Source organism: Belnapia rosea (assembly GCF_900101615.1).
Lineage (GTDB): Bacteria > Pseudomonadota > Alphaproteobacteria > Acetobacterales > Acetobacteraceae > Belnapia > Belnapia rosea.
Genome location: NZ_FMZX01000012.1, coordinates 1 through 54,905, shown reverse-complemented (window position 1 = coordinate 54,905; position 54,905 = coordinate 1). Strand labels below are relative to the sequence as shown.

Genomic DNA, 54,905 nt, shown 5'->3' with positions numbered 1-54,905 from the left:
TTGCCTGGACAGGGCGAGGTGATTACGGGCCCGAGGATTGGGACGAGGCGGTCCGCCTCGCCATCGAACGCAACGAGCAGATGGGAGCAGGCACCTATCTGTTGCAGATGGACATGCTGGGTGACCTGCTGGCCGAGGGCGTCGCGGCCTTCGGCCTGTCGATCGAGGATATCGAACGCTAGGGCATTGCAGGACCTCGTCGCTGCCATCCGTGGACGAGCCTGCGAGATACGTCCGCAGGCCCTTCCAGCCTTCAACGATCACGCTCCGATCAGCCGGCAGGCGTGGCAGGCAATGCGGCGATCTCGCGGATGAGCTTCCGCTTCACCGCATTGCCGAAGCTCTGGAAGTCCTCCGCCACGACGACGAAGGCGCCAGGACCGCCGATCACGTTCTCGCGGTAATACTCGTCGAGCGGCACCGGCGGCATGCGGCCAAAGGTCGGTCGGTCATTGACGATGGGCAGGCCGTTGATGGTGATGCCCTCGGCCACCACCCGGTCCCGCGCCATCTCGACGGGGCCGCCGCTGTTGTTGACCCCATCGCCGGAGACATCGATGACCCGCCGCGTCGCCTCGAAGGGGGCGTCATTCAGGACCTTCAGCGAGAAGTCCAGCGCGCCCGAGATCGATGTCCAGGAGAGGGAGGCGCGCGGCGCCTCGGCCAGGCGTTCCGCCCAGCCCTGGGCGTCGGCGGCGCTGGCGATGCGTGTCCAGGGCAGGACCAGGCGCTGGTACTCGCCCCCGGCCCATTCGACATAGGCAAGGCCGATGGCGCCCATCATGCCGCCGCGAATGGCCTCGACCACCACCGGGTCGGAAACGGCGTTGCGGTAGCCTTCGCGCTGCAGCCGGGCCTCATCCTCGTCGACCGAGCGGGAGACATCGACGGCAAGGACCAGCAGCACATCCACCGGTTCGCCTTCTGCCCGGGCGAGGCGCGGGGCAAGGGCGGCCGCGGCCAGGAGCGAGCGGCGGCCGAGCCGAACGGGGGTGGAGTCCGGCACGACCGTAGCCTCCCTGACGCTGGACCGTCATGGAAGCGCGACCGGGGCCGACGGTTCAAGCAGGAACCGCCGGCGCAACCATCAAAGCCCGGCCATCACCGCGGCGGCAACACGGCGGGTCTCCTCCTCGGTGAGGTAGGGATGCATCGGCAGGGAGAGCACCTGATGGCAGAGCCGCTCGCTCACCGGCAGCGGGGGCGGCCCGGACTTGTCCGCCTGGGCGATACCGCCCGCATGGGCCGCGGCATAGGCCGGCTGGTGGTGCAGCGGCTTCGGGTAGTAGATCGCAGAAGGGATGCCGGCGGCCCTCATGCTCTCCTGCACCCGGCCCCGCGCAGCGGCATCGGGCAGGAGGATGGTGTAGATGCCCCAGGCGCTGCTGACGCCCTCCGGCACCTTCGGCGTGCGGACGCGGCCGCCGAGCGCGGCCTCGTACCAGGCGGCGGCGCGGGCGCGGGACTTCAGCTCGCCCTCCAGGAGCGGCAGCTTGGCGAGCAGGATGGCGGCCTGGATGGAATCGAGCCGGCCGTTCATGCCGGTGCGCTGCACCTCGTAGCGGGTCTTGCCCTCGCCATGGGTGCGAAGCGAGCGGTAGAGCTCCGCCCGGTCGGCGTCATTGGTGAGGATGGCGCCGCCATCGCCGTAACAGCCAAGGGTCTTGGTCGGGTAGAAGCTGAGCGCCGTGGCATGGGCATGGGTACCGAGGCGCCGGTTGCCGAGCGCGCCGCCGAAGGCCTGGGCGGCATCGTCGAGGGCGAACATGCCATGCTTCGCGCAGAGCGCCTCGATCGCCGGCCAATCGGCCGGCAGGCCGTAGAGGTCGACGCCGATGACGGCGCGGGGGCGAAGGCGGCCCTCCTTCTGGACCAGGGCGAGGCGGCGCTCCAGGTCGGCGAGGTCGATGTTGAAGCTGCCCTCCTCGACATCGACGAAGACCGGCGTGGCCCCGAGCACCAGCGGCACCTCGGCGGTCGCCGTGTAGGTGAAGGCGGGGAGGAAGACGGCATCACCAGGGCCGATACCCTCGGCCATCATGGCGATCTGCAGCGCATCCGTGCCGGAGGAGACACCGACCGCATGAGCCGCGCCGGCGAAGGCGGCGAGCCCGGCCTCGATCTGGTCGACCTCGGGGCCCTGGATGAAGCGGCCGTGATCGAGGATGCGCGCGATGCCGGCATCGATCTCGGCCCGGATCAGCGCCTGCTGGGCCTTCATGTCGAAGAAGGCGATGGGGCGGGGTTCGGCTGTGCTCATGCTGGGGGATTAGACCGGAGGGACGGGCAGGACAAATCACCGAGCGTATCGCGGTGCAACACCGGTTCCATATCCGCTCCGGCACATGGGGCAGGACGGTGCCGCGTGGCATCCGCCGGAACCGCGTCGAAGGAACCCGCTTGAAGGCCGGGGCCCATCCCGGCCGAGGAGACGCTGTGAGCACCGTGATCCGCAATGAGTCCGCCGCGCCGGATGCGACCCCGTCGGCCCCGGCGGTACGGCTGCGGACGGTGCTGTCCGGCGCGCTGCTGTCGATGATGCTGGCGGCGCTCGACCAGAACATCGTCAACACGGCCCTGCCGCGCATGGTGGGTGAGCTGGGCGGGATGGCGCATCTCTCCTGGGTCGTCACCGCCTTCATGCTGACCTCGACGACCACGACCCCGCTCTACGGCAAGCTGTCCGACCTTTACGGGCGGCGGCAGCTCTTCTTCGTGGCGATCTCGCTTTTCCTGGTTGGTTCGCTGCTGTGCGGCGTGGCGCAATCGATGGGGCAGCTCATCGCCTTCCGGGCACTACAGGGGTTGGGCGCGGGCGGGCTGATGGTGCTCGCCCAGGCGGTGATCGGCGATGTCGTCCCGCCCCGGCAGCGGCCGCGCTACCAGGGGCTGTTCACCGGGGTCTTTGCCCTGTCGAGCGTCGCCGGCCCGCTGCTGGGCGGGGTGATCACCTCGGCGCTGTCCTGGCGCTGGGTCTTCTACGTGAACCTGCCGATCGGGCTGCTGGCGCTGGTGATGATCGCCATCGGGCTGAAGAACCCGCCGCCAGGGCAGGCGCGCCCGGTCGATTACCTCGGCGCCCTGCTGCTGGCCGGGGCGACGGCCGCGCTGCTGCTGCTGCTGGCCTGGGGCGGGACGGAATTCGCCTGGGCCTCGCTCGACACGCTAGCGCTGGTGCTGGGGACGGTGCTGCTGATCGGCCTCTTCCTGTGGTGGGAGCTGCGGGCGCCGGAGCCGCTGATCCGGCTGGCTCTGTTCCGCAATGCCATTTTTGCCCGGGGTGTCGCGGTCGGCGGGATGATGACCTTCGCCATGCTGGGCTCCACCGTCTTCCTGCCGCTCTATTTCCAGCTGGTGCTGGGGATGAGCCCGGCTGTGGCCGGCATGATGATGCTGCCGCAGGTGGTCGGGATGGTGCTGAGCTCCGTCATCGGCGGGCGGATCGTCTCCCGGCTTGGGCGGAACAAGCCGTTTCTTCTGGCGGCGCTCGGGCTGGAGGCGGCGGCGCTGGCGAGCCTGGGCCTCTTCGCCTGGATCGGTGCGAGCCCGGCGGCCTTCCTGGTCTCGATGGGTGCGCTCGGGCTCGGGATGGGCATGGGCATGCCGAACCTGACCACCGCCGTGCAGAATGCCGTGGTGCATCGGGAGCTGGGGGCAGCGACGGGGGCGATGGCCTTCGTCCGGTCGCTCGGCGGGGCGGTCGGCGTCGCCGCCTCGGGGACGATCATGGCCTCGCGGCTTTCGGTGGCGCTGGCGGGCGTGGGCAGCACCGGCCTCGATCTCGGCCATCTGGCGCAGCACGGAATCGAGGCGATGGCGGGGATGAGCCCGGCGCAGCAGGCGGCGGTGAGCACGGCCTACCGGACGGCGCTCACCGGCTGCTTCCTGCTCAGCGGCGTGGTGATGACGGTCGCTTTCCTGCTGGTGGTTGGCCTTCCCGAGCGGACGCTCCGCAACGACCTCGGCGACGCGGATTGAGCCGGGCGGGCCAGTGGCCCGCGGCGCGCGTCCGGTCCAGACTCCGGCGAGTCTCATGAGGATCAGTGCCATGCCTACTCCCGTCGCCCTCGGCATCATCGGCTTCGGCATCATGGGCGAGCGGCTGCTACGGGCGGCGCTCGGCCATGCGGCGGAGTCGGTCACGCCGGTCGGGGTCTGGGACCCCTCCCAGGAAGCGCGCGGCCGGCTGGCGGCGGTAACAGGCGAGGTGCCGATGCTCGATTCGGCCCAGGCGGTGATCGCGGCCTGCGACTGCCTCTACATCGCCGCGCCGCCCGCCGCGCATATTCGGCTGGCGGAGGCCGCACTGGCCTCGGGGCGGGCGGTGTTCCTTGAGAAGCCGCTGGCGACCGACCTGGCGGAAGCGCGCCGCTTCGTCGCTCGGGCAGAGGCCGCAGGGGCGCGGGCGGCGGTCAATTTCCCCATGGCATCCTCGCCGGCGGTGCGGCAACTGGCCTCATGGCGGGCGGGAATGAGGCCCGAGGCACTGGAGATCGAGGTGGCCTTCGCCACCTGGCCGCGCGGCTGGCAAAGCGAGGCCGCCGGCTGGCTGGCGCGGCGGGCCGAGGGCGGGTTCACGCGGGAGGTGGTGTCGCATTTCCTCTTCCTCACCCGGCGACAGCTGGGGCCGCTGGTGCTGGAGGAGGCGGCCGTGGACTATCCGCCGGGCGATGCGGCGGAGACGTCGATCCGGGCGCGGCTCAGCGCGGGCGGGGTGCCGGTGCGGCTGACGGGCGGTGTCGGAACGACGGAGAAGGATGACCACAACAGCTGGACGCTGAACGGGGCGATCCGGCTGCGCGACTGGTCCTTCGCCGAGCGGCTCGGCGCGGATGGCATCTGGGCCCAGGCACCGGATGCGCTGCCGAATGAGCGGATGCGGCCGCTGGTGCTGCGCGACCAACTCGCCGGCGTCGCGGCCATGACACGTGGCGAGGAGCACCACCTGGCGACGCTGCGCGAGGCGCTGGACGTGCAGGAGATTGTCGAGGCAATCCTGGCGGCGGGATGAGGCGGCGGCCTACTGCGCCGCCCGCGCCCCTTCGCCATCGGCATTGTGGGTGAATTCTGGCACCAACCGGCCGAGTTGCGCCAGTGCCGCGCGCGTATTGCCCGCGCGGCTGCTGGCCGCGATCTCGTCGATGGCGCGGCCGACCAGGGCCGGGTCGGCGGTGCGTGGCGTCGCCATGAGCAGGCCGCGGAATTCGGTGGGGCGCGGCGGCTCCTGGCCGTGGAACAGCTCCTCATAGAGCTTCTCCCCGGGGCGGAGGCCGGTGAAGCGGATATCGACATCCTCCTCCGGCCGTAGGCCGGCGAGCCGGATCATGCGGCGGGCGAGATCGACGATCTTCACCGGCTTCCCCATGTCGAGGACGAAGATGCCGCCCTCGGCGAGTTCCTTCGGCTGGTCCTCGCGGTCCTCAGCGCCGATGACGCTGGCCTGGAGGACAAGGCCCACCGCCTCGCGCACCGTCATGAAGTAGCGGCGCATGTCCGGATGGGTCACGGTCAGCGGGCCGCCGCGTTCCAGCTGGCGGCGGAAGAGCGGGACGACCGAGCCGGTCGAGCCGAGGACGTTGCCGAAACGGACAGTGACGCAACGCATGCCGCCCGTGGCACGGGCCTCGCGCTCCAGCGCCTGGCAGTACATCTCGGCGAGGCGCTTGCTGGCGCCCATCACGCTGGTCGGGTTCACCGCCTTGTCGGTCGAGATGAAGACCATGGCCTTGCACCCCACCGCGCGGGCGGCATCCGCCACGATCCGGGTGCCGAGCGCATTGGTCTGCAGCCCCTCGAGCGGGTCATTCTCGACCATCGGGACATGCTTCAACGCCGCGGCATGGAAGATGAGCTCGGGGCGAAGCTCCTCCATGAGGCGCCGCATGCGGGACTCGTCGCGGATATCGGCGAGGACGGCGCGGCGGGGCACGTCCGGATGCCGCTCGCGGAGCTCGAGGTCGATCTCGTAGAGGGCGAACTCACCATGGTCGAGCAGGGTGAGCTGGGCCGGGCCGAGGGCGGCGACCTGCCGGGCGAGCTCGCCGCCGATGGTACCGCCGGCGCCCGTGACGAGGACGCGCCGGGCCTGGATCAGGCGGGCCATGCCCTCGCGATCGAGCGGCACCTGCGGGCGGTCGAGCAGATCCTCGATCCGCACCGGGCGGAGCTGCAGCGGCGTCGCCTCCTTGTCGTCCAGCCTCTCCTCCAGCCGGCGCGCGGCGGGGTCGAGGCTGGTGATGGAAGGGGCGCGGCGGACCGGGACGCCATGGCGGTCGGCGGCATCCAGCAGGCGCTCGAGGGCAAGGCCCTGCACATGCGCCGTGGTCAGCACGATGAGGGCGGGCAGGCGGTTCTCGTCCCGCATCCGGTCGAGGACCGCGGGGATCTCGTCCGCCGTGCCGAGGATGGGGTGGCCCTGGATGCGCCGCCCGGCCTGCCGCGAGCGCATGGAGAGGATGCCGACCACGCGGTAGCTTGGGCTGCGCTCCTGCGCCAGGCCGCGAATGAAGAGGTTGGCGCCGTCGCCCGCGCCGACCAGCAGCACGGGCTGAGCGGTGCCGACGCCCTCCGGCCCGCGCCTGCCGTGATGCAGCCGCCCGGCGACGCGGGGCGCGCCCAGGAAGAGGCCGAGGGTCAGCGCATGGATGGCGGGGAAGGCCGGGTTCGGCGGAACCCATCCGCCCACCATGTGCAGCCCACCGGTGAAGAGCAGGGCGCCCAGCAGGGCGGCGACGGCGATGCCGAGAAGGTCCGACAGGCCGGCATAGCGCCAGTATTGCTGCGGCAGCCGCACCGGCAGGCCGGCGGCGAGCAGGGCGAGCGCGGCGCCGGGCAGGGCGAGCAGCCACCAGCGCAGCGATAGCGGCTCTGGCGGCCAGGCGCCCGGATTGGCCAGCAGGATCGCCACAGGCAGGGCGAGACAAGCCAGCAAGCTGTCGAGCAGCAGGTTCAGGAGGATGCGATGAGGCGCGCGGCGGGCCATTGCGCCGCTATAGGACGGCCAGGGCGGCTTGGCTATCGACGCTTGGGGGAGCCAGATCGCGATAGAGGGCGACGAGGCGGGCTGCCTCGCCCTCCCAGCCATAGCGGACCCGCGCCGCGGCGAGGCCCGCGGCGCCGAGCCTGGCGCGCAGCGCCGGGTCGCCGAGCGTGGCGACAGCCGCGGCGATGGCGGCAGGGTCGGCCGTTTCCACCAGCAGGCCGCAACCCGCCTCGCGGATGATGCCGGCGACCTCGGTGGCGAAGGCGGGGGCAATGACCGGCAGGCCGGCCAGCATCGCATCGAACAGCTTGTGCGGCAGGGCGAGCTGGTGGTTGCGCTCGCCCGGCTGGAACAGGACGAGGGCGATATCGGCCTCGGCCATCAGCCGGAGCGCCTCGGCATGGGGGTGCCAGCCGAGGCTGTCGATGCGGGGGGCGAGGCCGAGGCGCATGGCCTTGGCGCTGAATTCGTCCTCTGACCCATCGGTGAAGCGGCCGATGAGCCGCAGGCGCGTGTCGGGCGGCAGGAGGGCGAGGGCGGCCAGGAGCTGGGGCCACCCCCGGCTGCGGGTCATCGCCCCGGCATGGACCAGGGTCGGGGGACCGGGGCGGTGCTCGCGGGGGGCGAGGGTCACGGGAAGGGCGTAATTCCGGACGGCGATGGTGCGGGCGGCGGGGAAGTCCCCGGCGAGGCCATCCTTGGCCACTACCACCGCATCGGCGGCGCGGGCGGCGAGGCGGCAGCCGAGACGGAGCAGCCCCCGGGCCAGCGGACGGAGGGGGCGCGGCAGGCGGGCATCGAGGCGCGAGGGATAGTGCTCATGCACGTCGAGCACGACGCGCGCGCCGCTGTGCCGCGCGGCCCAGAGGGCGGCGAGCCAGGCATCGGGCTCGCTGGCATGCAGGATGGCGGCGCCGCTCTCGGCCGCCTGGTACGCCAGGCGGGGCAGGTTCCGCAGCCTTCCTCGCCAGCCGGGCCCACGGCGATAGGTCTCGATGGCGACGCCCGCGACCTGCCGCGGCGCATCCGCCGGGCCGGGGGCCAGATGGCGCACCGTCCAGCCGGCGGCGGCCAGGGCCGCGCCTTCCTTCCGCACCACGCGGATGTCGTCCGGTGGATGGGCGGCGGAGAGCATGAGGATCATGCCGCGCACCAGGGTTGCTGGGCGAGGTGGGCGACCATGCGGGCGCCGGCCTGGCCATCCCAAAGCGGGATTGGGCGTGCGCGCGGCCAGCGCCCGGCCAGCACGCCGGCCACCGCTCCGGGCAGGGCAGGCGCCGGGACGAGGCGGCTGGAACCGGATTTGAGGGTCACCGGCCGCTCCGTGCTGGGGCGGAGGGTGAGGCAGGGCAGGTCGAGCAGGCTCGCTTCCTCCTGCACCCCGCCGCTATCGGTGGCGACCAGGCGGGCGTGGGCGAGCAGGCCGAGGAAGGCCGGATAGGCGAGCGGCGGCAGGCGGGCGATGCCGGCGGGCAGGGCGAGGCCATGGGCCGCGAGCCGGGCGGCGGCGCGGGGATGCATCGGCCATACCAGGGGCAACAGGCGCGCGGCCGCGGCCAGGCCGTGCAGCAGCCCGGAGAAGCTGGCCCGGTCATCCACATTGGCGGCGCGGTGGAGGGTGACCACGCCGTAGCCGCCCGGCAGGAGGCCGGGCGGCAGCGGCTGGCCGCGGGCGGCGGAGAGGCGGCGGAGCAGCGTGTCGATCATCGCATTGCCGACGGCGCGGACCTCGCCATGCCCCTCGGCCCTGAGGCGCGCGGCGCTCGCCGGGTCGGGCGCCCAGTGATGGGTGGCGATGGCGTCGATGGCGCGGCGGTTGATCTCCTCGGGCATGTCGGCATCGGGGCAGCGGAGCCCGGCCTCGAGATGGATAAGCGGCAGGCCGAGCTTGCGGGCGGCGAGGGCGGCGGCAAGCGCCCCATCCACATCGCCGGCAACGACCACGGCGGCGGGGCGCCGTGCCTCCCAGCAGGCTGTGGCGGCCATCATGGTGCGGCCGGTCAGCGCCGCATGGCCGCCCCCGGCAATGCCGAGGCTGATGTCCGGTTCGGGTAGGCCGAGGCCGGCAAGGTGGTCGCCGAACAGCACCGGGTCGTGGTGCTGGCCGGTATGCAGCAGCACCGGGCGCAGCGGCAGCCCGGCCTCCGCCAGGGCGTGCCACAGGGCGGCGAGCTTCGGCAGGTTGGGGCGGGCGGCGGCGACGAGGTGGAGTTCCATCAGGCGGCGGCCTCGATGATGTCGCAGAAGCGGCTGGCGAGCAGACGGCGGTCCCATAGGCGCTCCGCCTGGGCACGGCCGGCGCGCCCGAGGGCGGCGCGGCGGACCGGGTCGGCGGCCAGGGCCCCGATGGCGGCGGCGAGAGCGGCGGCATCGCCGGGCGGGGTGGTGAGGCCGCAGGGGCCATCCTCCAGCAGCCGGGCGGCGCGGCCGCCGCAATTGGCGATCACCGGAAGCCCGGCGGCGAGGTAATCCATCAGCTTGTTCGGCGAGGTCCATTCGGCGAAGGCCGGGACCGGGGCCAGGCATTGCAGGGCGATCTGGCTGCCCGCCAGCAGCCGGGCGAGGCGCAGCTTCGGCAGCGGGTCGAGCCAGCGGATATTCGGCAGCGTCGCGGCGGCGGCCCGCAGACGCGGCTTCTCGGCGCCGTCGCCGACCAGGAGGACCAGGATGCGCGGGTCGCGGAGATGGGCCGCGGCCTCGATCAGCTGGCCGAGTCCATTGGCCGGGCCATGCGCCCCGGCATAGACGGCGAGGATCGCGTCGGGTGGGATCCCCTCCGGTCGCCAGGGCGGCACATGCGGGCCGAAGAGGCCGAGATCGCAGCCATTGGGCAGGACCGCCACCTGCCGCGCGCCACGGGTCCGGGCAGTCTCGGCCATGCCCTCGGAGAGGGCGATGACGGCGCTGGCCTGACGGCAGGCGGCATCCGCCAGCCGGTCCATCGCCCACCAGAGGCCGGGGTTGCCGATGCCCATGGCGCGGGGCAGCTCCGGCCAGGGATCGCGGATCTCGAAGACGAAGGGCAGGGCGCGCACATGCCGGGTAAGCAGGGCGGGCAGGGCGACGCTCAGCGGCGTCGAGCTGGCGATGACGAGGTCGAAGCGGCCGCGCAATGCAAGGCCGGCGGCGCGGGCGGCGTAGCGGAGGAAGGCAGCGCCACGGGCGCCAAGGCGCTGGCGGTTGCCGCAGGGGATGGCGAACTCGACCACGCGGAAGGCATCGACCGCCCCCTCGCGCCGTCCGGCCTGGAATGGGCCGGCGAGGCCGGTCTCGGCACCCTCATAGCCGCCGCAGGCCACGGTCACCGCATGACCACGGGCGGCGAGCGCACGTGCCATGGCGAAGCTGCGCGTCGCCGTCGCTCCGCCGGGGGTGGAGAAATGCTGGTGCAGGTAGAGGATGCGCAATCAGCGCCGCCACAGGCTGCGCAGCAGGCCGATGACGCGGTCCTGCTGCAGGATGGTGAGGGCGCTGCCCGAGGGCAGGCAGAGGCCGCGCTCGAACAGGTCTGCGGCGACGCTGCCCCCGGCGCGCGGCGCGGCACGGAAGGCGGGCTGGAGATGCATCGGCTTCCAGACCGGGCGGCTCTCGATGCCGGCCTCGGCCAGGGCTTGGCGCGCCGCCTCGCGGCTCGGTGCGCCGAGGCCGGGGTCGAGCAGGATGGCGGTCAGCCAGCGGGTCCCGCGGCTCCAGGCGGGTTCGGGCATGAAGGTGATGCCGGGCAGGTCGCCGAGGCCGCTGCGGTAACGCTCGAAGACGGCGCGCCGGGCTGTGACCCGCTGCGGCAGCGCGGCAAGCTGGGCGAGGCCGACCGCGGCGAGCACCGAGGAGAGGCCGTAGGAGTAGCCGGTGGTCTCGTGCTCGTAATGCGGGGCCGGGCGCTTCGCCTGGTGGGCGAGGCCGCGGGCCTCGGCGATCAGCGCGGCATCGGCCGAGGCCAGCGCCCCGCCGCCGCCGGCGGTGATGATCTTGTTGCCGTTGAAGCTGAAGGCCGCCATCCGCGCGCCCTGGCCGGCCGGGCGGCCCCGGCGCGTCGCGCCGAGCGCCTCCGCGCTGTCGCAGAGCACGGCAATGCCCCAGCGGTCGCAGAGGGCGGCGATGGCGTCGAGGTCGCAGCTCTGGCCAAAGAGGTCGACCGGGACGACGGCGCGGGGCAGGCGGCCTGCGCGGGCGGCACGAGCCAGCTCGCGCTCGAGGAGATCGGGGTCGAGGGTCCAGCTTCCGGCCGAGACATCGAGGAAGCGGGGGCGGGCGCCCATCTGCACGGCGGGGGCGATGGTGGCGACATAGGTGAGCGTCGCCGTCCAGACCTCGTCGCCTCGCTCGAGGCCGAGGCAGCGATAGCCGAGATGCAGCGCCGCCGTGCCGGAGGCCAGCGCCACGACATGCGGCATGCCGGTGGCTTCGGCGAGAGCTGCCTCGAAGGCCGCAGGCATGGGGCCGGCGGGAGCGACCCAACCCGATTGGAGGGTCGTGGCGAGGCCGGGAAGCTCCTCCCCCGTCAGATGCGGCGGGGAGAGCAGGATGCGCGCAGCCGGCTCGGGCGCCGGCTCGGGGCGCGGCAGAAGGCGGAGGACCTGCGCGGCGGGCGGCGCCGCCTCGACAACCGGCATGGGCAGGGCTTTCGTTCCGATATCAAACTATAATCATATCGGAACGAATTGTTGCAAGCGCCCTTGGGCCCTGAACGCCCGGGCTGTGGCGCGGCCGGGCGGGGCCGCGCCTGATGCGTCAGGCCATGCCGACCGGTTGCTGTTCCGCCCGGCGGGACTGCCAGAGCGCGACGAAGTCGATCGGCGCCAGCATCACCGGCGGGAAGCCGCCGTCGCGGGTGACGTCGGCCAGGATGTTGCGCGCGAAGGGAAAGAGCAGGCGCGGACATTCGACCAGCAGCACCGGCTCGAGCTGCTCCGGCGGGACGTTCACGGTGAAGATGCCGCAATAGACCAGCTCGGCGATGAAGCAGGCGCGGCTGTCGGCCTGGGCATCGGCGCGGATCTGCAGCGAGACCTCGAAGACATTGCCGCCCTCCTGGATCGGGCGGGCCTGGACGTCGAGCTGGAGGTCGACGCGCGGCTGCTCGCGGAGGGTGGCGAAGATCTCGGGGGCGCCCGGCACCTCAAAGGAGAGATCCTTGGTGTACTGCATGTTCAGGACCAGCGGGCCCTGCGGGGCCATGCTGGGGTCGCCGTTCGGCTGGCCATTCGGCAGGTCGGACATCGGGACGCCTTTCGCGGAAAGGGGGGCGGGTTAGCACGCCGCCCAACGCCCTGTCAGGGCTTGACGACGGTGGCGTGGGGCGCCCGCCACTGGATCGCCTGCGGGCTGGGTCCGGTCGGGTCGCAGCGGCGCCATTCGCCGTTCATCACCCGCTCGCCGGTCATCGCCAGGATGAAGCCCCAATGGGAGACGACCAGCGTCTCATGCCAGTCGGGCAGGGCTGACATCTCGCCGCGGAACAGGGTTGCGCGCGCCTCGATGCCATGATCCGGCTCCTCGATGGCAGGCCACCAGACCTCGTCGATATGGGCGAGGTCCAGATCGGGGAAGGCAAGCACCAGTTCGGTGCGCGGCGAGCCGATGTCGCAGGTGAAGGCATAGCGCTCGCGCACCGTCGGGTTGACCAGGATCGGCAGGCCGCGCCGGCGGGCGATGGGGGCGGCGGTTTGCAATGCCCTCGTATAGGGCGAGGCGATGATGCGGCTGATGCGTTCGCCGGCCAGGGCCTCAGCGGCGGCCTCGGCCTGCTGATGGCCGAGCTCGGTCAGCTTCGGGTCGGGAATGCCCGGGTCCCGCTTGGTGGCGGTGAAGTGGAGGTTGAACTCGCTCTGCCCGTGGCGCAGCAGGATCAAGGGACGTTCCTCCGGACTTGTCGGGATCTGGCGATAGCGGCCCGGTTGCGAAGGGGCAAGCGGCGTTCATGGGGCATTGTTTATGGCCGGTTCACCCTGGGGCCGTTGCGGGGGACAGGCGGCCCGCCTAGATAGGTGAAAAGGAGTCCATGATGACGGGCGGCTTTCCGGTCGATCTGATCCTGTTTGCGATGATTGCGGCCTTCCTGGTGCTGCGGCTGCGGAGCGTGCTCGGCAAGCGCACCGGCTTCGAGCGGCCGGTGCAGCCGGAGGCACGCCCGACCGGCTTCGACCCGCGTGGCGCCACGATCGACGGCATGGCGGAGGAGGTGCCGGCTGGTGGCCGCAGCGGCCGGCATGTCGTGCCGGATCCGCGCACCCCGCCGGGCCAGGCGCTGTCGCGTATCGCCAGCATCGACCACAGCTTCGAGCCGAACCGCTTCCTCGACGGTGCCGAGGCGGCCTTCCGCATGATCGTCAGCGCCTTCGGCGCCGGCGACCGCACGATGCTGCGGCCGCTGCTCTCCGACGACACCTATGCCGGGTTCGAGCAGGCGATCACCGCGCGTGAGAATGCCGGAGAGACGCAGCGGACCGAGCTCCGTGCCGTGCATGAGCTGGCGATCGAGGCGGCAGACCTGCGCGGCAGCATCGCGGACATCACCGTCCGCTTCGTGACCGACCAGATCAACATGACCATGGGCCGTGGTGGCGAGGTGGTGACCGGCAGCGATGCGGTGACCGAGCTTACCGATCTCTGGACCTTCCAGCGCGATCTCAGCCAGGCCGACCCGACCTGGAAGCTGGTCGCCACCCGCTCCGCCTGAGCGTCGTGACCTGAAGCGCGCGCTGGCGCTGCTTGGCCTCGCCCTGATGCTGGGCGGGGCCGGAATCGAGGACTCCGTGCCGGGCTGGCCGGGCGAGGCGCCTGAGGCGGCGCTCGCGCCCTTCCTGCGCTCCTGCGAAGGGTGGCGGACGGGGCCGCAGGAATTCGCCGCGCCTTGGGCCGAGGCCTGCGCCGCAGCGGTGCTGGTGCCGCCGGGTGGAGCCGCCGCCTTCTTCGAGCAGTATTTCCGCCCCCATGCGCTCGGATCCGGTCTCGTCACCGGCTATTACGAGCCGGAGCTGCGTGGTGCGGAGGTGCCGGGCGCGGAATACCAGGTGCCGTTGCACGCCTTGCCGCCCGAGGGCCCACTGCGGGCGTTCGACCGGGCTGCCATCGAGGCGGGAGGGCTGGACGGACAGGGGCTGGAGTTGGCCTGGGTGGATGACCCGGTCGACGCCTTCTTCCTGCAGATCCAGGGCTCGGGCCGGGTGCGTCTGCCGGATGGGCAAATCCTGCGGCTCGGCTATGCCGGGCGGAACAGCCATCCATACCGCGCCATCGGCCGCAGCCTGATCGAGCGTGGCGCCATCGCCCGCGAGGCCATGTCCATGCAGGCGATTCGCGCCTGGCTCGGCACTGCGCCGCCTGGGGAGGCGGCGGCGCTGCTGCGGGAGAATCCGGCCTATGTGTTCTTCCGCCCCGTCACCGGGCTGGATGCGGAAGCGGGACCGATCGGCACGCTCGGGGTGCCGCTGACGCCCGGGCGATCACTCGCCGTCGATGCGACCATCGTCCCACTTGGTGCACCCGTCTTCCTGGTGACGCGGGACCCGTTGGACGGCCACCCGATCCAGCGGCTCGTGATGGCGCAGGATACCGGGGGCGCCATCCGCGGCATGGCGCGCGGCGACCTCTTCTGGGGTTGGGGCCATGAGGCGGCGGCCCGGGCCGGGCTGATGCAGGAGCCGGCGGAGGTGTTCCTGCTACTGCCCCGTTGAGCGAGCAGTACAGTTCCGGCATGTGCGTCCTTTCGCCAGACGGGCCGCGCGCCTAGATTGCCGGTATGCTCCAGACCCGGCCGCGCGTTGCGCTCTTCGTCACCTGCCTCGTCGATCTCTACCGGCCGAATATCGGCTTCTCCGCGATTGCGCTACTGGAGGAGGCTGGTTGCCAGGTGGAGGTGCCACGGGCCCAGACCTGCTGCGGCCAGCCGGCCTATAACAGTGGCGACCGCGCCACCGCGAAGGACCTCGCCCGCGCCGTCATCGATGAGTTCCTGCCCTACGACTATGTCGTCGTCCCGAGCGGCAGCTGCGGCGGCATGATCGGCCATCACTACCCGGCCCTGTTCGGCGATGACCCGCAGTATCGCGGCAAGGCGGAGGCGCTCGGCGCCAAGACCCATGAGCTCATCTCCTTCCTGACCGATGTGCGGGGCATGGAGGGTGTCGCGGCCCGTTTCGAGGGTATCGTCACCTATCACGACAGCTGCTCGGGGCTGCGCGAGCTCGGCGTGAAGGCGCAGCCGCGCAAGCTCCTCTCCTCCATGCCGGGGACGGTGGTGAAGGAGATGGCGGATGCCGAGATCTGCTGCGGCTTCGGCGGCACCTTCTGCGTGAAATACCCGGAGATCTCGACCCGCATGGTCGCCGACAAGGCGAAATCCATCGCGGCGACGGGGGCGGATACCCTGCTCGCCGGCGATCTCGGCTGCCTGCTCAACATGGCCGGACGGCTGAAGCGGGAAGGCGTGCCGGTGAAGGTGCGCCATGTGGCGGAAGTGCTGGCCGGGCGGACCGATGATGTCCCGGCGATCGGTGAGGTGTCATGAGCGCGGCGCTGAGGATAGAGGATGGGGACCCGCTGCTGGCCGAGATGGCCGCGCAGGGCTTCGCACGCATACCAGGCGAGGTCATGGAGGCGCGGCTCGGCCTCGCCCCTGCCGAACTCGACGCCTTTGCCGCGAGCTGGGAGCGGCTGGAGACCGACCGCTTCATGGCCGATGGTGGCCGCTACCGGCGGCGGCGGCATGCCAATTTCTCTGCCCGTGCCGGGGTGCCGGGCCATGTGCGGAACCCGCACCGGGCGCATTTCCAGGCTGTCGTCCACAACAGCCTGAATGGCGGCGTGGAGCGCTGGTTTGCACCAATGGAGGACGCGGTGGGAGGGGGAGCGGCGCTGAATGCGCTGCTCGATCTCGGCCGGTCGGTTGCCGATGCGGGAACGCCGGGGGCGGACTGGTTCGTCGAGGTGCATCAATTCCGCATCGAGGCCGCGGCCGGGGCGCCCGGCTTCCCAACGCCCGAGGGCGTGCACCATGACGGCGTCGATTACGTGCTGATCGGCATGGTGGCCCGGACCAACCTGGCCGGCGGCGAGACGCTCATCACCGACGATGGCGGCACGGAACTGGCGCGCTTCACCCTGCTCGACCGCCTGGACACCGCCTTCATCGACGACCAGCGGGTGATGCATGGCGTGACGCCGGTGCAGCCGGTGGACCCGGCGCTGCCCTCCTGCCGGGATGTGCTGGTCATCACCTGGAAGCGCGCCGGCGGCTGAGCTGCCTCAGCGGTTGGCAGCCTTGTTGGTGCCGACATTCTCGTGCCACTCGATCGGCAGCCCGTCCCAGCTGGCGAGCTGCTTGCCGGGCCATTTGCGGCGGACATAGACCCGGAAGCCATCCGCCGTGGCCTCGACATAGCCCGACTTGCCGTCGTTGAGGCGGAGGTGCTGGGCCAGCTCCTCGGCGCGGTCCTGCATGTAGCTGTCGGCCATGGCCATGATCCTCCCTGTTCATCCCGAGTTTGCCGTACCAGCCGGCGGGGCGGGCTACAAAGCCTGGTGTCCGGCAGCGTCCGGCACGGCATGATGCCGCCTTTCAGCCATGGGGATAGCGGCCATGCAGCATCTTCCGACCGAGCTCTGGCGCTGGGACGCCACCGACCTGGCACGGGCCATCCGCCTCCGCGCCATCTCGGCGAGGGAGGCGGTGCGCTCCGTGCTCGATCGTTGCACCGCAGTCAACCCATCGATCAACGCCGTCGTCCTCGTGCTGGGTGATGAGGCGCTGGCGGCGGCCGAGGCGGCGGATGCCGCCATCGCCCGCGGCGAGGCGGTGGGCCCGCTGCATGGCGTACCGGTCACCACCAAGATCAATGCCGACCAGAAGGGCCTGCCGACCAGCAATGGCAGCACGTCCTGGCGGGACCTGATCGCGCCCGAGGACAGTGCGGTGGTCGCCAATCTGCGGGCGGCCGGGGCAATCATCGTCGGGCGGACCAATACGCCGGCGCTCTCCATGCGCTGGTTCACCGAGAATGCGCTGCATGGACGGACGCTGAATCCCTGGAGCCATGGACATACGCCGGGCGGCTCCTCCGGCGGGGCGGCGGCGGCTTGCGCGGCGGGGATCGGGCCCATTGCCCATGGCAACGACCTCGGCGGCAGCGTGCGCTACCCGGCCTATGCCTGCGGGATCGCCGGCATCCGCCCGAGCTTCGGCCGCGTGCCGGCCTTCAACCCCACCATGGCGGCGGAGCGGCCGCTCTCCGGCCAGCTGATGTCGACCCAGGGCCCGCTGGCACGCCGCGTTGCCGATCTGCGCATCGCGCTGGCCGCCATGGCGCGGGGCGATGCGCGGGACCCCTGGTGGATGCCGGCGCCGCTGGAGGGCGCGCCGATGGAGCGGCCGATCCGCGTCGCGCTCTCGGTCGATCCGGCGGGGACGGGCGTGCATCCGGAGGTGGCGGAGGCGGTGCGGCGGGCCGGGCGCATCCTGGAGGCCGCAGGCTATGCCGTCGAGGAACGTGAACCGCCCGATTTCGCTGGGACAGCGCGCGACTGGGATGCGCTGGCCCATGGCGAGGCGCGGCTCTTCATGGCCGAGATCTTCGAGCGGCATGGCGATGCCGGGGCGCAGGACACCTATCGCTACATGCTCGCCCATTGCCCGCCGAACGACCTTGAGGGGCATCTGCGCCTGCTGGCGCGCCGCACGACGCGGCAGCGGGACTGGGCGCGCTTCATGGCGAAGGTACCGCTGGTGCTCTGCCCGGTCTCCGGAGAGCCGCCTTTCCCTCAGGGGCTGGATGTCGCGGGGCAGCAGGGCTTCGATTCAGTCTATCGGGCGCAGCAGCCACTGCTGGCGACGCCCCTGCTCGGCCTGCCGAGCGTCTCCGTGCCGACGGGGCTGACGGCGGAGGGGCTGCCGATGGGGGTGCAGATCATCGCGCCGCGCTGGCGGGAGGATCTGGCGCTCGATGCGGCGGAGGTGGTGGAGGCGGCCTGCCCCATGGCGACGCCTGTCGGGTAGGCCAGAAACAACGATGGCCGGGCAGGGGCCCGGCCATCCATGGCAGCGCTACTTGAAGATCGGAGGTGCGTCATCCTCCGGAAGGTCGGGCAGCGGCACCTCGATGCGCACCGTGCTCGGGTCCACGCCCGTGCCTCTGTCGATCCAGTAGGTCACGCTTTCCGGCCAGAAGATGACGATGGCAACCAGCACCAGCTGCAGGATGACCCAGGGGATGGCACCCCAGTAGATGTCGCTGCTCCTCACCTCCTTCGGCGCGATGCCGCGGAGGTAGAAGAGGGCGAAGCCGAAGGGCGGGTGCATGAAGCTCGTCTGCATGTTCACGCAGATCAGCACGCCGAACCAGACGAGATCGATGCCGAGCTTGGCCGCAACCGGCGCCAGCAGCGGGATGACGATGAAGGCGATCTCGAAGAAGTCGAGGAAGAAGGCCAGGAAGAAGATGAAGATGTTGACCGCGATGAGGAAGCCGGTGGCACCGCCCGGCAGCTTCATCAGCATGTGCTCGATCCAGAGCGACCCGTCGACGCCCTGGAAGACGAGGCTGAAGACTGTCGCGCCCACCAGGATGAAGATCACCATGGCGGTGATCCGCATGGTGTTTTCCATCGCCTGGCGCAGCAGGGTCCAGGAGTAGCGGCCATTGGCCCAGGCAAGGCCGATGGCGCCGACCGCGCCCATGGCGCCCGCCTCGGTCGGGGTGGCAAGGCCGAGGAAGATGGTGCCGAGGACGAGGAAGATCAGCACGATCGAGGGCACCATGCCCTTCGCCACGCGCCAGATCAGCGGCCAGCCGCGCTGGGTCAGTGCCTCGTCGGGCAGCGGTGGCACCTTGTGGGGTGCGAAGATGCTGACGCCGGCGATGAAGAGAATGAAGAGCAGGACCTGCAGGATCGAGGGCCCGATCGCGCCGGCATACATGTCGCCGACCGACTTGCCGAGCTGGTCGCCAAGGACGATCAGCACGAGGCTGGGCGGGATGACCTGCGTGATGGTGCCGGATGCCGCGATCACGCCGGTGGCGATCCGCATGTCGTAGCCATATTTCATCATGATGGGCAGCGAGATCATGCCCATCGCGATGACCGAGGCGGCGACCGTGCCGGTGATGGCGCCAAGCACCGCGCCGACCAGGATGACGGCATAGGCGAGGCCGCCCGGCACCTTGCCGAAGAGCTGGCCGGTCCCCTCCAGCAGATCCTCGGCAAGTCCGCATCGCTCGAGGATGGCGCCCATCAGGGTGAAGAAGGGGATCGAGAGCAGCAGGTCGTTCTGCACGATCCCGAAGACCCGCAGCGGCAGGTTGCCGAGATAGGCCGAGGTGAAGAAGCCGAGCTCGATCGACACGAAGCCGAAGAACAGCCCGACCGCGGCAAGGCTGAAGGCGACCGGGAAGCCGATCAGCAGGAAGACGACCAGCCCGCCGAACATCAGCGGGGCCATCACGTCCATGTCGATGGTCATCGGGGGAGGCGTGCCTTCCGGGGAACGGGGGTCATTGATCCGGGCGGTGGTACTCGACCACCACCTCGGCGGCCGGGCGGATGCCCCGCAGCAGCGCGATGCGCTTGATGAGCTCCGAGAAGCCCTGCAGCGTCAGCAGGAAGAAGCCGATCGGCAGCAGCAGCTTCACCGGCCAGCGGATCAGCCCGCCGGCATTCGGGCTGCCCTCGTCCCGCACCCAGCTGTCGAGGAAGAAGGGCCAGGTCATCCAGGCGAGCAGCATCACGGCTGGCAGCATGAAGACGATGAAGCCGAACACGTCGATCCAGAGCCGGGTGCGCTCCGAGACATTGCCGTAGAGCAGGTCCACCCGGACATGCTCGTTGCGGAACAGCGTATAGGACGCACCGAGCAGGACGATGGCGCCGAACAGGTACCATTGCACCTCCAGCCACGCATTCGAGCTGTAGGAGACGCCATAGCGCACGAAGGCATTGCCGGCGCTGATCAGGCAGGCGAGCAGCACCGCCCAGTCGGCCAGCTTGCCGACGGCGGTGTTCAGCTTGTCGACGCCTCGGCTGAAGGCGAGCAGTGGACCCATTCTTGCCTCTCTCCGGGCGTATCAGCGACGCTGTTGCTGTTCCTGCGCCTGCATGAAGTAGCCGAAATTGTCAAAGCCGCTCTCGGCCACCCGGAACCACTGGTACTGGGAATCGCGGAAGGCGCGCCAGTGGTCGTAGACCTTCTTGAAGGCCGCGTTCTTCGCCGCGGTCTCGTCATAGAGCTCGAAGGACGCCTTGTAGCAGGCCTGCATCACCTCGCGCGGGAAAGCGCGAAGCTGCGTGCCGGCCGCGATCAGGCGGCGCAGCGCCTGCGGGTTCTGCACGTCGTATTTCGCCATGGTCTCGATGGTGCTGTCGCGGCAGGCACTCTCGAGGACGTCCTTGTAGACCTGCGGCAGCTCCTCATACTTCGCGCGGGCGATGTAGAAGGAGAGGTTGAGCGAACCCTCCCACCAGCCCGGGTAGTAGTAGAAGGGCGCGACGCGGTTGAAGCCGAGCTTCTCGTCGTCATAGGGGCCGATCCACTCGGCGGCATCGATGGTGCCCTTCTCGAGCGCCGGGTAGATGTCGCCGCCGGCGATCTGCTGCGGCACCACGCCGAGCTTCTGCAGCACGTTGCCGGCGAAGCCGCCGACGCGGAACTTCAGGCCGGAGAGATCCTGGACGGTCTTGATCTCCTTGCGGAACCAGCCGCCCATCTGCGCGCCGGTATTGCCCGCCGGGATGGAGACCATGTTGTAGCCGTTGAAGAACTCGCGCAGCATCTCGCGGCCGCCGCCAGCCTGCAGCCAGGCATTGTTCTGCCGCATGTTGAGGCCGAAGGGCACGGCGCCGTCAAAGGCGAAGGTCGGGTCTTTTCCGACGAAGTAGTAGCTCGCGGTATGCGCGCATTCGACCGTGCCGGTCTGCACCGCATCGGCCACCGCGAGGCCAGGGACCAGTTCGCCGGCGGCGAAAACGCGGATCTGGAACTTGCCGTCGGTCAGCGCCGCAACGCGCTTCGCAACGTGCTCGCCGGCGCCATAGATGGTGTCGAGCGATTTCGGGAAGGATGAGGCGCAACGCCAGCGCACCTCGGGCAAGGCGCCCTGGGCGACGGCCGGTGTGGCCAAGGCCAGCGTGCCGGCCGCGGCGGCGCCGGCGAACAACCCTCGACGATCCATGGTCAATCCTGTCCCCCGGACGAATCACGCGGCGCCTTCGGCGCTCGGACGCTTTCCCTATCCTGTCATTGCGCAGAAGTTAAGTGAGTGTTTTGCCATATGATGTCCCCGCAGCGCCGAAACGGCCCTTCGCGCCGGTCGCGAGGGCAGGCTAGAGTGCCGGCCGTGCAAGCCTCGCCCTGCCCTCCGTGCTGACGGCGCTCGCCCTCGGCCTGGCCCTGCTGGGCCTGCTCGCTCTTGCCGCCCTGCCGCTCGCCGGGCACCGGCTGGCGGGACGGATCGTGCATGGCGGATGCTGTGTGGTCTCGGCGGGCTTCGCGCTGGCCGCCCTGGGGGGGATGGCCTTCGGCCTGCCGGAGGAGCCTCTCCGGCTGCCCTTCGGCCCGGCCTGGGCCGGAATGTCCCTGGCAATGGACGGGCTCTCGGCCTGGTTCCTGCTGCTGCTCGGCCTCGCGGGGGTGGCGACGTCGCTCTTCGCGCTGGGTGGGGCGCCGCGTGGGCTGGTCGCCTGGCCGATCTTCCTCGGCGCAATGGCGCTCGCCCTGCTGGCCGCGGATGGCTTCACCCTGTTGCTGGGTTTCGAGGCGATGTCGCTCGCCTCCTGGGCACTGGTGGCGCTCGATCACCGCGAGGCAGGGAACCGGGCGGCGGCTCGCCTCTACCTGATCGTCGCGGCCCTGGCGGCTGCCTGCCTGCTGCCCTGCTTCGGCCTGCTGGGGGCGATGGATTTCGCCGCGATCCGGGCAGCGCCACCGGAGGGCTGGCGGGCCGTCGCCGTGCTGGCGCTCGGGCTGGTCGGTGCCGGGGCCAAGGCCGGTCTCGTCCCGTTGCATGCCTGGCTGCCGCTCGCCCATCCGGCGGCGCCGAGCCATGTTTCGGCGCTGATGTCGGGGGCGATGACCAAGGTGGCGCTCTACGTCATGGCACGGCTGCTGCTCGACCTCTGCGGGCCGGTTCAGCCGGGGTGGTGGGGGCTGCCGCTGCTGGTCCTCGGGGTAGCCTCGGCCGTGCTCGGTGCGCTGCGGGCCAATCTCGAGGAGGATACGAAGGTGCTGCTGGCCTGCTCGACGATCGAGAATGTCGGGCTGGTGGTGGTGGGGCTCGGCCTCGCGCTGCTCTTCCGCGGCGCTGATCTCGGGGCGATGGCGGCGCTGGCGGCCGGGGCGGCGCTGCTGCATGCCATGGCGCACGGGTTGTTCAAGACGCTGCTCTTCCTCGTCGCCGGCGCGATCCAGCACGCGGCGGGCAGCCGGCGGCTCGACCGGCTGGGCGGGTTGATCCATGCCATGCCGCGGACCGCGCTGGCGGCGGCGATCGGGTTGGGCGCGGCTGCGGGCCTCCCGCCGCTCTCGGGTTTCGCCAGCGAATGGCTGTTGCTGCAGTCCCTGCTGGCCGGCTGGCGGCTGGGCGAGATCGGCCTGCAGATGGCCGCCGCCGCCGCGCTGGCCCTGGCGGCCATGGCCGTGGCGTTGGCCGCGGCGGCGATGCTCCGTTTCTTCGGCCTCGTCTTCCTCGGCCGCCCACGCAGCCCGCGCGGGGCCGGGGCCCGGGAGATGGGGCGGTTGCAGGTCGTGGCGATGCTGCTGCCGGCCGGGCTGACCGTGCTGCTCGGCCTGTTCCCGGCCCTGGCGCTGGAACTGGCCGGGGAGGGCATCCGGCAGCTGGTCGGGCCGATGGTCAGGCCGCCGGTGATCGGGCTGGCGCTCGGCGCGGGCGAGGGGCATTCGACCTATGCGCCGCTTGCCGTGGCGCTGCTGATCGGCCTCGCGCTGATGCTGCTCTGGGCCGTGGTGCGGTGGCGCTCGCCCGCCATCGCCGACCGTGGCCCGGTCTGGAATGGCGGCTTCATCGACCCGCCGGCGGAGCTGATTTTCGGCGACCCGCTGAGCCAGCCCTCGGCGGCCGGCATGGCGCAGCCGCTGCGGCGGATGCTCGGTGGCACGCTGCTCGCGGCGCGGGAGAGGGTGACGTTGCCGCCTCCGGGCGACCCGCGTCCGGCGCGGCTGGAAGCCGGCTTCGAGGATCGCATCGGGATGGCGCCGCTGACGCCCGCGGCCCGGATACGTGACGCCGTGGCGGCCCAGGTCGAGCGCCTTCGCAGCCTCACCATCCGTGGCTCGCTGTCGCTCGTCTTCGCCACGCTGGTCGGGCTGCTGGCGCTGGTGGCCTGGCTGGAGGGCCGCTGAGTGGCAGTGCTTGGCGCTGTGATCGCGCAACTCCTGCACCTCGCGCTGATGCTGGCGGCGGCGCCGCTGGTCCTTGGCGTGGTGCGCTGGCTGAAGGCGCGGATGCTCGGCCGGCGTGGCACTTCGCCGCTGCAGCCGCTCCGCGACCTGGCGAAGCTGCTGCGCAAACGCCCGGTCCTGGCGGAGAATGCCTCCGTCGTCACCGAAGCCGCGCCCCACCTCGCCGTCGCGGTCACCGTGGTCGCCATCGCCCTGGTGCCGAGCTTCGCCCATGGCATGGCCTTCGCCCCCGTGGCCGATCTCGTGCTGGTGGCGGGGCTGCTGGCCCTGGCGCGGATGGCGCTGGCGCTCAACGGGCTGGATGTCGGCACCGCTTTCGGCGGGCTCGGCGCGGCACGGGAGATGAGCTTCGCCGTCTTCGCCGAGCCGGCGCTGCTGGTCTCGGCGTTGAGCTTCGCCATCCTGGCTGGCACCACCAATCTCGACCAGATCGGCGCCGTGTTCCGCGACGGGGCGCTCGGCCTCCGCGTTTCGCTCGGCCTCGCGGCGGTGGCGATGCTGGCGGTGGCGCTCGCCGAGAATGCGCGCATCCCGGTCGACAACCCGTCGACGCATCTCGAGCTCACCATGGTGCATGAGGCGATGCTGCTGGAGGCGTCCGGCCGGCATCTCGCGCTCTGGGACTACCAGGCGGCGCTGAAGCTGACCCTCTGGCTGGCGCTGGTCTCGGCCATCTTCCTGCCCTTCGGCGTGGCGCCGGCCGGCACCGGGCCGCTCGCCTGGTTGATCGGGCTGCTGGCCTGGGCGGCGAAGATGGGCACGCTCTGCCTGGCACTCGCATTCTTCGAGAATGCCATCGCCAAGATGCGGGTGTTCCGGGTGCCGGAATTTCTCGGCGCTGCGCTGCTGCTGGCCCTGCTGGCGGCGGCGCTGCTTTTCGTCTCGACGGGTTTCGCCTGATGGGCTTCGGCCAGCTTCCCTACGACGTCGCGCATCTCCTGGGGGGCGCGATGCTGCTGCTCTCCTTCATGCTGCTCTACCAGCGGCGGGTCGCGGCGGTGGTGAGCGTGCTGGCGGCGCAGGGGGCGGTGCTCGCGGCCGCTGCCGCATGGCAGGGCTTCGTGCAGGGGGCGCCGCAGCTCTACCTGACGGCGCTGATCGCCGCCGTGGCGAAGGCAGGGCTCATCCCCTTCGCGCTCCGCTGGATGATCCGCAAGCTGGCCCTGGCGCGTGGCGTGGATCCGGCGCTCGGCATCGGGCCGAGCCTGGTGGCCGGGGTGGGGCTGGTGGCGCTCGCCATCATGGTGACGCTGCCGATCACCACCGGGGCGCAGGCCCTGGCACGGGAGGATCTGGCGCTCGCCCTTTCCGTCGTGCTGCTCGGGATGCTGATGATGATCACCCGGCGCAACGCCATCCTTCAGGTGGTGGGGCTGATGAGCCTCGAGAACGGGCTGGTGCTGGCCGCTGTCGGCGTCACCGGGATGCCGCTGGTGGTGGAGCTTTCGACCGCGGCGCTGGTGATGCTGGTGCTGGTCGTCGCCGGAGTCTTCACCTTCCAGATCCGCGGGCGCTTCGACAGCCTCGACACCGCCCTGCTGCACCCGCACCGGGGGGAGGAGGGTTGATGCCGGCGGAATTCCCGCTTGCCTGGGCGCTCGTCTTCCTGCCCTGGGCCGGGGCGGCGCTGCTGGGCTTCCTCCCGCGGGAACGGGTGGCGGCGCTGGTGAATATCGGCGTCTCGGCGGCCTCCTTCCTGCTCGCCCTGCTGCTCCTCGCGGAGCCGGTGGGGGTGCAGGGCTGGACGCGGCTCGATGCGCTCAACCTGCCGCTGGTGCTGCTGTCCTTCCTCATCGGTCTGACGACCGCGGTCTATTCCTATGGTGCCCTGGCGGCCGAGACGCTGGACCCGCTGCGGCTGCGCGCCTTCCATGTTGCCTTCCAGGTCTTCATGGGGGCCCAGGCCCTGGCGCTGCTGGCCGACAATCTCGGCGTGATGTGGGTGGCGATCGAGATCGCGACGCTCGCCAGCGTGCTGATGGTCGGCCTGCACGGGACGCCGGCGGCGATCGAGGCGGCGTGGAAATTCTTCATCCTGTGCGGCGTCGGCATCGCGCTCGCGCTGCTCGGCACCATCATCCTCTCCCTCGCGGCGCGGCCGGTGGTGGGGGAGGAGGATGCGCTGTCCTGGGCGGTGCTGCGGGAGGTCGCCGCGCGCTGCGACCCGGGCGTGCTGAACCTTGCCTTCGTTTTCCTGCTGGTGGGCTATGGCACCAAGGCCGGGCTGGTGCCGCTGCACGCCTGGCTGCCGGATGCCGAGGCCGAGGGGCCGATCGCCATCTCCGCCGTGCTCTCGGGCCTGCTGCTGAATGCGGCGCTGCAGGCGGTGGTGCGGGTGAAGGCGGTGGTCGGCGCGCATCCCGAGACGGTGCCGCCGGGGGCGCTTCTGCTGGCCTTCGGCCTGGCCTCGGTACTGGTCGCGGCCTTCGCACTCTGGCGCCGGCGTGATGCGCGGCGCTTCTTCGCCTGGAGCAGCATCCTGCATATGGGCCTCGCCGCGACCGGCTTCGGCATCGGCGGCCCGGCCGGGCATCTTGCCGGGCTGCTGCACATGCTCGGCCATTCATTGGCAAAATCGGCGGTGTTCTTCGGCATCGGCGCCGCGGTGCGGCTGCGCGGGTCGCAGCGGATCGCCGATCTGGGTGGGCTCTGCGCATCATACCCGGCGCTCGGCTGGGCACTGGTGACCGGCATACTCGCAGTGGCAGGGCTGCCACCCTTCGCGCTCTTCGCCAGCGAATTCCTGCTGGTGACGGAGGTGGCGGCGACGCATCCCTGGGTCATCCTGCCGCTCGGCCTCGGCCTGCTGGTGGCAGTGGCAGCGAAGATCCACACGCTGCAACTGCTCTGCTTCGGCGATCCGGGGCCAGGTACGCCGCCAGCGGCAGGCCCGGAGAAGCTGCATTGGCCGAGCCTCGGCCCGATCTGGCTGCATCTAGTCCTGGCGCTGCTGCTGGGCGTGGCGCTGCCCGGGCCGCTGCGGGCGATGCTCGGCGAGGCGGCGGGGGTGGTGGGATGAGCGATACGCTGCTGCGGCTGATCCGTCATGGTCAGGAGCAGGGCTGCCGCCCGCACCAGCGCTACCTGCTCGACCGGGCCCAATGGGCGACGCTGGTCGCGGCGCTCGCCGACATGCCGGAGGTGGCGCTGCTCGGCCTTTGGGGTGATCCAGGCCAGGTGCATGCGGCATTGCTGATCGAGGACGGCCTGCTGATCGCCTCCTGCGGCGTGCCCGATGGGCGTTTTGCCGCATTCTCGCCGGTGCGGCCGGGGGCGGTGCTGTTCGAGCGCATGATCCGCGACCTCTGGGGGTTCGTGGCCGAGGGCGGCACCGACCAGCGGCCCTGGCTCGACCATGGCCGTTGGCCGGTCACCGGCCCGCTGGCGGCGAATCCAGCGCCGAACGGCATGGCGCCGCCGCAGCCGGTCTTCCTCCCGGTCGAGGGGGAGGGCGTGCACCAGATCCCGGTCGGCCCCGTCCATGCCGGCATCATCGAGCCGGGGCATTTCCGCTTCCATGTCCAGGGCGAGACGGTGGTGCGGCTGGAGGCGCGGCTCGGCTACCTGCACAAGGGACAGATCGGGCTGATGCTCGGCAAGCCGGCACCCGTCGCGGCGCGTTTCGCGGCGCGGCTCTCCGGTGATTCGACCGTCGCGCATGGCTGGGCTTTCGCCCAGGGCGTCGAGGCGGCGTTGGGGATCACGCCCTCGCCCCGGGCGCTCGCCCTGCGCGCCCTGATGGCGGAGCTGGAACGGCTGCACAATCACCTGAACGATTGGGGCTTTCTCTGTAACGACGCATCCTTTGCCTGGCTGCACGCCCGGGCCGGGGCGCTGCGCGAGGCGGTGCTGCGGGCTGCCAACACGGCCTTCGGCCATCGCCTGATGATGGACCGGGTGGTGCCCGGCGGCGTGAGCGATGACCTGCGCCCTGGCGGCGATGCCGCAATCCGTGCGGCGCTGGCGATGGTCGCGGCGGAGTTGCCGGCGCTGGAAGCTGTCTATGACAGCCATGCCAGCCTGCAGGACCGGATGGTCGGCACCGGGGTGATCACGCCTGCCCTGGCCATGCTCTTCGCCGCCGGCGGGGTGGTGGGGCGCGCCTCGGGCCGCGGCTTCGACGCGCGGCGAAGGCCGGGCTATGCGCCCTATGCGCCGGCCGAGGCCGCGGTGCTCACGGCGGGGGATGTGGATGCGCGGGCGCGTATCCGTCTCGCCGAGATGCACCGGTCGGTCGCGCTGGCCAAGGGGCTGCTGGAGAGCCTGCCACCCGGCGAATTGCTGGTCCCGCTGCCGCAGCGCGGCGGCGAGGGGCTCGGGCTTGTCGAGGGCTTCCGTGGCGAATGCCTGCATTGGGTGGCGCTGGATGACGAGGGGCTGGTGCGCGCCGTCTTTCCGCGCGACCCGTCCTGGCTGCACTGGCCGCTGCTCGAGGCGGCGATCGAGGGGAATATCGTGGCCGACTTCCCGCTCATCAACAAAAGCGTCAATGCCTCCTATAGCGGAGTCGATCTCTGATGCAGGGCTGGCGCCGGTTGCTCTGGCCGCGGCTGGCGCAGGGCCTGGTATCCGCGCCACTGACCGACCCGCCGCCGGTGCCGCCGGAGGAGGTGGTGCAGGCGCTGGTGGCGCGGCTGGAGGCTGCTGCCCAGACGCGGCTCGGGCGCAGCCTTGCCATACGCCAGGTGGATGCCGGCTCCTGCAATGGCTGCGAGCTCGAGATCAATGCCATGCAGAATGTGGTGCATGACCTGGAGCGCTTCGGCCTGCGCTTCGTCGCCAGCCCACGCCATGCCGATGTGCTGCTCGTCACCGGCCCGCTGACCCGCAACATGCGCGAGGCGCTGCTGCGCACGGCAGAATGCATGCCCGAGCCGAAATGGGTCGTGGCGGCAGGGGATTGTGCCGTGGATGGCGGCAGTTTCAAGGACAGCTACGCGGTCGAGGGCGGGATCGATGCGGCGCTGCCGGTCGATCTGCTGATCCCGGGCTGCCCGCCGACGCCGACGCAATTGCTCGAAGGGATGCTGGCCCTGATCGAGGCGCAGCGCGCGGGGGGCTGAGGGGCAAGATTGGGCGAAAAAAGAATCGGGCCGGCCGGAGATCCAGCCGGCCCGATGGCGGCCTCCATGGGCCCCCAGTCTGACAACGGCTTGCCGGGAAATAGCCGTTGCCGAACGTCGCCCGTCCGTTCACCAGATGCCGAGGCAGCGGGCCTTCGGGACGACAGGGCAAAGCTTCGCCGATCCAGCCTCTACGGGAGGTGAGGCGCGGCTTAAACTGCGGCAATGCGGCCATCCCTGCAGTGTCGATGAGGCGGTGATGGAGATCACCGCCTCGGAGGATGCGGAGCTGGTGCTGGTGGAAGTGGCTGCCGGATAGGCGGGCGGCCACTCAGCCGGGGGCGCCGCCGATCAGGGCCTCGGGGCCGATCGGGAAGCGGCGGGGACGGATGCCGGTCGCATGCCAGACGGCATTGGCGACGGCGCCTGCCGAGCCGGTGATCCCGATCTCGCCGACGCCCTTGACGCCGAGCGGGTTCACATGCGGATCGATCTCCTCGACCAGGATGGCCTCGAGCGAAGGGACATCCGCATTCACCGGCACATGGTACTCGGCGAGATCGGCGTTCATCACCCGGCCTGAGCGGCGGTCCAGCACGGCCTTCTCGTGCAGGGCGAAGGAGACGCCCCAGATCATGCCGCCGTAATACTGGCTGCGGACGAGGCGCGGATTGATGATCCGCCCCGCCGCGAAGGCACCGACCAGGCGCGTCGCCCGGATCTGGCCGAGCTCGGGATCCACCTTCACCTCGGCGAAGACCGCGCCATGCGCATGCATGGCGTAATGCTCCTGTGCCGCGGCGTCCGCGGCGCCATGGCCGCGCCCCTCGACCTCCTCCAGCCCGGCGCGCCCGAGGATCGCGGCGAAGGACTCGCCCCGGCTCTCGTCGTCGCGGCGCAGCAGCATGCCCTCGCGCGCAATCACCCCGGCATTGCCTGCACCGAAAAGGGGCGAGCGCTCATCCGCCATCGCCAGCGCCGCCAGCTTGCCGATGGCATCGGCACCGGCGCTGTGCAGGGCGGTCCCGGCGGTGGCGGTATGGCCCGAGCCGCCGGCGATGCCGGCATCGGGCAGGTTGGAATCGCCCGCCCGGAACTCCAGCCGGGCGAGCGGCAGGCCAAGGCTATCCGCCGCGATCTGCGCCAGTGCCGTCCAGGCGCCCTGGCCCATATCCTGGGCGCCCAGCTCGGCGAGGCCGCTGCCGTCGCGGCGCAGGACCGCCCTGGCCTGGCCCTGGAACATGATGGCCGGGAAGGTCGCCGTGCCGAGGCCCCAGCCCACCAGCAGCCCGTTCTCGTCGCGCATCTGCCGCGGCGCGAGCGGGCGCCCGGCCCAGCCGAAGCGCTCGGCTCCCTGCCGGTAGCACTCCCGCAGCGCCTTGGAGGAGAAGGGCTTGCCGGAGATCGGCTCGACCTCGGCGTAGTTCCTGAGGCGGAATTCGAGCGGATCCATCCCGCAGGCCAGGGCCATCTCGTCGATGGCGCTCTCGAGCGCGATGCTGCCACTCGCCTCGCCCGGTGCCCGCATGAAGATGGGCGTGCCCGTATCCACCCGCACCGCATCGGCGGTGGTGACGATGGCCGGGCTGGCATAGAGCGTATGCGAAACATCGCAGGCGGCTTCGTAGAAATCGTCGAAGCTGCTGGTCACGGTCCGCACATGATGGGCGAGGGCGGTCAAGCCGCCGTCCGGCGCAGCGCCCAGGCGCAGCACCTGTTGCGTCGGCGCGCGGTGGCCGACAGGACCGTACATCTGCTCGCGCCGCAGCACGAGCTTCACCGGCCGGCCGACCATCCGCGCCGCAACGGCGCCGAGAATCTGCGGACCGGAGATCAGCCCCTTGGAGCCGAAGCCGCCGCCGAGGAAGGGGCTGCGGACATGGACATCCTCCGGCGCGATGCCGAAGAGCCCGGCAAGCCGCGCCCGTGCCCAGGCAAGGCCCTGGCTCGGCGTATCGACCAGGAGCCGGTTGCCGTCCCAGGACGCCACGATGGCATGGGGCTCCATCGCGTTGTGGTACTGGGCGGGCGTCTCGTAGGTCGCCTCGATGCGGTGCGCGGCACCGGCGAGCCCGGCCTCGATATCGCCATGCCGCACTTCCGGCGGACTGCCGGCGCCGATGGCGGGCGGGACGAAGGCCTCGCCGGCATCCAGCCCGAGCCGGGTGGACTCGGCCTCGTAGCGCGGGGCGAGGAGGGTGGCGCCCTCGGTCGCCGCCTCCAGCGTCTCGGCGATCACCACCGCAATCGGCTGCCCCGCATAACGCACATGGTCGTTCTGCAGCAGGTCGAGGCGGAAGCTGAAGGGGCCCTGTTTCTCGTCCGGGTCCTGGGCGAGCAGGGGGCGGTTCGCCGGGGTCATCACCTCGACCACGCCGGGATGCGCCTTCGCCGCCGCCAGGTCGAGGAAGGCGACGCGGCCACGGGCAATGCGGCTCACGGCCAGCACGGCATGGAGCAGGCCGGGCGGATGGTTGTCAGCGGCGTAGCGCGCCTGGCCGGTGACCTTCAGCACCCCGTCCCTGCGCGTGAGGGGCTGGCCGATGCTCGATCCGTGCCGGGCGTTGGCGGCGCTGTCCAGGGGCAGGGTGTCAGCCATGCGGGCGGCCTCCGGGAAGGGGCGCGAAGGGAGAGGCGGGGAGGGCGGGCAGGCGCTCGGGCGTGCCGGCCGCAGCAAGGGTCAGGGCGCGCACGAGAATCCGGCGCGCCAGCTCGATCTTGTAGGCATTGTCGCCGGAGGGGCGGGCCTCGGCGAGCGCGGCCTCCGCGGCACGGCCGAAGCTTGCCGCATCCGGCGGGGCGCCGGTCAGCGCCCTCTCTGCCGCCTCGGCGCGCCAGGGCTTCGCGGCGACGCCGCCGAGCGCCAGCCGCGCCTCGGTGATCACCCCGCCCTCGAGGCGCAGGCCTGCCGCTGCCGAAACCACGGCGAAGGCATAGGAGGTCCGCTCCCGCAGCTTGATGTAGCGGGCATGCGGGGCGAATGTTGCCGCTTCCGCTGGCAGGCGCAGGGCGATGATCAGCTCGCCCGGCGCCAGCACGCTCTCCTGCTCCGGCGCCTCGCCGGGGAGGCGGTGGAGATCCTCCAGCGCCACCTCCCGCCGGCCATCCCGCCCCTCGATCTCGAGCGTCGCGCCAAAGGCCGCCAGTGGCACGCAGAGATCGGAAGGGTGCGTGGCGATGCAGGCATCGCTCCAGCCGAGGATGGCATGCAGGCGGTTCTCGCCGCCTCGCGCATCGCAGCCGCTGCCGGGCTGGCGCCGGTTGCAGGCGCTGGCCGTGTCGTAGAAATAGGCGCAGCGGGTGCGCTGCAGCAGGTTGCCGCCGAGGGTCGCTGCATTGCGCAGCTGGGCCGAGGCGCCGGAGAGCAGGGCCTCGGCAATGGCGGGGAAGCGGCGCGCGAAATCCGGGTCGGCCGCAAGGTCGGCATTGCGCAGCTGCGCGCCGATCCGCACCCCGCCATCCGGCAGGTGCTCGATCCGGTCGAGGCCCGGGATGTGGTTGATGTCGATCAGCCGCTCTGGGCGGAGGACGCCGCCCTTCATCAGGTCGATGAGGTTGGTGCCGGCCGCGAGATAGGCGCTGCCGGGGATGGCCGCCGCCGCTATGGCCTCCGTCACCGTCGCCGGGCGGATATAGTCGAAGCGGTTCATGCCACCTCCTCCCGGGCGTCCCGGCTCATACGCTGTTGCGCCTCGAGCACCGCCTCGGTGATGCCGCGATAGGCGCCGCAGCGGCAGAGATTGCCGCTCATGCCCTCCCGCACGCGCTCGGGGTCGTCGCCCGCGCTGCCCTCCTGGATAAGGCCGAGCGCGCTCATGATCTGGCCCGGCGTGCAGAAGCCGCACTGGAAGGCGTCATGCGCGATGAAGGCGGCCTGGATCGGATGACAGGCCTCGCCATCGGCCAGGCCCTCGATGGTGAGGATCTCGGCACCGTCATGGCTGAGCGCGAGCGCGAGGCAGGAATTCACCCGGCGCCCATCGAGGAGGATGGTGCAGGCACCGCACTGGCCGCGGTCGCAGCCCTTCTTGGTGCCGGTCAGGTCGAGGCGTTCGCGCAGCAGGTCGAGCAGCGTGACCCTTGGGTCATCGAGCTCGACAGTCCGTGGCGTGCCGTTGATGGTCAGCGTGATCGACAGGCTCATGCGCGACCTCCGATAGGGGCTGGCTCGGGAATTTCCGCCCGTGCAGGATGGTGTTCGCCCTGGGGCGAGGGGCGCCCTTGAAACGCCCGGCCCGTTGGGAGACGACGGGCCGGGCATGGCGTTCAGGAGCAGGCGATCGGGAACCGGAGCCTATCCACCCGCTGCCATGGGCGATAAAATACGGAGGGTGCCTCCGTTTACAAGAGGGGTGCCGGGCGGCTGGTATGACGAATCAGGGAGCGAAAGGCGCACGGAAGCCACGTGCCGATGCCCTCCGGAACCGCGAGCGTGTGCTGGAGGCGGCCAAGCTGGTCTTCAGCCAGGGCGGCGCAGAGGCGAGCCTGGAGGCCGTGGCAAGGCAGGCTGGCGTCGGCATCGGAACCTTGTATCGCCACTTTCCGACCCGGGAAGCCCTGTACGAAGCGGTCTATCGCCGCGAGGTGGAGCAGCTCGTCGAGCTCGCCGAGCAACTGAAGGCGGAGGCCGAGCCGGCCGAGGCACTCCGGCGCTGGATGCGGGCGAATGTGGAGTTCATCGCCACGAAACGGGGCATGGGGACGGCGCTTGCCCTCGCGGCCTATCGCCCGTCGGATCTTGCGGCCTATTCCCTTGACCGGCTGACCGGGGCGCTTGGGGATCTGCTGCAGCGCGCCGCCGCTGCCGGCGAGGTCCGCGATGATATCGGCGCGGAGGATCTGCTGCGGACCCTGGTCGGCCTCTGCTACGCGCAGGAGCGTCCGGGCTGGCAGACCCAGGTCCTGCGCCTGGTCGATGTCTTCATGGATGGGCTTCGCCATCGCCCCGAGGCGTGATCGGCGGCGAGGCCGGCTGGCTCCGCCAGTACCCTCAGGCGAAGGTGATTCCGCCGTCGATGAGGAGCAGGATCTTGTGGATGAACTCCTGGCTGTCGGCGAAGAGCTGGAGCAGTTCCACCCGGCTGTGGCCCTGGTCCATTTAGCTGATCCAACCCGCGAGGCCGCCGGCATCGGGCTCGCGCCCGAGGGTGTTCTGGTAGAGCATGGTGACGAAGCCGCTGTTGCTCACCGCCGGGTAGTGGGCGTTGAACTCGGCGCTGTTGACGAAGGCGCCGGCGAGGTCGGCAATGGAGTGGCCACTCTCGACATGGCTCGACCAGCCATTCAGCCCGAGCGTGTCGGGCGCGCGACCGAGGGCGGCGAGGTACAGCGCGTCACCTGGCCGATAGGCCCGCCATTGACCGAGGTGCTGGCATCCGCGGCATAAACTGCAATCGACGAGGTGTCGCTGGTGCCGTTCTGCGTCAACGACAGGGCACAGGCTTGGCCGGCCACCATATCGAAGCCAAACCAGTATTCATCGCGATTATGCTCTCATACCCCCGAGGCGCTGTAGCGCGGCATTATTCGATTTCCTAATCGGATCGATCGAGGGGCTCTGTATCGCCGCCGAACCGCTTCATCATGGGAACGAAATACATCGTCCTGGCGGCACCGGCTGGCAAGAGCGCCGGTGCTGAATGGCGACAGGAGGGGGATGGGTAGGCCCATCCCCCACCGGTATTCAGTCGATCTTCACCACCAGCTTGCCGAAATTGCTGCCCTTCAACAGACCGATGAAGGCGGTCGGCGCGTTGCGCAGCCCTTCCACGACATCCTCCCGCCAGGCCATGCGCCCGGCCGCCATGAACCCGAGCATCTCCTGGCGGAATTGCGGGTAGCGGGGCCAGCCATTGTCGCTGACGATGAAGCCCTGAATGCGCAGGCGCTTGCGCACGGCGGCCATCAGGTTCGGCCCGGGGCGCGGCTCCACGTCGTTGTACTCGGCAATCATGCCGCACATCACCATGCGGGCATGGTCGTTGAGCCGTGGGAAGACCGCGCGCTGCACGGCGCCGCCGACATTCTCCCAGTACACATCGACGCCCTGCGGGCAGTGCCGGTCGAGCTCGGCCGCGAGGTCGCCGCGATGGTCGATGCAGGCATCGAAGCCCAGTACTTCAGTGACGAACTCGCATTTCTCCCGGCCACCGGCGATGCCGATCACCTTGCAGCCGCGAATCCTGGCGATCTGCCCGACCACCTGCCCGACAGCGCCGGAGGCGGCGGAGACGACGACGGTCTCGCCCGCCTTCGGCTGGCCGATATCCTCGAGCCCGACCCAGGCGGTGAGGCCCGGCATGCCGAGTACGCCAAGGCTGGCCGAGAGCGGCGCCTCCTTGGGATCGATCTTGAAAAGGCGACCCGGCTGCACGCAGGAGTAGCGCTGCCAGCCGAATCCGCCGAGTACCGTATCGCCCGGCGCGAAACCCTCGACCGTCGAGGCGACGACCTCGCCCGCGGTCTGGCCTTCCATCACCGCGCCGAGGGCGACGGGGGCGGAATAGCTTTTCGCGTCCGACATGCGGCCGCGCATATAAGGGTCGAGCGAGAGGTATTGGGCGCGCACCAGGACCTCGCCTGGCTGGGGTTGCGGCACCGGCGTCTCGGCGATCTCGAAATCCTCCGGCACCGGCTCACCCTTGGGGCGGCGGCGCAGCAGGATCTGCAGGTTGCTCTCGGCCATGCGGCGTCCTCCTTGGTTGGGCAGCAGAGATGCGTCCGGGATGGTTGCAGGGGAAGGGGGCCGGGCCAGATGGGGCCCATGACAGAACGCGTTGCCGACTACCCCCGCCCGCCCCGGCTGGAGCCGAGCCATCGCCGGATCCGCATCCGCCTCGGCGGCGAGACGATCGCCGATACGCAGGCGGCCTGGCGCGTGCTGGAGACCTTTCACCCACCGGTCTGGTACCTGCCGCCGGATGCCTTCCGCCCCGGAGTGCTGCGGCCGGCGCCGGGCCAGAGCTTCTGCGAATGGAAAGGACTCGCCCGTTATTGGACCCTGGCAGCGGGCGGGGTGGTGGCGGTGGCGGCGGGCTGGAGCTACCCGGCGCCGTCAGCCGGGTTCGTCACCATCCGCGACCATGTCGCGGTCTATGCGGGGCGAATGGAGGCCTGCCTCGTCGACGATGAATCCGTGGTACCGCAGCCCGGCGACTTCTATGGTGGTTGGATTACGCAAGACCTGATCGGGCCGTTCAAAGGTGAAGCTGGCACGACAGGCTGGTAACGACGCCCACCGTAACATGATGCATTGCAACCCTTGAGGGTGACAGTTACGCTCCAGTCCAGTGCCTGGAACCACGATCCTGTGGCTCTTTCATGATCGGGACCTGACCCATGCGTAAGACGTTCCTTTCCCTGGCTGCCCTGACGGCCCTGGCGGCCTGCTCCGCCCCGAGCGGCCCGGCCCCGACCACGGCCACCAGCGGCCCCGGCTCGCCTCCGCTGCAGCAGGAGATCTACCGGCAGCCGCACAGCGCCAATGCCGGCGCCGGCACGGCGACGATCTCGGGTGGTGACACCCAGGGCCGCCCGCAGGTCACCCGCGACGGCACCACCGCCGGCCCGGGCGTCGGGGGCGTGCCCTCCGAATACCGGCCGATGCGGAACCGCTCCAACAAGGGCGGCTGAGCCTGATCCCGGCGGAGGAGGGCTACTCCTCCTCCGCTTCCCGGATCCAGTCCTCCGTCGTGCGAACGACGGGACGAGACGGGCCGGCATAGGGATCGACACCGCCGAGCGTCGCCTCCGACGCACGGCAATCCTCGCAAAGCTCGAGCAGGGCGAGGCGGGACGGATCCTTGAACATCCAGTGGCCGCTCGCGGCCAGGCGGGACTTCACCCGGGCGATGCTGCTGGCCGTGCCGAAGGGCTTGGCGCAGTGCGCGCAGGGGAAGGGCGCCTCCTCCTTCACCACCTGCGGCTGGGACGCGGCCTCGGCGAAGTTCAGCCGGGGGCTGAGGCTGATCACCCGCTCCGGGCAGGTTGCGGCGCAAAGGCCGCATTGCACGCAGGCATCCTCCAGGAAGCGCAGCTGCGGCGTCTCGGGATTGGCGCTGAAGGCCCCGGTCGGACAGACCATCGTGCAGGCGAGGCAGAGAGTGCAGCCGTCGGCGGCAACCGCGGCGATGCCGAAGGGCGCGGCCTCCGGCATGGCGATCACCTCCGGCGCCTCCGGTCCACGCAGGGCCCGCAACGCTTGGCGCAGCACCTCTCGCGGTGCGCCGAGCGGCAGGAAGCCGGCTGTGGGCCAGCCGGTGCGGAGCGCCAGGGCCGGGGCCAGCGCCTCGCCCAGGCTGAAGGGGTCATCGGTTTCGATCGCCGCGGCGCGCGGCAGGGCGGCGGCGAGGCCAAGCCCATCGAGCGCCGCCTCGGCATAGTCGAGGTTGCGGAACAACCCTTCGGTGCCATGGCCCCGCCGGCCCGGCAGCAGCACCCGCACGCCCGCGGCGCCCCAGGCGAAGGCGGCGGCAAGCGTCGCCAGGTCGAGTTGGCTGGCCTCGTTGAGCCGCAGCGGCAGCACGCGGGCCGGCAGACCCTCGCCATGACGGGCCAGGGCATCGATCAGCCCCTCGCCATGCGTGCCGCCATGCAGCAGCAGGATGGCGTCTCGCCCACCCGCCTCGGCATAGCCCAGCAGCAAGGCACGCAGCCGGGCCAGGGTGGTGCCAGGCGGCGGCAGGGCATAGGTCACCGCGCCGGTCGGGCAGACCGCGGCGCAGGCGCCGCACCCGGCGCAGATCTCGGCGCTGATCTCGACGCTGGTCTTGCCGGGCGTGATGGCACCGGTCGGGCAGAGATCGAGGCAGCGCGTGCAGCCGGTGCGGCGGTTGCGCGCATGGGCGCAGAGCCCGGCCTCGAACTGGACGAAGCGCGGCTTGTCGAACTCGCCGACAAGCTGGCCGGCCTCGGCGACCAAGCGCTCGACGGCGGCCGCATCGGCCGGGTTGGCGCGCAGATAGCCCTGTCGCGTCTCGTGGAACAACGCCGGGCCGCCGGTCAGGTCGAGGATGACGTCGCAGCGGCTGCGCGCCCCGTCCCGCCCCGGGCCCCAGGCATAGGCGGCGCGCGAGGCGGGGGAAGGCGCGGCATGCCCATCCACCACCACCTCGAAGGCACCGAGCCAGCCGGTGGCGCTGCGCGCCCGGCCGCGGAGGATGGGGAAATCGGTGCGCGGCGCCGGGGTGACCGGCTCGGTGCCGGTCAGCAGCACGGTCAGGTCCAGCCGGTCGGCGAGACGCCGGGCAGCCTCGATCGCCACCGCGTCGCGGCCCAGGACCAGGGTCACGCCGGCGCTGGTCAACGGCACCAGCGCGGTCTCGGGCAGGGGAATGGCCGCCGCGGCGATCAGCCCGGCGATCTTCGGTCCCGCCCCGGCACCCTCGGCCGACCAGCCGGCCTGTTCACGAAGGTTGACGAAGGCGAGGGGCTGGGTGGCGCCGGCCTCTTCGGCGAGTTCCGTGAAGAGCGGCGCCTCCTGGGTGCAGCCGACGGTCACCGGCCGGCCGGTGGCGAGGGCGGCGAGGAAGCGGTCCCGCTGCGCCTGGCAAAGCTGCTCCGCGGTCCGCAGCTCGGCGCCGCAGCCACGCGCGATGCCCCGCTCATCGAGGCGCATGCTGTCCTCGCAGCTGCAAACCAGGGCGATGCGGTCCGGCATTCTCGGGAATTCCTTACTATATTCGGTGCCAGGCATGATCCGCACCCACAGGAACGCGGCCGTTCGGACCTTCGGCGATGCTGCCCTAGGCGCGCCTGGGCCGGGCGCATATATGCCGCGATCCACGACCTTGCGAGGGAGAAGCATGGAGTTGCCCGATCTGCCCAGCGTCTTTACCCCTCTCGCGTTGCGCGAGGGCGGCGACGCCATGGCGCGGGCGATGGCGCTGGCCGCGGAGCGGGGCGCCGGATTGCTCGCCTGGGTGGGAGCCTATGCACGGGCGGAGGCCGCGGTGGTTCTGGAGCCGGAGCTTTCCCTGGCCGAAGCCCGGCTGGCGCTTCTGGCCGCGGCGAATGCGCTGGCCGATGCGCTGGTGGTGCTCGGTCCGCCCGAGGCGATCATCGCGCTGCGCTGGCCGGCGGAGGTGCTGGTGAATGGCGGGCATTGCGGCGGGCTGCGCCTGGCCGCGCCGCCGGGCACCGGGGAGGCTGCGGTGCCGGACTGGCTGGTGGTTGGCTTCGAGCTGGCCCTGGCCTTCCCGCCTGGGCATGAGTCAGGGCATCACCCCGACCGCACCTGCCTGGAGGAGGAAGGCTTCGAGGCGCCTTCCGCCGCCGCGCTGACTGCCGCCTGGGCGCGGCACCTGATGGCCGGCCTGGATCGCTGGCAGTCGCAGGGCCCTCGCAAGCTGCTGGAGGATTGCCTCGCGCGGCTGGAGGATGGGCGGGACGAGGCCGGCCTTCGCCGCGGCATCGATCCGCGCAGCGGGGCGCTGGTGCTGGAGCGCGACGGCGCGCGCCGCCTGGTCCCCCTCGCATGAGCCGCCTGCCGCGCACCCTGCGGCTCGACCCCTCGGATCTGGTGGTCTTCGAGCGGGCGGCGGAGCCGGGCGAATGGGCGGTACCCGGCGGCTTCGCCTTCTGGGACGATGAGCCGGCCGGCCTCACCGGCAAGCGCCGCCAGGCCTTCCGCGCCGGCTTCCTCGGCCTCGGCAGCTTTGGCTGGTCGACGCTGGTGGAGGTGGCCGAAGCAGGCCCGGTGGAGCGGGAGGCCGCCGTCGCCGCGCTCGCCGCGCATATCCGGTCCGAGTATGGCGCGCCGGATGAGGCCGCCGCGCGGGCGGCGGCGGAGGAGGAGATCAGCTTCGCCGAATCCCTTTGCAGCCATCCGGCCGGCACCGTGCTGGCGCTGAGCCGCAGCATCGAGGACGGGACGGTGCGCGAGCGCTTCCGCACCTTGCACCGGCGCGAGGCGGAGCACCGCGAATTCGGGGCGCTGCCGGTCTTCGGCATCGTCGAGACGGAGGAGGAGCCGGCGGAACGGCCGGACCTCACCGCAATGGGGAAGGGCGGGCGATGATCGGGCCGGGCGATTTCTGGCTGTCTTCCGGCCACCACCTCTGCGACCGGGACGAGGCGGGGCGGCTGGTGCCGACGCCCGATCTCTGGCGTGCCTTCCTGGCCCGTCCGGAGCTGCTGCCGCCTGAGGAGGCTTGCGAGGCGGAACTCGCCCTGCATACCGGCCTGCTGGCGGCGCCGTTGCGGCCGGTGCCGGAGGCCGAGCTGGCGGCGCTGGCGGATGCGGATGCGCGGGAGAATTGGCAGGTCTTCCTCGCCTTCCGCGAACGGGTGCGCGCCGCGCCGACGCTGGAGGCCGCTTGGCTCCGCCTGTTCCGCGAGGGGGTGGCGGGCGTCCCGCCGATCTTCCTGCAGATGCTGACGCATCTCGTCACCCGCGCGGCGATGGAGGGGGAGGGGGATGCCTTCACCCTCCGCGCCGCCGAGGCCTTCTTCCGGCCGCAGCGGGCCGCCATCCACCCCGGCGCGCTGCTGCTGGCGGATGAGGAATTCCTCGATGCCCGCGCCGCCGATGGCGATCTCGGCAGCATCGGGCGGCTGCTGACCGAGGCTGGCGCGCCGCCGCGCGAGGTGGAGCTCGATGTCCTGTCCGAGACGCATGCATCCAACTATGCAGCGCGCTCGGACGCGCATGACCTGGCGCTCGATATCGCCGAGGGGCGGCCCGGCCAGCACGGCATGGCACGAGCGCTGGAGCGCTTCATCCGCCATGTCGTCGGGGAGGAGGTCGCGATCCATCCGGTGCCGGTGATCGATGACCGCAACTGGACCTGGCATGTGGGGCTTGATGCAGAGGCGACCGCCATCGCCAATGATCTCTGGAAGGGCTCCAAGGTGAAGCAGGCGCGGCTCGCGCGCATCCTCTGGCTAGGCGTGCTGGAATTCGCCGACTCCTCGCGCGTGCTGGCGCGGGCGGCGGGGCGGCCGGTCTATCTGGCGATCGCCATGGACGTGGCGCAGCGGGTGCGGCTCAAGCCGCAGAACCTCGCGGTCGGCCTGCCGCTGAAGACGGCGGCGGAGGCGGTGTGATGCGGCTCGAGGTTCCCGGCACCATCCGCATCCCCGTGGCCGTCCTGGCCGAGCGCCGCCCGGCCGCCACGCGCTGGGCCGATTGGTCCTGGCGCGCCGTCGAGGTGCTGCGCGAGGCGCCCGAGCTGCCGGACTGGACGGTGCTGCGGGAGGAGGGCGGCAGTACCCTATTCTTCGCCGGTGCAGCGGAGATCGTGCTCTCGCCGACCGACACGCCGAATTACCGCGACAACATGACCGCCGACCCGCCGCGCATCTGGGTGGTGCTGCGGCCGGTCGAGGCGGAGCCGGGCCTTGCCCTGCATGTCGTCACCGTCGATGCCGGCGAGGCGCAGCTCTATGCCGATAGCGGCGCCGACCTGCTGGAGAGCCTCGTGCTGCCGGACTGGCTGCGCCCGGTCGTCGACGCCTTCATCCTCGAGCATCATGTGGAGCGCGCGCAGCACAAGCGCCGCCGCGACCGGGCGGACCCGGATTCGCTCGGCACGAGGCCGGGCGGGCGGCGCGGGCAATGAGCGGGGAGGGTTTCCTCGGCCGCTGGTCGCGCCGCAAGCGTGAAGCGGCCCAGGGCGCGCCTGAGCCGGCCGAACCAATGCCGTTGGCGCCCCCGGCGGCTGCACCGCCGGAGACCGTATCCCCTCCCGAAGCTCCGGCCTTCGACCCGGCCAGCCTGCCGCCCGTCGAGAGCCTGACCCAGGCAAGCGACTTCACGGCCTATCTGCGCGCCGAGGTGCCGGCGGCGCTGCGCAAGGCGGCGCTGCGCAAGGCCTGGACGCTCGATCCCGGCATCCGCGACTTCGTCGGGCCTGCCGATTATGCCTGGGATTACAACGCGCCCGATGGCGTGCCCGGCTTCGCCCATGTGCTGGGCGGCGACCTGAAGCAGCTGCTGGCCCAGGCAATCGGTGCCCTGGAGGAGGCGGTGGCACCCGAGGAGACGGAGGCGCCTGGGACCGAGCCGGGCCCGGAGCCAGGGGCAGGGCAGGGGCTGGAGCCGGACGTATCGCCCGGCACGGTCCTGGCCGAAGCGCCCGCCCTGCCGGACGAGGCGCCGGCGCTGCCGCCCGAGCCCTCCATCTCCGAGATCCTGCCGTCCGACCCCGTGCCCACCTCGTCGTCCCGGCGCCGGCACGGCGGCGCGGCCCCGGTGTGACGTCCCGACAAGATCCTTGCCTCGCGGCTGACTGACCGGATCCGGGACGGTTCCCGGCCGAAGGCTTCCTGTGCCTTGTGTCTCGGAATTAATCTGGATAAATAATGATGATGCGATCTCCGGGCTCTGGAACCGAAGTGACTGACCCGCTCGATGCGGAACGGTCGCGCCTGTTCGCGCTGCTGGGCCGGCTGCTGACGGCCGCGCCGGATGCGGCGCTGCTGGGGCGGCTGGCGGCTCTGCGGGGCGATGCCTCGCCGATCGGGCAGGGGCTGGCCGGGCTGGCCGAGGCAGCGGCGCGGACCGATGCGGCGCGGGCGGAGCGGGAATACTTCGCCCTCTTCATCGGTGTCGGGCGGGGCGAGTTGCTGCCTTACGCCTCCTACTACCTGACCGGCTTCCTCCATGAGCGGCCGCTGGCCGAGCTGCGGGCGACGCTCGCGGCGCTTGGCATCACGCGGGCGCAGGGCGTGGCGGAGCCGGAGGATCATCTCGGCTTCTGCTGCGAGGTGATGGCGGGGCTGCTGGAGCGGCGGTTCGGTGGCCTGGATGCCGGCGAGTTCTTCGCCCGCCACCTGGCACCCTGGGCGAAGCGATGCTTCGCCGATCTGGAGGCGGCGCAGGCGGCGGATTTCTACCGCTCGGTCGGGGCGCTCGGGCGCATCACGATCGAGATCGAACAGGCGGCAGCCGCGCTGCCGTGACGCGGGAGGGTGAGTGGCGATGAACGAGAAGACCACGGCCGCACGGCGCGGCTTCCTGCGAGCTCTTGGGCTCGGCAGCGCCGCGGCGGCCGGGGCCGGAACGGCCGTGGCGCAGCGGGCGGATTCGGTGCCGCCCCGCATGGCGGAGAAGGAAAAGGCGGCGCAGCGCGCCGCCGCCCGCTACCAGGCGAATGCCGCGGATGTGCAGGCCTTCTATCGCACCAACCGTTACGAGCAGTAGGTCCGGCGATGCTCATCAAGCGTAGCGACGGTCGGGCGGCGCGGCAGCGCCTTGTCTCCGCTTACCAGGGTCTGTCCGGCGGCGGGATGGATCGCCGCAGCTTCCTGCGCCAGGCCGGACTTGGCGGCGCAGGCCTCGCGGCGCTCGGCGGGTTCGGCGCCGGCCGGGCCCAGGCGAGCGGCGCGGCGACCGGCATGCTCGATCACACGAAGCCGGTGCGGCTGGTGAAGAATATCTGCACCCATTGCTCGGTCGGCTGCACGGTCACCGCCGAGGTGCAGAACGGCGTCTGGGTCGGCCAGGAGCCGAGCTGGGCCAGCCCCATCAATCGCGGCACGCATTGCGCCAAGGGCGCCGCGGTGCGCGAGCTGGTGCATGGCGACCGTCGGCTGAAGTACCCGATGAAGCTGGTCGGCGGCGAATGGCGCCGTATCGGCTGGGACCAGGCAATCGAGGAGATCGGCGCCAAGCTGCTCGAGGTGCGGCAGAAGGCCGGGCCGGACAGCGTGTTCTGGCTGGGCTCGGCCAAATTCACCAACGAGGCGGCCTATCTCTACCGGAAGCTCGGCGCCTTCTGGGGCACCAACAGCGTCGATCACCAGGCACGCATCTGCCACAGCACCACCGTCGCCGGCGTGGCCAATACCTGGGGCTATGGCGCGCAGACCAACAGTTACAACGACATCCGCAATGCCCGCACCATGATCATCATGGGCGGCAACCCGGCCGAGGCGCATCCGGTCTCGCTGCAGCACGTGCTCAGCGGCAAGGAGGTCAACCGGGCGAACCTCATCGTCATCGATCCGCGCTTCACCCGCACCGCGGCGCATGCCACCGAATATGTCCGGCTGCGGCCGGGCACCGATATTCCGGTGATCTGGGGCATGCTGTGGCACATCTTCCAGAATGGCTGGGAAGACCGGGAGTTCATTCGCCAGCGCGTCTACGGCATGGACGAGATCCGCAAGGAGGTCGCCAAGTGGACGCCCGAGGAGGTGCAGCGCGTCACAGGCGTCCCGGGCGAGCAGCTGAAGCGCGTGGCGCAGATGTTCGCGACGCAGAAGCCCTCGACGCTCATCTGGTGCATGGGCGCGACGCAGAAGACGGTGGGCACCGCCAATGTGCGCGCCTATTCCGTGCTGCTGCTGGCCACCGGCAATGTCGGTGCGAGCGGCACCGGCGCCAATATCTTCCGCGGCCACACCAACGTCCAGGGTGCGACCGATCTCGGCCTCGATGTCACGACGCTGCCCGGCTACTACGGGCTCGACGAGAATGCCTGGCGGCATTGGGCGCGTGTCTGGGGTGTCGACTACGAGTATCTGCTCGGCCGCTTCGGCAGCAAGGCATTGATGGAGATGCCCGGCATCCCGACGACGCGCTGGTTCGACGCGACGCTGATGCCTGGCGAGCGGGAGAAGACCGCTGCTGACGGCGAAGCCTATGTGGCGCAGCCGCACAGCCTGAAGGCGATGATGGTCTTCGGCCATGGCGGCAACACCGTCACCCGCATCCCGGAGTCGCTGAAGGGCCTCGAGAAGCTGGAATTGCTGGTCGTCGCTGACCCGCACCCGACGACCTTCAGCCAGATCTCGAACCGCCGAGACGGGACCTATCTGCTGCCCATCTGCACCAGCTTCGAGATGGATGGCAGCCGCACCGCCTCCAACCGGTCGCTGCAATGGGGGGCGAAGGTTGTCGAGCCGATCTTCGAGAGCCGCAACGACTACGACGTGATCTATGCGCTGACGCAGCGCCTCGGCTTCGCCGACCGGATGTTCAGCGGCATCGAGGTGAAGGACGGGCGTGTCGCGCCCGAGAGCATCCTGCGGGAGATGAACAGGGGCCTCTGGAGCGTCGGCTATACCGGCCAGTCACCGGAGCGGCTCAAGCTGCATATGGAGCACCAGGACAAGTTCGACCTGGTGACGCTGCGTGGCCGCGAGGGCACACCGGTCGCGCATGATTATTATGGTCTGCCCTGGCCCTGCTGGGGTACGCCGGAGATGAAGCATCCCGGCAGCCACATTCTCTACAACACCAACCTGCACGTGAAGGATGGCGGCGGCACCTTCCGCGCCCGTTTCGGCGTCGAGCGCAACGGCCAGACACTCCTGGCGGAGGGCAGCTGGTCCAAGGGTTCCGAGATCGAGGACGGCTACCCCGAATTCACCGTCGCGGTGCTGAAGCGGCTCGGCTGGTTCGACGAATTGACAGCGGACGAGAAGGCGAGCCTCGATCGCCATTTCGGCGCGAATATCGACCGTGCCGCCTGGTCCACCGACCTGTCGGGCGGCATCATCCGGGTGGCGATGGAGCATGGCTGCTCGCCATTCGGCAATGCCAAGGCACGCGCGGTCGCCTGGAACCTGCCGGACCCGGTGCCCGTGCATCGCGAGCCGATCTACACGGTGCGTCCCGACCTCGTCGCGCAGTACCCGACCCTGCCGGATCGCCGCGGCTTCCGCATGCCGCATCTCGGCCAGAGCGTGCAGGCGCGCAGCGCGACGGTGGTGCGGGACTTCCCCATCGTGCTGACCAGCGGGCGGCTCGTTGAGTACGAGGGCGGCGGCGAGGAGACGCGTTCCAACAAGTGGCTGGCCGAGCTGCAGCAGGACATGTTCGTCGAGATCAACACGACGGATGCGGCCGAGCGCGGCGTGCGCGACGGCGGATGGGTCTGGGTCAGCGGGCCGGAGAACGGCAGCCGCGTCCGGGTGAAGGCGCTGGTGACGGATCGCGTGGCCAAGGGTGTCGCCTTCATGCCCTTCCACTTCGGCGGCTTCTTCCAGGGCGAGGACCGGCGGAAATTCTACCCGCCCGGCACCGACCCCATCGTGCTGGGCGAGAGCGTCAACACCGTGACCACCTATGGCTATGACCCGGTGACCTTCATGCAGGAAACCAAGGTGACCCTCTGCCAGATCCGGAGCGCCTGACCATGGCGCGGATGAAATTCCTCTGCGACAGCGACCGTTGCATCGAATGCAACGCCTGCGTCACCGCCTGCAAGAACGAGAATGAGGTGCCCTGGGGCATCAACCGGCGCCGCGTCGTCACCATCGGTGACGGCAAGCCGGGCGAGCGCTCCATCTCCATGGCCTGCATGCACTGCACCGATGCGCCCTGTGCCGCGGTCTGCCCGGTTGTCTGCTTCTACACGACGGCCGATGCCATCGTGCTGCATGACAAGGACCTCTGCATCGGCTGCGGCTACTGCTTCTACGCCTGCCCCTTCGGCGCGCCGCAATATCCGCGTGTCGGGAATTTCGGCGGGCGCGGCAAGATGGACAAGTGCACCTACTGCGCCGGCGGCCCGCAGCAGGACAACTCTGCCGTCGAGTACATGCAGTACGGCAGCAACCGCATCGCCGAGGGCAAGCTGCCGCTCTGCGCCGAGATGTGCTCGACCAAGGCGCTGCTCGCCGGTGACGGCGAGATCATCGCCAGCATCTACAAGGAACGGGTGCAACGCCGCGGCTACGGCTCCGGTGCCTGGGGCTGGCGTACCGCCTACCGTGAGGAGCTGCCGGCATGAGGCGCATCCTGCTCAGGGCGGCCTTCGCCCTCGCCTTGCTGGCAGGGCCGGCCATGGCGCAGACCGCGCCGGTGCCGCAGCCGCTCGGCGATCGCGGCCAGCCGGATGCGGCGGAGCTCGAGATGCGGGCCCTCCTGCGCGGCGAGCCGATCCATGGCCGCATCAGCATCCCTGATGCCAAGGCGGCCAATCTTATCCAGCCGGAAGGCCGTGAATGGCGGGCCTTCCACAACCGCACCCTGGCCTGGGTCGGCGGCATCGCCGTGCTCGGCATGCTGGGGCTGCTGGCGCTCTTCTTCCTGGTTCGCGGGCGCATCCGCCTGGGCGAAGGCTGGTCGGGCCGAACGCTGCTGCGTTTCAACCTGCTGGAGCGGGCCAATCACTGGATGGTGGCGAGTTGCTTCATCATCCTCGCCCTGTCGGGCCTCAACCTGACCTTCGGGCGGCATCTCCTGCTGCCGCTGACCGGGCCGGAAGCCTTCACCGCCATCAGCGCGGCAGGGAAGCTGGCCCATAACTTCCTCGCCTTTCCCTTCACCCTCGGCCTCGTGCTGATGCTGCTGCTCTGGGTGCGGGACAACATCCCGGACCGGACGGATGTCACCTGGGTCAAGGCGGGGGGCGGCTTCCTCAGCGGCCACCACCCGAAGGCGGGCCGATTCAATGCCGGGCAGAAGATGGTCTTCTGGATCACGGTGCTGGGGGGCGGGCTGGTCGCCGCCTCCGGCTATGTGCTGATATTCCCATTCACCGTGGTGGACATCGCCGGTCAGCAGCTCGCTCACATCGTGCACAGCCTGCTCGCCGTCCTGATGATCGCGGCCATGCTCGCCCATATCTATATTGGCTCCCTCGGCATGGAGGGTGCCTTCGCCGCGATGGGCAGCGGGCGCGTGGACTACAATTGGGCCAAGGAGCATCACGCACTGTGGGTGGAGGAGGAATTGGCCAGGGCACGGCAGCAGGTCGTGCCGCCGCCCGGGGCGAAGGCAGCCGGCGCCGACTAGGACCCCGCCCATGCGGGTAATCGGCCTCGCCGGATGGAGCGGGGCCGGGAAGACCACGCTGATGGCCCGGTTGCTGCCCGCTTTGGGTGCCCGGGGCGTCGGTGTGTCCACAATCAAGCACGCCCATCACCGCTTCGACGTCGATACGCCGGGCAAGGATTCCTGGGTCCACCGGGAGGCCGGGGCAAGGCAGGTCCTGGTCAGCTCGGAACATCGCTGGGCGCTGATGACCGAGCTGCGCGGCAGCCCGGAGCCAGGGCTGACCGAGCTGCTCCGCCAGCTTGCGCCCGTGGATCTGGTCGTGGTCGAGGGCTTCAAGCGCGACCGCCATCCGAAAATCGAGGTCCATCGCACTGCCAATGGCAAGCCCTGGCTGCACCCGGAGGATCCGGCAATCCGCGCCATCGCCAGCGATGTGCCGCCGCCGGGCCCGCTGCCCTGGGCGTCCCTGGACGATGCGGAGGCCATTGCCGACCTCGTGCTGCGGCATGCGGCGGCGATGGCCGACTGGTAGGGGACACCCGGAATGGCTCAGCTTTCGGACGACTGCTTTGCCTTCGGCGGCCCGCTGCTCTCGGTCGAGGCGGCCGAGGCGCTGATCGCCGAGCGCATCCCGCCGATCCAGGGGGAGGAAACCCTGCCCCTGACCGAAGCCGCCGGTAGGGTGCTGGCGCGGGCGCTTCATGCGTCGTTGCCGCTGCCGCCTTTCTTCAATTCCGCCGTCGATGGTTACGCCTTCCGCCATGCCGACCTCACACCGGGAGAGCCGAGCCTGCTTCCGCTCGCCGGCCGGATCGCGGCCGGCCATGTGGCGGAGCAGGCGCCGGCACCCGGCCAGGCGGCCCGCATCTTCACCGGCGCGCCGATGCCACCGGGCGCCGATACGGTGGTGATGCAGGAGGATGCGGTTGCCGAAGGCAGGGGCGTCTGGGTGCCGCCCGGGCTCAAGCCCGGCGCCAATGCGCGGCCAGCGGGCGAGGACGTGGCCGCCGGCGCACTGGCCCTGCCGGCCGGACGCCGGCTGCGGGCGCCGGAAATCGGCCTCGCCGCCGCACTTGGCTATGCCGCCCTTCCTGTCGTGCCACGGGTACGGGTAGGCGTCTTCTCCACCGGGGATGAGTTAGCTCCGCCCGGCACGCCGCTCGGCCCGGCTCAAGCCTATGACAGCAATCGCTTCACCCTGCTGGCCCTGCTGGCGCGCCTGCCTGTGATGGCGAGCGACCTCGGCATCCTTCCCGATGACCCGGCGGCGACGGCGGCGGCGCTGCGGGCGGCGGCCGGATCGCATGACCTACTGCTGACCTCGGGCGGCGTGAGCACCGGGGAAGAGGATCATGTCCGCGCCGCGATCGAGGCAGGCGGGCGGCTGGTCTTCTGGCGGCTGGCGGTGAAGCCGGGCCGGCCGGTGGCGATGGGGGTGCTGCCGAAATCCGGCGGGGATTTCGCTGCCGGTGGGACGCCGGTGATCGGGCTACCGGGCAACCCCGTGGCGGCGGTGGTGACCTTCCTGCATCTGGCGCGCCCCCTGGTCCTGCGATTGGCTGGCGCGCTGCCGGAGGTGCTGCCGCGTTTTCCGGCCGAGGCGGGGTTCAGCTACCGCAAAAAGGCCGGGCGCCGGGAATATGTCCGCGTCCGGCTACGCGATGGGGTGGCCTTTAAGTTCGAGCGGGAAGGGGCCGGGCTGCTGACCTCGCTGACCGAGAGTGATGCTTTTGTCGAGTTGCCGGAGGCGGTGCTGTCGGTGGCGCCGGGCGACGCGGTGCGGGTGCTGCCCTTCGCCACGCTGTTCTGATCAGACCGGCAGCAGCAGCCGCGCCCGCAACCCGCCGAGCGGGCTCTCCTCCAGCTGGATATCCCCGCCATGGGCGCGGACGATGTCGCGGGCGATGGCAAGGCCGAGGCCGGTGCCATCGGGCCTGCCGCTGGCGAAGGGCTTGAAGGCGCCCTCGCGATCGGCGGCAGGGATGCCCGGGCCGTCATCATCCACCGTCACCTGTGCCCAGAGCGACTGTCCCTCACCCCCAGGGCCTCCGAGCTCGGTGCGCGGAACCGTCTCCACGGCGACCGAGACATGCTGGGCATGGCGGCGCGCATTGTCGATCAGGTTGCCGAGGCAGCGGCGCACCGCATCGGGCCGCAGCGGCAGGGCAAGCTTGCCTGGCGCGGCCACCTCCACCGCGGCGCCGGAGCGCCGGGCCTTGGCGGCGACGTCCTGCACCAGCTCCACCAGATCGGCCGGGCGGGCCTGTTCGGTGCCCTCGCCGCGGGCGAAGGACAGGTAGGCGGCAATCATCCGCTCCATCTCCTCCATGTCCTGGGTCAGGGCGGCGAGATCTTCCTCGGTCTCCGGTGAGCGCGGCAGCATGGTGACGCCGAGCCGCATGCGGGTAAGCGGCGTGCGCAGGTCGTGGCTGATGCCGGCCAGCATCTCCGTTCGCTGCCCGACAAAGCGGCGGATGCGCTCGCGCATGCGGTTGAAGGCACCGGCCGCCTGGCGCACCTCGCTCGCCCCCTCCGGCTTGATCGGGCCGAGATCACGGCCAAGGCCGAAAGCCTCCGCTGCCGCGGCGAGACGGCGGATGGCGCGGACCTGGTTCTTCATGAAGAGGATGGCAACGCCCGAGAGCAGCAGCGCCGAGCCGACCAGCCAGATGACGAAGAGATAGAGCGTCGCGGTGAAGAGGCGCTTCCGCGGTGCCTCCACATGCAGCACGCCATCCGGCATCTGCACGCGGATGATGACGCTGCGCGGGTCGCTCTGCCAATCCGTGTCGAAGCGGGCGCGGACGCGCTCGCCGAGCGCGTTGTTGAGGTCTTCCTCCAGCGGCAGGATGGACATGCTCGGCCGCCGCTCGCCCTGGATGCGGGCGCCGGGCTCGAAGGCCAGCGCCAGGTCCAGGCGCCAGGAGGCCTCACGGAAGATCCAGGGATGCTGCTCGGCCGGCTCGCGCCGGATCAGCTCGGCGACGAAGGCGACATCGCCGGCGACGCCGCCCGCCAGGCGCCGCGAGATCACGTCGAGATGCCCGCCGTAGAAAAGCTGCAGCGCGACGGCCTGCAGCACCAGCATCGGCGCCAGGATGATCAGCACCGATCGTGCCATCAGCGAGCGCGGCAGCAGGCGCCGCAGCCTGCCCATCACCGGGCCCGGCATCAGGGGCCCGGCCTGAGGACGTAGCCACGATGGCGGACCGTGTGCAGGTAGCGCGGCTCGCGCGGATCGGGCTCGATCTTCCGCCGCAGCCGGGTGACCTGGACATCGATGGCGCGTTCGCCGGCCTCCGGCGTGCCAAGGGCGGTGGCGATCTCCTCGCGGCTGAGTACATCGCCGGCGCGGCGTGCGAGGGCGTGCAGCAAGGCGGCCTCGCCGCCCGTCAGCCGCACCGTGCCCTCCGGCCCGCGCAGCTCGGAGCGCTCCGCATCGAACCAGCGCATGCCGAGCTGCACCGGGGCGGCCGTCAGCGGCTGGGCGGGCGGCGCCACGCGCCGGAGGATGGTGCGGATGCGCAGCGCCAGCTCGCGCGGCTCGAAAGGCTTCCCGAGATAATCATCGGCGCCCATCTCGAAGCCGGCCACGCGGTCCTCAGGTCCGCCGCGCGCGGTCAGCATCAGCACCGGCACGTCCTTGCCATCGCGGCGGAGCGACTCGACCAGCTCGAGTCCCGTCTCGCCCGGCATCATCACATCGAGCACGACCAGATCGAAGGCGACGGCGGCGAGTTGGGCGCGGGCGGCGGCGGCATCGGCGGCGATGCTGACACGGAAGCCCTGCTCCGACAGGAATCGCTGCAGCAGCGCCCGCAGCCGCGCATCGTCATCCACCACGAGCAGATGGGCGTTGTCGACAGCGGTGGCGGCCTCGGCAGGCATGGGCGGCATTCCTCTTTCAGGCGGTACGAGGCGCTTCAGCCCCGTCCCGGCCAATCTGTGGTGGGCGGGCGCCCGACGGAAGACGGTATGGGCGGCCGGCCCGGCACCGGACGGTCCGGCCGCTGCTCCAGCCGCTCGAGTTGGCCGCGCGCCTCAGCGCCCATCAGGCCGCGCATCACACGGCGGAACCCCTCGACCGCCACCGGCCCGGCCTCGCGATAGGCCCGCATGACCCATTCGCGCTGCCGCTCGAACAGCCGCCGCTCCAGCGCCTCGCCCTTCGGGGTGAGCGAGAGCAGGCGCTGGCGCCGGTCGTTGCGGCCGGGGGATTGCAGCACATAGCCCTGCTCGATCAGCGGTGTCAGCACCCGGCCGAGCGACTGCTTGGTGATGCCGAGGATGCCGAGCAGGTCGCCCACGGTGATGCCGGGCCGGCGGCCGACGAAATGCAGCACCCGGTGATGGGCTCGGCCGAGATCCAGTTCGGCGAGGATCTGGTCGGCACCGGCGGTGAAATCCCGATAGCCGAAGAAGAGCAGGTCCTGGGCCAAGCGCAATTCCTCCTCACGGAGGAAGAGGAGGTTGCGCCCGGCACCGACCGGGGCGGCGGTGGGCGGGCCGTCAGTTGGGTCCGGCATGGCAGCTATGCGCTCTCCCCGGGTCGGTTTGGGTCAGTGACATTGACACATTTTTCCCGATCATTCTAACTTGGACGTGTTGGAAGCAACGATATTGCGGAGGTACGCGGTTATGGCGCTCGTTCCTTACGACGACCGGGACGGTTGGATCTGGTGGGACGGGGAGTTCGTTCCCTGGCGCGGCGCCAAGCTGCATGTCCTCTCGCATGGGCTGCACTATGCCAGCGCCGTGTTCGAGGGCGAGAGGGCCTATTCCGGGAATATCTTCAAGCTGCGCGCCCATACCGAGCGGTTGATCGCCTCAGCCCGCATCCTCGGATTCGAGATCCCCTGGAGCGTGGAGGAGATCGACGCCGCATGCCAGGAGACCGTGGCGCGGAACGGCTTCACCGATGCCTATGTCCGCCCGATCGCCTGGCGTGGCTCGGAGGAGATGGGCGTCGCCGCGCGGCTGACGAAGACGCATCTCGCCATCGCCGCCTGGGAATGGGGGGCCTATTTCGGCGTGGAGCAGCGGATGGCGGGCGTCCGCCTCAACCTCGCCCCCTGGCGCCGGCCGGCGCCGGACACCGCGCCGACCGCCTCCAAGGCGACCGGCCTCTACATGATCGGCACCATGTCGAAGCATGCCGCGATGGATGCGGGCTACGACGATGCGCTGATGCTCGACTACAAGGGTGACATCGCCGAGGCGACGGGCGCCAACATCTTCTTCAACATGGGCGGCGAGCTGCACACGCCGACGCCGGCCTGCTTCCTCGACGGCATCACCCGCCGCACCGTCATGGGCCTCGCCCGCAAGCGGCAGGTAAAGGTGGTGGAGCGGACCATCCGCATCGATGAGCTGAAGGACGCCTCCGAGGTCTTCCTCGCCGGCACCGCGGCCGAGGTGACGCCGGTGCGCGAGATTGCCGGGCATGCCTATACCCCGGGCGACCTCACCCGCATGCTGATGACCGATTACGAGGCGCTGGTGCGGCAGAGCCCCGAGGCCGTCGCGGCGGCCGGGGCCTAGCAGGGAGGCGAGCCATGGACCTCACCTGGCTCGCCTCGGCCATCGGCTTCGCCCTGGCGATGTCGGCGACGCCAGGGCCGAACAACGCCATGGTTGCCGCCTCGGCGGTGAATTTCGGCCTGCGGCGGAGCCTGCCCCATATCCTCGGCATCTCGCTCGGCTTCCCGGTGATGCTGCTGCTGGTGGGGCTCGGGGCAGGGGAGGTGCTGGCCGGTTCGCCTGGGCTGCAGGCGACCTTGCGCTGGGTGGGGGCGGCCTGGATGCTCTGGCTCGCCTGGGGCATCGCCCGGGCTGCGCCCCTCACGCCGGGTGATACGCCGCGCGGCAAGCCGATGAGCCTGATACAGGCGGCGCTCTTCCAATGGGTGAATCCCAAGGCCTGGATCATCGCTGGCGCTGCCATCCTCGCCTATGGCGAGTCGCCGCTGCTGGCCGGGATTTTCGGGGCCGCCGCCCTCGTCAGCCTGCTCGGCTGGGCGGCGATCGGGCTTGGTGCGGCGCGGCTGCTGCGGCGGCCGGAGGCGCTGCGCTGGTTCAACCGGGCGATGGCGATGCTGCTGGTGCTCTCCCTGGTGCCGATGCTGCTCGACTGACATCCTGCCCGCAAAGCAGCAGGAGGAGATGCGATGGCCGGATTCCAGCACGGCATGCCGGGACCCTTCGCCGGGATGGACCTGCCCTGGCTGCTGACGGCCAAGGCACGGCAGCGGGGCAGCCACCCCTTCCTGATCTGGGTGCCGGCCGAGGGGCCGGAGGAGAGCTGGAGCTATGGCCGCTTCCATGCCGAGGTTGGGCAGCTGGCGGCTGGGCTGGCGCGGCGCGGCATCGGCCCGGGCGACCCCGTGCTGGTGCATCTCGAGAATGCGCCGGAGCTGCTGCTGGCCTATTTCGCCCTGGCGGAGCTCGGTGCCATCGCCGTGCTGACCAATACCCGTGCCGCGGCGGATGAGCTGGCCTATTTCGCCCAGCATTCCCGCAGCGTCGCCGCAATCACCCAGCCGAACATGGCCGCGCTGGTCGATGGCGCGGCACCGGGCCTGCGCTGGATAGCCGTCACCGGTACCGCCGGTTGGGCCGGCCTCTTCGCCGATCCGACCAGCCGGCCGCGACGGGCGCCGGAGCCGGAGCGGCCGCTCTCCGTCCTGTACACATCCGGCACCACCTCCCGCCCCAAGGGCGTGGTCTGGACGCATGCCAATGCGCTCTGGGCGGCACGGGTGAATGCCAGCCATGAAGGGCTGGTGCCGGAGGATGTGCATCAGGTCTACCTGCCGCTCTTCCACGCCAATGCGCTCGGCTATTCCATGCTGGCGACGCTCTGGGCGGGCGGGACCGTGGTGCTGCAGCCCAAATGGTCGACCAGCCGGTTCTGGCCGGTGGCGCTCCGGCATCGGACGACCTGGGTTTCCTTCATCTGGTTCTCGCTGCGGGCGGTGCTGGAGGCAGAGATCCCGCCCGGCCATCACCTCCGCATGTTCGGCTTCGCCACCTCGGACCCGCCGGCGGCGGCGCGGCTTGGGGTGCCCGGGATCGGCTGGTGGGGCATGACGGAGACGGTCAGCCACGGCATCGTCGGCAGCCTGCATGTGCCGAACCGGCCCGGCGCCATCGGCCGGGCGGCGCCGGAATACGACATCCGCATCCTGCGCGAAGATGGCAGCCCGGTGGCACCCGGCGAGACGGGGTCGCTGTTCTGCCGCGGGGTGCGCGGCGTCTCGATGTTCCTCGAATACCTGCACGACCCGGCGGCGACGGCGGCCGTCTTCGATGCCGAGGGCTGGTTCGCCACCGGCGACCTGGTGACGCTGCTGGATGACGGCTCCATTCAATTCACCGATCGCGCCAAGGACATGCTGAAGGTCGGGGCCGAGAATGTCGCCGCCTCGGAGATCGAGCGGGTGGTGCTCGGCGTCGCCGGGGTGCGGGAGGCGGCGGTGGTCGGCCGCGCGCACCCTATGCTGGATGAGGTGCCGGTCGCCTTCGTCACCCTGGCCGAAGGTGCCGATGCCGCCAGGCTGCCCGAGGCGGTGATCGCCGCCTGCCGGGAGGCGCTTGCCGATTTCAAGGTGCCGCGGGAGGTGCTGGTGATCGAGGACATGCCGCGGGCGACGCTCGAGAAGATCGCCAAGGCCGAACTGCGGAAGCGCCTTATACCAAATCCCATTGATCAGAACCGATGCGCCCAATCGCGCAGTCCGATGGACATGATAGTCCAGGGCTGCTCGACGAGGCGGTTCCAGG

The 54,905-nt window shown here is 70.8% G+C and carries 55 protein-coding genes (1 of these 55 running past the window's edge); 33 read left to right on the top strand and 22 right to left on the bottom strand.

Going from position 1 to position 54,905, the window contains the following annotated elements:
* Window positions 1-182, top strand: partial view of a DUF3775 domain-containing protein gene (locus BLR02_RS18335; RefSeq protein ID WP_090566367.1) — the final stretch only. The gene continues 241 nt to the left of window position 1, outside the view; only the last 182 of its 423 coding nucleotides appear in the window; its start codon lies beyond the left edge, outside the window; its stop codon occupies window positions 180-182.
* Window positions 183-271: 89 nt separating this feature from the next.
* Here the strand turns inward: BLR02_RS18335 and BLR02_RS18330 are convergent, their stop codons facing one another.
* Together BLR02_RS18330 and BLR02_RS18325 are read right to left on the bottom strand one after the other, a co-directional pair.
* Entirely contained in the window at window positions 272-1,006 is a 735-nt protein-coding gene (locus BLR02_RS18330) for a DUF1194 domain-containing protein (protein ID WP_090566370.1), read from the bottom strand.
* An 81-nt stretch (window positions 1,007-1,087) separates the two neighbouring features.
* Entirely contained in the window at window positions 1,088-2,260 is a 1,173-nt protein-coding gene (locus BLR02_RS18325) for a DegT/DnrJ/EryC1/StrS family aminotransferase (protein ID WP_090664192.1), read from the bottom strand.
* 188 nt (window positions 2,261-2,448) lie between these two features.
* Here BLR02_RS18325 and BLR02_RS18320 point away from each other — a divergent pair, with 188 nt between their 5' ends.
* Window positions 2,449-3,978 carry an MDR family MFS transporter gene (locus BLR02_RS18320; protein WP_090566598.1) on the top strand — a complete coding sequence of 510 codons (1,530 nt, stop codon included), beginning with the start codon at window positions 2,449-2,451 and terminating at the stop codon, window positions 3,976-3,978.
* 70 nt (window positions 3,979-4,048) lie between these two features.
* Window positions 4,049-5,011 carry a Gfo/Idh/MocA family protein gene (locus BLR02_RS18315; RefSeq protein WP_090566376.1) on the top strand — a complete coding sequence of 321 codons (963 nt, stop codon included), beginning with the start codon at window positions 4,049-4,051 and terminating at the stop codon, window positions 5,009-5,011.
* A gap of 9 nt (window positions 5,012-5,020) precedes the next feature.
* Here BLR02_RS18315 and BLR02_RS18310 read toward each other — a convergent pair whose 3' ends face one another.
* From BLR02_RS18310 to BLR02_RS18280, 7 genes are all read right to left on the bottom strand, one after another.
* Entirely contained in the window at window positions 5,021-6,982 is a 1,962-nt protein-coding gene (locus BLR02_RS18310) for a polysaccharide biosynthesis protein (RefSeq protein ID WP_090664191.1), read from the bottom strand.
* A gap of 7 nt (window positions 6,983-6,989) precedes the next feature.
* A complete protein-coding gene (locus BLR02_RS18305; RefSeq protein WP_143018187.1) occupies window positions 6,990-8,126 on the bottom strand; it encodes a glycosyltransferase family 4 protein in 1,137 nt (378 codons plus the stop codon).
* Window positions 8,123-9,199: a UDP-N-acetyl glucosamine 2-epimerase gene (locus BLR02_RS18300; protein WP_090664189.1), complete on the bottom strand. Its 1,077-nt coding sequence runs from the start codon at window positions 9,197-9,199 to the stop codon at window positions 8,123-8,125. Before BLR02_RS18300 ends, BLR02_RS18305 begins: the two co-directional genes overlap by 4 nt.
* On the bottom strand, window positions 9,199-10,389 hold the full coding sequence (locus BLR02_RS18295; RefSeq protein ID WP_090664188.1) for a glycosyltransferase family 4 protein: 1,191 nt from the start codon (window positions 10,387-10,389) through the stop codon (window positions 9,199-9,201). Before BLR02_RS18295 ends, BLR02_RS18300 begins: the two co-directional genes overlap by 1 nt.
* Window positions 10,390-11,595, bottom strand: coding sequence for an aminotransferase class I/II-fold pyridoxal phosphate-dependent enzyme (locus BLR02_RS18290; protein WP_090664187.1), 1,206 nt, complete (start codon window positions 11,593-11,595; stop codon window positions 10,390-10,392).
* A 118-nt stretch (window positions 11,596-11,713) separates the two neighbouring features.
* Window positions 11,714-12,202: a protein-export chaperone SecB gene (gene secB / locus BLR02_RS18285; protein WP_090566394.1), complete on the bottom strand. Its 489-nt coding sequence runs from the start codon at window positions 12,200-12,202 to the stop codon at window positions 11,714-11,716.
* 53 nt (window positions 12,203-12,255) lie between these two features.
* On the bottom strand, window positions 12,256-12,834 hold the full coding sequence (locus BLR02_RS18280) for a histidine phosphatase family protein (protein ID WP_090664186.1): 579 nt from the start codon (window positions 12,832-12,834) through the stop codon (window positions 12,256-12,258).
* A 152-nt stretch (window positions 12,835-12,986) separates the two neighbouring features.
* Between BLR02_RS18280 and BLR02_RS18275 the strand changes: the two genes are divergently transcribed.
* From BLR02_RS18275 to BLR02_RS18260, 4 genes are all read left to right on the top strand, one after another.
* Window positions 12,987-13,661 carry a Tim44/TimA family putative adaptor protein gene (locus BLR02_RS18275; protein WP_090664240.1) on the top strand — a complete coding sequence of 225 codons (675 nt, stop codon included), beginning with the start codon at window positions 12,987-12,989 and terminating at the stop codon, window positions 13,659-13,661.
* A 46-nt stretch (window positions 13,662-13,707) separates the two neighbouring features.
* Entirely contained in the window at window positions 13,708-14,658 is a 951-nt protein-coding gene (gene mltA / locus BLR02_RS18270) for a murein transglycosylase A (protein WP_090664185.1), read from the top strand.
* A gap of 65 nt (window positions 14,659-14,723) precedes the next feature.
* Window positions 14,724-15,491, top strand: a complete 768-nt coding sequence (locus tag BLR02_RS18265; RefSeq protein ID WP_090566403.1) for a (Fe-S)-binding protein — start codon at window positions 14,724-14,726, stop codon at window positions 15,489-15,491.
* On the top strand, window positions 15,488-16,222 hold the full coding sequence (locus BLR02_RS18260) for a 2OG-Fe dioxygenase family protein (RefSeq protein WP_090664184.1): 735 nt from the start codon (window positions 15,488-15,490) through the stop codon (window positions 16,220-16,222). The genes BLR02_RS18265 and BLR02_RS18260 overlap by 4 nt, the downstream gene beginning before the upstream one ends.
* 6 nt (window positions 16,223-16,228) lie before the next feature.
* Here the strand turns inward: BLR02_RS18260 and BLR02_RS18255 are convergent, their stop codons facing one another.
* On the bottom strand, window positions 16,229-16,438 hold the full coding sequence (locus tag BLR02_RS18255; protein WP_090664183.1) for a hypothetical protein: 210 nt from the start codon (window positions 16,436-16,438) through the stop codon (window positions 16,229-16,231).
* 124 nt (window positions 16,439-16,562) lie between these two features.
* Here BLR02_RS18255 and BLR02_RS18250 point away from each other — a divergent pair, with 124 nt between their 5' ends.
* A complete protein-coding gene (locus BLR02_RS18250; protein ID WP_090664182.1) occupies window positions 16,563-17,975 on the top strand; it encodes an amidase family protein in 1,413 nt (470 codons plus the stop codon).
* Window positions 17,976-18,023: 48 nt separating this feature from the next.
* On the opposite strand, the gene BLR02_RS18245 is transcribed toward BLR02_RS18250, so the two are convergent.
* The 3 genes from BLR02_RS18245 to BLR02_RS18235 are packed head-to-tail and all read right to left on the bottom strand — an operon-like array spanning window position 18,024 to window position 21,144.
* Entirely contained in the window at window positions 18,024-19,439 is a 1,416-nt protein-coding gene (locus BLR02_RS18245; protein WP_218127988.1) for a TRAP transporter large permease, read from the bottom strand.
* 31 nt (window positions 19,440-19,470) lie between these two features.
* Window positions 19,471-20,019 carry a TRAP transporter small permease subunit gene (locus BLR02_RS18240; RefSeq protein WP_090566415.1) on the bottom strand — a complete coding sequence of 183 codons (549 nt, stop codon included), beginning with the start codon at window positions 20,017-20,019 and terminating at the stop codon, window positions 19,471-19,473.
* A gap of 21 nt (window positions 20,020-20,040) precedes the next feature.
* On the bottom strand, window positions 20,041-21,144 hold the full coding sequence (locus BLR02_RS18235; protein ID WP_090566418.1) for a TRAP transporter substrate-binding protein: 1,104 nt from the start codon (window positions 21,142-21,144) through the stop codon (window positions 20,041-20,043).
* Window positions 21,145-21,332: 188 nt separating this feature from the next.
* Here BLR02_RS18235 and BLR02_RS18230 point away from each other — a divergent pair, with 188 nt between their 5' ends.
* The 7 genes from BLR02_RS18230 to BLR02_RS29590 all read left to right on the top strand — a co-directional run bounded on the left by BLR02_RS18230 (window position 21,333) and on the right by BLR02_RS29590 (window position 28,772).
* Window positions 21,333-23,330 (top strand): proton-conducting transporter transmembrane domain-containing protein, encoded by a 1,998-nt coding sequence (locus tag BLR02_RS18230; RefSeq protein WP_090664181.1) that lies wholly within the window; start codon window positions 21,333-21,335, stop codon window positions 23,328-23,330.
* A gap of 18 nt (window positions 23,331-23,348) precedes the next feature.
* Window positions 23,349-24,290 carry a respiratory chain complex I subunit 1 family protein gene (locus BLR02_RS18225; RefSeq protein WP_245704844.1) on the top strand — a complete coding sequence of 314 codons (942 nt, stop codon included), beginning with the start codon at window positions 23,349-23,351 and terminating at the stop codon, window positions 24,288-24,290.
* Window positions 24,290-24,958 (top strand): hydrogenase-4 component E, encoded by a 669-nt coding sequence (locus BLR02_RS18220; protein ID WP_090566424.1) that lies wholly within the window; start codon window positions 24,290-24,292, stop codon window positions 24,956-24,958. Before BLR02_RS18225 ends, BLR02_RS18220 begins: the two co-directional genes overlap by 1 nt.
* Window positions 24,958-26,409, top strand: coding sequence for a proton-conducting transporter transmembrane domain-containing protein (locus BLR02_RS18215; protein WP_090664180.1), 1,452 nt, complete (start codon window positions 24,958-24,960; stop codon window positions 26,407-26,409). The genes BLR02_RS18220 and BLR02_RS18215 overlap by 1 nt, the downstream gene beginning before the upstream one ends.
* A complete protein-coding gene (locus tag BLR02_RS18210) occupies window positions 26,406-27,908 on the top strand; it encodes a hydrogenase large subunit (protein WP_090664179.1) in 1,503 nt (500 codons plus the stop codon). Before BLR02_RS18215 ends, BLR02_RS18210 begins: the two co-directional genes overlap by 4 nt.
* A complete protein-coding gene (locus BLR02_RS18205) occupies window positions 27,908-28,453 on the top strand; it encodes an NADH-quinone oxidoreductase subunit B family protein (protein WP_090566432.1) in 546 nt (181 codons plus the stop codon). Before BLR02_RS18210 ends, BLR02_RS18205 begins: the two co-directional genes overlap by 1 nt.
* A 136-nt stretch (window positions 28,454-28,589) precedes the next feature.
* Complete coding sequence (locus BLR02_RS29590; protein ID WP_176849660.1) at window positions 28,590-28,772, top strand: hypothetical protein; 183 nt, start codon at window positions 28,590-28,592, stop codon at window positions 28,770-28,772.
* Window positions 28,773-28,784: 12 nt separating this feature from the next.
* Here the strand turns inward: BLR02_RS29590 and BLR02_RS18200 are convergent, their stop codons facing one another.
* The 3 genes from BLR02_RS18200 to BLR02_RS18190 are packed head-to-tail and all read right to left on the bottom strand — an operon-like array spanning window position 28,785 to window position 32,597.
* Entirely contained in the window at window positions 28,785-31,052 is a 2,268-nt protein-coding gene (locus tag BLR02_RS18200) for a xanthine dehydrogenase family protein molybdopterin-binding subunit (protein ID WP_090664178.1), read from the bottom strand.
* Window positions 31,045-32,103: an FAD binding domain-containing protein gene (locus tag BLR02_RS18195; RefSeq protein WP_090566438.1), complete on the bottom strand. Its 1,059-nt coding sequence runs from the start codon at window positions 32,101-32,103 to the stop codon at window positions 31,045-31,047. The genes BLR02_RS18200 and BLR02_RS18195 overlap by 8 nt, the downstream gene beginning before the upstream one ends.
* Window positions 32,100-32,597 carry a (2Fe-2S)-binding protein gene (locus tag BLR02_RS18190; protein ID WP_090664177.1) on the bottom strand — a complete coding sequence of 166 codons (498 nt, stop codon included), beginning with the start codon at window positions 32,595-32,597 and terminating at the stop codon, window positions 32,100-32,102. Before BLR02_RS18190 ends, BLR02_RS18195 begins: the two co-directional genes overlap by 4 nt.
* Before the next feature lie 224 nt (window positions 32,598-32,821).
* On the opposite strand from BLR02_RS18190, the gene BLR02_RS18185 reads away from it, so the two are divergent.
* On the top strand, window positions 32,822-33,409 hold the full coding sequence (locus tag BLR02_RS18185) for a TetR/AcrR family transcriptional regulator (protein ID WP_090566444.1): 588 nt from the start codon (window positions 32,822-32,824) through the stop codon (window positions 33,407-33,409).
* 142 nt (window positions 33,410-33,551) lie between these two features.
* On the opposite strand, the gene BLR02_RS30900 is transcribed toward BLR02_RS18185, so the two are convergent.
* Together BLR02_RS30900 and BLR02_RS18175 are read right to left on the bottom strand one after the other, a co-directional pair.
* Window positions 33,552-33,701 (bottom strand): DUF4214 domain-containing protein, encoded by a 150-nt coding sequence (locus BLR02_RS30900; RefSeq protein WP_281201091.1) that lies wholly within the window; start codon window positions 33,699-33,701, stop codon window positions 33,552-33,554.
* Window positions 33,702-34,136: 435 nt separating this feature from the next.
* Window positions 34,137-35,138 (bottom strand): NADP-dependent oxidoreductase, encoded by a 1,002-nt coding sequence (locus tag BLR02_RS18175; RefSeq protein ID WP_090566451.1) that lies wholly within the window; start codon window positions 35,136-35,138, stop codon window positions 34,137-34,139.
* Between the two features lie 78 nt (window positions 35,139-35,216).
* Here BLR02_RS18175 and BLR02_RS18170 point away from each other — a divergent pair, with 78 nt between their 5' ends.
* The gene (locus tag BLR02_RS18170; protein ID WP_218127987.1) at window positions 35,217-35,681 is read left to right on the top strand and encodes a DUF427 domain-containing protein; all 465 of its coding nucleotides are present in this window, start codon (window positions 35,217-35,219) and stop codon (window positions 35,679-35,681) included.
* Window positions 35,682-35,791: 110 nt separating this feature from the next.
* Window positions 35,792-36,085, top strand: coding sequence for a hypothetical protein (locus BLR02_RS18165; RefSeq protein WP_090566457.1), 294 nt, complete (start codon window positions 35,792-35,794; stop codon window positions 36,083-36,085).
* Between the two features lie 22 nt (window positions 36,086-36,107).
* Here the strand turns inward: BLR02_RS18165 and BLR02_RS18160 are convergent, their stop codons facing one another.
* A complete protein-coding gene (locus BLR02_RS18160) occupies window positions 36,108-38,111 on the bottom strand; it encodes a 4Fe-4S dicluster domain-containing protein (protein WP_090664175.1) in 2,004 nt (667 codons plus the stop codon).
* Between the two features lie 145 nt (window positions 38,112-38,256).
* Between BLR02_RS18160 and BLR02_RS18155 the strand changes: the two genes are divergently transcribed.
* The 12 genes from BLR02_RS18155 (at window position 38,257) to BLR02_RS18100 (ending at window position 48,933) form a co-directional block, all read left to right on the top strand.
* Entirely contained in the window at window positions 38,257-38,931 is a 675-nt protein-coding gene (locus BLR02_RS18155) for a biotin/lipoate--protein ligase family protein (RefSeq protein ID WP_090664174.1), read from the top strand.
* Complete coding sequence (locus tag BLR02_RS18150; protein WP_090664173.1) at window positions 38,928-39,470, top strand: DUF6505 family protein; 543 nt, start codon at window positions 38,928-38,930, stop codon at window positions 39,468-39,470. Before BLR02_RS18155 ends, BLR02_RS18150 begins: the two co-directional genes overlap by 4 nt.
* A complete protein-coding gene (locus BLR02_RS18145; protein WP_090566466.1) occupies window positions 39,467-40,498 on the top strand; it encodes a DUF6352 family protein in 1,032 nt (343 codons plus the stop codon). The genes BLR02_RS18150 and BLR02_RS18145 overlap by 4 nt, the downstream gene beginning before the upstream one ends.
* Window positions 40,498-41,013 carry a DUF3305 domain-containing protein gene (locus tag BLR02_RS18140; RefSeq protein WP_090664172.1) on the top strand — a complete coding sequence of 172 codons (516 nt, stop codon included), beginning with the start codon at window positions 40,498-40,500 and terminating at the stop codon, window positions 41,011-41,013. The genes BLR02_RS18145 and BLR02_RS18140 overlap by 1 nt, the downstream gene beginning before the upstream one ends.
* Window positions 41,010-41,651, top strand: coding sequence for a DUF3306 domain-containing protein (locus BLR02_RS30500; protein WP_090664171.1), 642 nt, complete (start codon window positions 41,010-41,012; stop codon window positions 41,649-41,651). Before BLR02_RS18140 ends, BLR02_RS30500 begins: the two co-directional genes overlap by 4 nt.
* Window positions 41,652-41,788: 137 nt before the next feature.
* Window positions 41,789-42,355, top strand: coding sequence for a TorD/DmsD family molecular chaperone (locus BLR02_RS18130; protein ID WP_342670585.1), 567 nt, complete (start codon window positions 41,789-41,791; stop codon window positions 42,353-42,355).
* A gap of 19 nt (window positions 42,356-42,374) precedes the next feature.
* Window positions 42,375-42,596 carry a hypothetical protein gene (locus BLR02_RS18125; protein WP_090566475.1) on the top strand — a complete coding sequence of 74 codons (222 nt, stop codon included), beginning with the start codon at window positions 42,375-42,377 and terminating at the stop codon, window positions 42,594-42,596.
* Window positions 42,597-42,604: 8 nt separating this feature from the next.
* Window positions 42,605-45,535 carry a formate dehydrogenase subunit alpha gene (locus BLR02_RS18120; protein ID WP_090664170.1) on the top strand — a complete coding sequence of 977 codons (2,931 nt, stop codon included), beginning with the start codon at window positions 42,605-42,607 and terminating at the stop codon, window positions 45,533-45,535.
* Between the two features lie 2 nt (window positions 45,536-45,537).
* Window positions 45,538-46,134, top strand: a complete 597-nt coding sequence (gene fdh3B, locus BLR02_RS18115) for a formate dehydrogenase FDH3 subunit beta (protein WP_090664169.1) — start codon at window positions 45,538-45,540, stop codon at window positions 46,132-46,134.
* Complete coding sequence (locus BLR02_RS18110) at window positions 46,131-47,141, top strand: formate dehydrogenase subunit gamma (RefSeq protein WP_090566484.1); 1,011 nt, start codon at window positions 46,131-46,133, stop codon at window positions 47,139-47,141. Before fdh3B ends, BLR02_RS18110 begins: the two co-directional genes overlap by 4 nt.
* A gap of 10 nt (window positions 47,142-47,151) precedes the next feature.
* Window positions 47,152-47,655: a molybdopterin-guanine dinucleotide biosynthesis protein B gene (gene mobB, locus BLR02_RS18105; RefSeq protein ID WP_090566487.1), complete on the top strand. Its 504-nt coding sequence runs from the start codon at window positions 47,152-47,154 to the stop codon at window positions 47,653-47,655.
* 12 nt (window positions 47,656-47,667) lie between these two features.
* On the top strand, window positions 47,668-48,933 hold the full coding sequence (locus BLR02_RS18100) for a molybdopterin molybdotransferase MoeA (protein WP_090664168.1): 1,266 nt from the start codon (window positions 47,668-47,670) through the stop codon (window positions 48,931-48,933).
* Here the strand turns inward: BLR02_RS18100 and BLR02_RS18095 are convergent, their stop codons facing one another.
* From BLR02_RS18095 to BLR02_RS18085, 3 genes are read right to left on the bottom strand one after another with little or no spacing between them, the layout of a single operon-like run.
* Window positions 48,934-50,295 carry an ATP-binding protein gene (locus tag BLR02_RS18095; protein WP_245704842.1) on the bottom strand — a complete coding sequence of 454 codons (1,362 nt, stop codon included), beginning with the start codon at window positions 50,293-50,295 and terminating at the stop codon, window positions 48,934-48,936.
* A complete protein-coding gene (locus tag BLR02_RS18090) occupies window positions 50,295-51,020 on the bottom strand; it encodes a response regulator (RefSeq protein WP_408735483.1) in 726 nt (241 codons plus the stop codon). The genes BLR02_RS18095 and BLR02_RS18090 overlap by 1 nt, the downstream gene beginning before the upstream one ends.
* Window positions 51,021-51,046: 26 nt before the next feature.
* Window positions 51,047-51,649 (bottom strand): MarR family winged helix-turn-helix transcriptional regulator, encoded by a 603-nt coding sequence (locus tag BLR02_RS18085; protein WP_090566492.1) that lies wholly within the window; start codon window positions 51,647-51,649, stop codon window positions 51,047-51,049.
* A 112-nt stretch (window positions 51,650-51,761) separates the two neighbouring features.
* On the opposite strand from BLR02_RS18085, the gene BLR02_RS18080 reads away from it, so the two are divergent.
* From BLR02_RS18080 to BLR02_RS18070, 3 genes are all read left to right on the top strand, one after another.
* A complete protein-coding gene (locus BLR02_RS18080) occupies window positions 51,762-52,664 on the top strand; it encodes a branched-chain amino acid aminotransferase (RefSeq protein ID WP_090566495.1) in 903 nt (300 codons plus the stop codon).
* A 14-nt stretch (window positions 52,665-52,678) separates the two neighbouring features.
* A complete protein-coding gene (locus tag BLR02_RS18075) occupies window positions 52,679-53,257 on the top strand; it encodes a LysE family translocator (protein ID WP_090664167.1) in 579 nt (192 codons plus the stop codon).
* A 33-nt stretch (window positions 53,258-53,290) separates the two neighbouring features.
* The coding region (locus BLR02_RS18070; protein ID WP_143018186.1) for an AMP-binding protein at window positions 53,291-54,905 on the top strand (1,615 nt) is incomplete at its 3' end.

Coding starts and splice junctions, on each gene's coding strand:
- BLR02_RS18325 (WP_090664192.1), bottom strand. CDS start 2,260: ATGAGCACAGCCGAACCCCGCCCCATCGCCTTCTTCGACATGAAGGCC.
- BLR02_RS18315 (WP_090566376.1), top strand. CDS start 4,049: ATGCCTACTCCCGTCGCCCTCGGCATCATCGGCTTCGGCATCATGGGC.
- BLR02_RS18310 (WP_090664191.1), bottom strand. CDS start 6,982: ATGGCCCGCCGCGCGCCTCATCGCATCCTCCTGAACCTGCTGCTCGAC.
- BLR02_RS18305 (WP_143018187.1), bottom strand. CDS start 8,126: ATGATCCTCATGCTCTCCGCCGCCCATCCACCGGACGACATCCGCGTG.
- BLR02_RS18300 (WP_090664189.1), bottom strand. CDS start 9,199: ATGGAACTCCACCTCGTCGCCGCCGCCCGCCCCAACCTGCCGAAGCTC.
- BLR02_RS18290 (WP_090664187.1), bottom strand. CDS start 11,595: ATGCCGGTTGTCGAGGCGGCGCCGCCCGCCGCGCAGGTCCTCCGCCTT.
- secB (WP_090566394.1), bottom strand. CDS start 12,202: ATGTCCGACCTGCCGAATGGCCAGCCGAACGGCGACCCCAGCATGGCC.
- BLR02_RS18275 (WP_090664240.1), top strand. CDS start 12,987: ATGACGGGCGGCTTTCCGGTCGATCTGATCCTGTTTGCGATGATTGCG.
- mltA (WP_090664185.1), top strand. CDS start 13,708: ATGCTGGGCGGGGCCGGAATCGAGGACTCCGTGCCGGGCTGGCCGGGC.
- BLR02_RS18265 (WP_090566403.1), top strand. CDS start 14,724: ATGCTCCAGACCCGGCCGCGCGTTGCGCTCTTCGTCACCTGCCTCGTC.
- BLR02_RS18260 (WP_090664184.1), top strand. CDS start 15,488: ATGAGCGCGGCGCTGAGGATAGAGGATGGGGACCCGCTGCTGGCCGAG.
- BLR02_RS18255 (WP_090664183.1), bottom strand. CDS start 16,438: ATGGCCGACAGCTACATGCAGGACCGCGCCGAGGAGCTGGCCCAGCAC.
- BLR02_RS18250 (WP_090664182.1), top strand. CDS start 16,563: ATGCAGCATCTTCCGACCGAGCTCTGGCGCTGGGACGCCACCGACCTG.
- BLR02_RS18245 (WP_218127988.1), bottom strand. CDS start 19,439: ATGACCATCGACATGGACGTGATGGCCCCGCTGATGTTCGGCGGGCTG.
- BLR02_RS18240 (WP_090566415.1), bottom strand. CDS start 20,019: ATGGGTCCACTGCTCGCCTTCAGCCGAGGCGTCGACAAGCTGAACACC.
- BLR02_RS18235 (WP_090566418.1), bottom strand. CDS start 21,144: ATGGATCGTCGAGGGTTGTTCGCCGGCGCCGCCGCGGCCGGCACGCTG.
- BLR02_RS18220 (WP_090566424.1), top strand. CDS start 24,290: ATGGGCTTCGGCCAGCTTCCCTACGACGTCGCGCATCTCCTGGGGGGC.
- BLR02_RS18215 (WP_090664180.1), top strand. CDS start 24,958: ATGCCGGCGGAATTCCCGCTTGCCTGGGCGCTCGTCTTCCTGCCCTGG.
- BLR02_RS18210 (WP_090664179.1), top strand. CDS start 26,406: ATGAGCGATACGCTGCTGCGGCTGATCCGTCATGGTCAGGAGCAGGGC.
- BLR02_RS18205 (WP_090566432.1), top strand. CDS start 27,908: ATGCAGGGCTGGCGCCGGTTGCTCTGGCCGCGGCTGGCGCAGGGCCTG.
- BLR02_RS29590 (WP_176849660.1), top strand. CDS start 28,590: ATGCCGAGGCAGCGGGCCTTCGGGACGACAGGGCAAAGCTTCGCCGAT.
- BLR02_RS18200 (WP_090664178.1), bottom strand. CDS start 31,052: ATGGCTGACACCCTGCCCCTGGACAGCGCCGCCAACGCCCGGCACGGA.
- BLR02_RS18195 (WP_090566438.1), bottom strand. CDS start 32,103: ATGAACCGCTTCGACTATATCCGCCCGGCGACGGTGACGGAGGCCATA.
- BLR02_RS18190 (WP_090664177.1), bottom strand. CDS start 32,597: ATGAGCCTGTCGATCACGCTGACCATCAACGGCACGCCACGGACTGTC.
- BLR02_RS18185 (WP_090566444.1), top strand. CDS start 32,822: ATGACGAATCAGGGAGCGAAAGGCGCACGGAAGCCACGTGCCGATGCC.
- BLR02_RS18175 (WP_090566451.1), bottom strand. CDS start 35,138: ATGGCCGAGAGCAACCTGCAGATCCTGCTGCGCCGCCGCCCCAAGGGT.
- BLR02_RS18170 (WP_218127987.1), top strand. CDS start 35,217: ATGACAGAACGCGTTGCCGACTACCCCCGCCCGCCCCGGCTGGAGCCG.
- BLR02_RS18165 (WP_090566457.1), top strand. CDS start 35,792: ATGCGTAAGACGTTCCTTTCCCTGGCTGCCCTGACGGCCCTGGCGGCC.
- BLR02_RS18160 (WP_090664175.1), bottom strand. CDS start 38,111: ATGCCGGACCGCATCGCCCTGGTTTGCAGCTGCGAGGACAGCATGCGC.
- BLR02_RS18155 (WP_090664174.1), top strand. CDS start 38,257: ATGGAGTTGCCCGATCTGCCCAGCGTCTTTACCCCTCTCGCGTTGCGC.
- BLR02_RS18150 (WP_090664173.1), top strand. CDS start 38,928: ATGAGCCGCCTGCCGCGCACCCTGCGGCTCGACCCCTCGGATCTGGTG.
- BLR02_RS18145 (WP_090566466.1), top strand. CDS start 39,467: ATGATCGGGCCGGGCGATTTCTGGCTGTCTTCCGGCCACCACCTCTGC.
- BLR02_RS18140 (WP_090664172.1), top strand. CDS start 40,498: ATGCGGCTCGAGGTTCCCGGCACCATCCGCATCCCCGTGGCCGTCCTG.
- BLR02_RS30500 (WP_090664171.1), top strand. CDS start 41,010: ATGAGCGGGGAGGGTTTCCTCGGCCGCTGGTCGCGCCGCAAGCGTGAA.
- BLR02_RS18125 (WP_090566475.1), top strand. CDS start 42,375: ATGAACGAGAAGACCACGGCCGCACGGCGCGGCTTCCTGCGAGCTCTT.
- BLR02_RS18120 (WP_090664170.1), top strand. CDS start 42,605: ATGCTCATCAAGCGTAGCGACGGTCGGGCGGCGCGGCAGCGCCTTGTC.
- fdh3B (WP_090664169.1), top strand. CDS start 45,538: ATGGCGCGGATGAAATTCCTCTGCGACAGCGACCGTTGCATCGAATGC.
- BLR02_RS18110 (WP_090566484.1), top strand. CDS start 46,131: ATGAGGCGCATCCTGCTCAGGGCGGCCTTCGCCCTCGCCTTGCTGGCA.
- mobB (WP_090566487.1), top strand. CDS start 47,152: ATGCGGGTAATCGGCCTCGCCGGATGGAGCGGGGCCGGGAAGACCACG.
- BLR02_RS18100 (WP_090664168.1), top strand. CDS start 47,668: ATGGCTCAGCTTTCGGACGACTGCTTTGCCTTCGGCGGCCCGCTGCTC.
- BLR02_RS18095 (WP_245704842.1), bottom strand. CDS start 50,295: ATGCCGGGCCCGGTGATGGGCAGGCTGCGGCGCCTGCTGCCGCGCTCG.
- BLR02_RS18090 (WP_408735483.1), bottom strand. CDS start 51,020: ATGCCGCCCATGCCTGCCGAGGCCGCCACCGCTGTCGACAACGCCCAT.
- BLR02_RS18085 (WP_090566492.1), bottom strand. CDS start 51,649: ATGCCGGACCCAACTGACGGCCCGCCCACCGCCGCCCCGGTCGGTGCC.
- BLR02_RS18080 (WP_090566495.1), top strand. CDS start 51,762: ATGGCGCTCGTTCCTTACGACGACCGGGACGGTTGGATCTGGTGGGAC.
- BLR02_RS18075 (WP_090664167.1), top strand. CDS start 52,679: ATGGACCTCACCTGGCTCGCCTCGGCCATCGGCTTCGCCCTGGCGATG.